Here is a 57,042-nt window from a genome sequence, read left to right on the forward strand (position 1 = left end):
CGCCGCGACCGCCGGCGAGGAGTACCTCACGGCCACCGTCGAGCTCGAGTCCGCGCAGAAGCAGGCCGACGCCGCAACAGCGCGGCTCTCGACCGCGCTCGAGCGCATGGAGGCGTCCCGCAAGATCCTCGTCGGCGTCGCGCTCGAGCAGTACCGCTCCGGCGGCGCCATCAAGAACCTCGAGGCGGTCCTCTCAGCGGACGGCATCACCGAGGTCATCGAGCGCACCAGCTCGCTCGGCGTCGTCGGCTCGGTCGCGGACACCGCGGTGCAGCAGTACCGCGCCGACTCGCTCGTCGCCAAGAACCTCCAGCAGCAGGCCGACGAGTCGCTCGCCACCGCGACGCGAGCCGCGTCGAAGGCCGACACCGCCTACCGCACGGCGCAGCAGAAGCAGGAAGAGGCCGACGCTGCGCTCGTCGAGGGAGAGTCGCGTCGCAGCGCCCTCATCGCGAGCCTCGCCGCAGCACGCAACACGACGACCACGCTCGAGAAGGAACGCCAGGACGCCCTCGACGCGGATCGCAAGCAGCGCGAGGAGGCGGCCGCCAAGCGTGAGCGCGAGCGCGAGCCCGAGCAGGCTCCGACGAAGACGCCCACGAAGACCCCGACGGCCACGCCGACGAAGGCGCCCACGTCGACCCCGACCAAGGCGCCGACGAAGAAGCCGACCAAGACCCCGACCAAGACCCCGACGCAGAGCCCGACGCAGGCACCGACGCAGGCGCCGACCCAGGCGCCCACGCAGGCACCGACCCAGGCGCCCACGCAGTCGCCCACGCCGCCCCCGGCAAGCTCTGACCTCGGCACCGGCCGGTCCGTCGGCACGGCTGCTCAGGGTGCCGCCGCCGTCAAGTGGGCGAAGAAGCGCGTGGGGCTCCCCTACGGCTGGGGCTCGACAGGTCCCGACGCGTACGACTGCTCTGGGCTGACGATGACCGCGTGGGCGAGCCAGGGCGTGGGGATCACGCGCACCTCGCGCTCGCAGTACCAGTACGTCAAGAAGATCACCTACGCCCAGATGCGTCCCGGCGACCTGATCTTCTGGGCGACCGACACGTCGAACCCCGCCACCATCCACCACGTCGCGATGTACGCGGGCGGCGGGATGATGGTCGAGGCCGCGCGCCCCGGTGTCCCGCTCCGGGTGACCCCGGTCCGCTATGCCGGAACCATGGCCTACGCCGGGCGTCCCTGAACCGCAGACCCCGGCAGGACTCGCACCCCTGAACGACAGATCGCCCGTCCGCACACCAGACGTGTGCGGACGGGCGATCTGTCGTGCGGGGCGCAGCCCGGAAGGTCAGTGCGTGTAGCCGGAGTCGATCGCTCGCTGGCGCGACCGCTCGATCTCAGCCTCGGCCTCGTCGCGACCGACCCAGTGGGCGCCCTCGACGGACTTGCCAGGCTCGAGGTCCTTGTAGACCTCGAAGAAGTGCTGGATCTCGAGACGGTGGTAGTCCGAGACGTCGTCGATGTCCTGGCGCCACGCGGCGCGCTGGTCACCCGTCGGCACGCACAGGACCTTGTCGTCGCCCCCCGCCTCGTCGCGCATGCGGAACATGCCGAGCGCGCGGCAGCGGATCAGGCAGCCGGGGAACGTGGGCTCCTCGAGGAGCACGAGCGCGTCGAGCGGGTCCCCGTCCTCGCCGAGGGTCCCCTCGATGAAGCCGTAGTCGTCCGGGTAACGGGTAGACGTGAACAGCATGCGGTCGAGGCGGATGCGGCCGGTGTGGTGGTCGACCTCGTACTTGTTGCGCTGCCCCTTGGGGATCTCGATCGTGACGTCGAACTCCACAGCTCTCCTCCAAGTGCCACGGCTGGCGTGCGTGCCAGTCCGGGCGCGTATCGACTCGTGTGCGGGGGCGGTCCGCGTCGTCGCAGATCCAGCCGCCCGCGGCTCTGCTCTAGTGTGACGCACGGACAGCGTATGTTGTGAACGATGATCGATCGAGGGAAGGCGTGACGATGGGGCTCGCGGCGCGCGTCACGGGGCTGACGGTCTCGTTCGTGCTCCTCGCGGGCGGCGGTTACGTCGTCGCCGACATCACCGACACGGTGCCCGGTTTCCTCACGAATGCGCCGGTCCCGGCCCCGGCGGCCCCCTTCCCGAGCGTCGACGCGGCGGTCGGGGCGACCGAGCTCGCGCCCGGGCTCGGACCGCTCTCCCCAGACGCCGTTGTGCCGTCCGCCACAGCGGTCGAAAATCTCGTGTCGAGCTTCGCCGAGGAGGACGACAAGGTCGGTCCCGCCGTCGGCGTCCTCGTCGCGGACGCCCTGACAGGGACGGGCATCGCGGGGACCGGAGCCACGATCGGTCGTACGCCCGCGTCGACCGCCAAGCTGTTCACCGCGGCCGCGGCACTCGGGTCGCCCGGGCCCGACCACACGCTCGACACCCGCACGGTCCTCGGCGACGGCGACCAGCTCTTCCTCGTGGGCGGCGGCGACATGATGCTCGCGGCCGGCCGGGGTGACGCGTCCGTGGTCAACGGGCGTGCCGGCCTCGCGGACCTTGCTGCGCAGACTGCGCAGGCGCTCAAGCTCGCCGGGATCGACTCCGTGAACCTGCGCTTCGACGACTCGTTCTTCTCGGGGCCGACGGTGTCACCGACGTGGGACAAGCGGAACGTCGAGGCAGGCTACGTCGCACCCGTGACCGCGCTCGCGGTCGACGTCGGCCGACGCGTCGAGGGCGAGTACGTCCCGCGCTTCGCGGACCCTTCGCTCGCGGCGGCGCAGAAGTTCGCCGCGGCGCTGACCGAGGTCGGCGTCACCGTCCACGGCTCGGTGACCCGCGCGACGGCGCCCGCCGACGGCGACGAGACGGGCCGTGTCTCGTCGGCCCCGCTCTCCGACGTCGTCGCGTACTTCCTGCAGACCTCCGACAACTCGATCACGGAGGTCGTCGGACGGGTCGTCGCTGCGGAAGCAGGTCTGCCGACGTCGTTCGACGGCGCGACCGCGGCCGTGCTCGCGGCGGTGGGAAGGCTCGGGGTGGACACCTCGACCGTCCGGCTCTCCGACTGCTCGGGTCTCGGGGACGGCTCGTCGGTCCCGCCGATCGTGCTCGTCGACCTGCTCCTGAAGATCGTCTCGCCGGACAACCCCCACCTGCGGGACGTCGCGGCGGCCCTCCCGGTCGCCGGACTGTCGGGCACGCTGCACGAGCGCTTCACGATCTCGCCGGCCCGCGGCCTCGTCCGCGCGAAGACCGGGTCCCTGCCGGGCGTCACGTCGCTCGCGGGCACGACCGTGACGGCCGACGGCAGGCTCCTCGTCTTCGTGGTCATGGCGGACAAGGTGCCCGAGGGCGGCGCGTGGAACGCGCGCGCGGCGGTCGACGCGTTCACGACGCGCCTGACGGGCTGCGGGTGCTCGTGACCGCCCCGTCGGACCCGGTGGACTGGACTGTCGCCGACGCGATCGGCAGCGGGCTCGTCCCGGCGGGGCCGACCGGTTCCCGCGACGAGCTGGCGGCGCACGTCGCCCTGCTGCGCTCCGCTGCCCAGGACGCCGTGCCGCACGTCCTGCGCGTCACGGGGATGACGCCGGCGGACGGTCGGGACACGTCCGCGCCCGGGGCTCTCTCCGAGGTCCTCGTCGTGGACCGGGCGTCGTGGGTGCGGGCTGCGGCGGGCACGGCTCGCTCCCTGCTCCCAGACCTCGCGCCGAGCGGTTCGCGGCCCGGCGCGCTCGCGCGCGCTGCGGGCGGCGCCGAGATCGGTGGCGGCCTCGCGCTCCTCTCGACCCGGATCCTGGGTCAGTTCGACCCGTTCGCGCCCGCGCCCGGCCGGCTGCTCCTCGTGGCGCCCAACATCCTCGGCGCGCAGCGTGCGCTCGGCGCGCCAGCACGCGACTTCGCGCTGTGGGTGTGCCTGCACGAGCAGACGCACGCGCTCCAGCTCGCCGCAGCGCCGTGGCTCGCCGACCACCTGCGCGCGCGCGTCGCGACGCTGTTCGACGACGTCGTGCGGACGGGCCGGGAGCACGGCGAAGGGTCGGTTCCCGCGCGTCTGCGCTCGTGGTGGCAGGCCGCGGAGCGCTTCGTCACGGCGGGGCGCGAGGCGTCGCTCACGGACCGTGTGCTGACGCCCGCGCAGCGGGAGGTCGTGGCCGAGGTGGGAGCGGTCATGGCGCTGCTCGAGGGGCATGCCGACGTGATGATGGACGCCGTCGGTCCGTCGATCGTGCCGTCCGTCGAGGAGATCCGGCGGGGCTTCGACGCTCGACGCCGCAGCGCGACGGGGCTGGCCCGTCAGGTCGGCCGTCTGCTGGGCGTCGAGGAGAAGCTCGCGCAGTACACCGACGGCGCCGCGTTCGTCCGGGCCGTGCGCCGCGCGCACGGCTGCGACGCGCTCAACGTCGTCTGGGAGGCGCCCGAGCACCTGCCCACCGCTCGGGAGATCCACGACCCGGCCGCGTGGAGCCGGCGGGTCGGGCTCGGCGGGCGCTCGCGGGCATGAGCCTGCCGCAGCCCCGTCTCGTCGCGGGCCGCAGAGCGGTCCGCAAGGTCCTGGAGGCGTTGCCGGTGGGCTCGGTCGTCGTCGTCGGCTGTTCCGGCGGGGCGGACTCGCTCGCGCTCGCGGCGTGCGTCGCTCACGAGACGGGCGGTCCGCGGGCGGGCCGACAGCTCGTGGTGCGCGCGGTCGTCGTGGACCACGGGATGCAGGCGTCGTCCGCCGAGGTGGCGCGGTACGCCGCCGCGACGTGCGAGGGGCTCGGGCTCAGCGCGCGGGTCGTGCGTGTCGACGTCGGCACCGACGGCGGCCCTGAGGCCGCGGCGCGAGCCGCGCGGTACGCGGCGCTCGAGGGTGTGCTCGACGCAGAGGTCGCGGCCGCGAGGGCGCCGGGCGGCGTCGTCCTGGTGGGGCACACGCGTGACGACCAGGCCGAGACGGTCCTCCTCGGCCTGGCGCGCGGCGCGGGCGCACGCTCCCTCGCCGGGATGCGCGCCGAGCGTGGGCGGCTCCGTCGGCCCTTCCTCGACCTGACCCGCGCGGACACGGAGGGCGTGTGCGCCGAGCTGGGCCTCGACGTCTGGCACGACCCGACGAACGTGCCGACGCCGGACGGCGGTGGGCCGCGCCGTTCGCTGGTCCGGCACCGCGTGCTTCCTGTCCTCGAGGACGTGCTCGGGCCGGGTGTGCCCGCCGCGCTCGCCCGCACGGCTGAGCAGCTGCGCGAGGACGACGACGCGCTCACCGGTCTCGCGGAGGACCTCCTCGCCCGCGCTGCGGACGGGCCGCAGGACGAGGGGTACGACGTCGCGACGCTCGCGGCGGCGCCCGCGGCGGTGCGGCGTCGGGCGCTGCGCGCTGCGGCCGTCCAGGCGGGGAGCCTCGCGGGAGCGCTCACGCGGACGCACGTCCTCGCGCTCGATGCCCTCCTCGTCGCGTGGCGCGGCCAGGGGGCGGTGCCCCTCCCGGGGCGCGTCGAGGGAACGCGATCCTGTGGCAGGCTTGTGCTGCACGCCCGCTCGGCGGGCACCCCCGCACCCTGAGGAGAACTTCGTCGTGGACCTGTCCGACATCGGGAACGACCTCGAGTCCGTCCTGCTGAGCGAGCAGCAGCTGAACGACCGCCTCGCGGAGATGGCTGCTCAGATCGACGAGGACTACAAGGGCCAGGACCTGCTGCTCGTGGGTGTGCTCAAGGGTGCCGTCATGGTCATGGCGGACCTCGCGCGTCGTCTGCACCACCCGGCCGAGATGGACTGGATGGCGGTCTCCTCGTACGGCTCCGGCACCAAGTCGTCGGGCGTCGTCCGCATCCTCAAGGACCTCGACGCTGATCTCACCGGTCGCAACGTCCTGATCGTCGAGGACATCGTCGACTCCGGCCTGACGCTGTCGTGGCTGCTCTCGAACCTGCGTTCGCGCGGCCCGAAGAGCGTCGAGATCGCTGCGATGCTGCGCAAGCCTGACGCCGTCAAGGTCGAGCTCGACGTGCGCTACGTCGGCTTCGACATCCCGAACCAGTTCGTCGTGGGCTACGGCCTCGACTATGCGGAGAAGTACCGCAACCTGCCGTTCGTGGGCACGCTCGCCCCGCACGTCTACGAGAGCTGAGGCACGCTCGTTCCGAGCCCCTCCCACCTGGGATGTGACCGGGTGCGGCGACCGTCCCACGCCCTCGGCGAACAATCAGGTCTCCTCCAGTTTCGGCGTGTAGCGTTCCTGAGAGCACCGCGAGCGGAAGGACCGGGGACGCCCCCGAGCAGATGACCATGAAGAAGATCGCCAGCGCGTCGTACCTGTGGATCGCTCTTGCCGCCCTGTTCGTCTGGGTCGGCTTCTCGCTGTTCACGGGGACGAAGGTCGAGCGCATCGACACGTCCCAGGGGCTGCAGCTCCTCAAGGGCAAGACGGTCGAGCAGGCGCTCGTCGTCGACGGCGACCAGCGGGTCCAGCTGACGCTGACCGAGCCGTTCAAGGTCGGCGACAAGGACTTCGGCAAGACGGTCGAGTTCCTCTACGTCCAGCCGCAGGGCGAGGACGTGATCGACGCGGTCGTCGCGGCCAACCCGCCCAAGGGCTACAACTCCGACATCGCGACGGTCAGCTTCTTCACGTCGATGATCTCGGTGCTCGTGCCCTTCCTGATCATCGGTGTGCTGTTCTTCTTCCTCATGTCGCGGATGCAGGGCGGTGGCTCGCGCGTCATGGGCTTCGGCAAGTCCAAGGCGAAGCTCGTCGGCAAGGAGAGCCCGCAGGTCACGTTCGCCGACGTCGCCGGTGCCGACGAGGCGGTCGAGGAGCTCCACGAGATCAAGGAGTTCCTCGCGGAGCCCGCCAAGTTCCAGGCGGTCGGCGCGAAGATCCCCAAGGGTGTCCTGCTCTACGGCCCGCCCGGGACCGGCAAGACCCTGCTCGCACGTGCCGTCGCAGGCGAGGCGGGCGTCCCGTTCTACACGATCTCCGGCTCGGACTTCGTCGAGATGTTCGTCGGTGTCGGCGCGAGCCGCGTGCGCGACCTGTTCCACCAGGCGAAGGAGAACGCCCCGGCGATCATCTTCGTCGACGAGATCGACGCCGTCGGCCGCCACCGTGGTGCGGGCATGGGCGGCGGTCACGACGAGCGCGAGCAGACGCTCAACCAGCTCCTCGTCGAGATGGACGGGTTCGACCCGAAGGCCAACGTCATCCTCATCGCGGCGACGAACCGCCCTGACATCCTCGACCCTGCGCTCCTGCGGCCTGGCCGCTTCGACCGGCAGATCGCCGTCGAGGCGCCTGACCTCAAGGGCCGCGAGGCGATCCTCGCCGTGCACGCGAAGGGCAAGCCGATCGTCGAGGACATCGACCTCGCGACCGTCGCCCGCCGCACGCCCGGCTTCACGGGTGCGGACCTCGCCAACGTCCTCAACGAGGCGGCGCTCCTCACGGCCCGCTCGGGTGCCCAGCTCATCGACGACCGCGCGCTCGACGAGGCGATCGACCGCGTCATCGCGGGACCCCAGAAGCGCACCCGCGTGATGAACGTCAAGGAGCAGAAGATCACCGCGTACCACGAGGGTGGTCACGCGCTCGTGGCGGCGGCGATGCGGTACACCGACCCGGTCACGAAGGTGACGATCCTTCCGCGCGGCCGTGCCCTCGGCTACACGATGGTCATGCCGACGCAGGACAAGTACTCGACCACCCGCAACGAGCTGCTCGACCAGATCGCGTACGCGATGGGCGGGCGCGTCGCCGAGGAACTCGTGTTCCACGACCCCACGACGGGTGCGTCCAACGACATCGAGAAGGCGACCGCGATCGCCCGCAAGATGGTCACCGAGTACGGCATGAGCGAGCGTGTGGGCGCGATCAAGCTCGGCTCCGGCTCGGGTGAGCCCTTCCTCGGTCGCGACATGGGGCACCAGCGCGACTACTCCGAGGCCGTCGCCGGCACGGTCGACCACGAGGTCCGCAAGCTCATCGAGTCGGGCCACGACGAGGCGTGGGAGGTGCTCGTCCAGTACCGCGACGTGCTCGACCACCTCGTCCTCGAGCTGCTGGAGAAGGAGACGCTCAACCAGGCGGAGCTCGCCGAGATCTTCGCCCCGGTCGAGAAGCGGCCAGCACGCGAGGTGTGGCTGTCGAGCGAGCAGCGCTCCGTCTCGGACCGCCCGCCCGTGCTCACCGCTGCGGAGCAGGAGACGCGTGGCGACGAGCCGATCGTCCCGCAGGACGAGGGCGCGGCGCGCGACGAGCACCCGGCCGACCCGCAGGGCCCCGTGCCCGACGGCGGCACCGTCCAGCCCTGAGAGAGGTCACCATGAGCGAGCACCTCACGCCTGAGGCCGGCGCTGCTGTCGCCGCCGGCCACGTCGACCTCGCGCGTGCTGAGGCAGCCGTGCGCGAGCTCCTGCTCGCCGTCGGCGAGGACCCGGACCGGGAGGGGCTCCAGGAGACCCCGGCTCGGGTCGCGCGCGCCTACGCCGAGACGTTCGCGGGCTTGTACCAGGACCCGGCCGACGTCCTGTCGACGACGTTCGACATCGGTCATGACGAGATGGTCCTCGTCAAGGACATCGAGCTGTACTCGACGTGCGAGCACCACCTCGTCCCGTTCCACGGCGTCGCGCACGTGGGCTACATCCCGAACGTGGACGGGCGCGTGACCGGCCTGAGCAAGCTCGCGCGCCTCGTCGACGTGTTCGCCCGCCGCCCGCAGGTGCAGGAGCGCCTGACGTCGCAGGTCGCGGACGCTCTCGTCCAGCACCTGCAGCCGCGCGGCGTGATCGTCGTGATCGAGTGCGAGCACCTGTGCATGTCGATGCGCGGGGCGCGCAAGCCTGGGTCGCGGACCGTGACCTCGGCCGTGCGCGGGCAGATGCGCAACGCTGCGACCCGCGCCGAGGCGATGAGCCTCATCCTCGGCCGCTGACGACCGGGCGCCGGGTCCGGCGCAGGACGCCCCGACTAGCATGGAGGGGTGCCTCCCGCTGACGTCCCGCGCCACCCGTCACCTCTCCCGGAGAGCCTGAGCACGCTCGACCGGACGCTCGTCATGGGCGTCGTCAACGTCACCCCGGACTCGTTCTCCGACGGCGGCGAGTGGTTCGAGCCGGCCGCTGCCATCGCGCACGGCGTGCTGCTCATGGCGCAGGGCGCCGACATCCTCGACGTCGGTGGCGAGTCCACCCGGCCTGGCGCGGAGCGCGTACCCGAGGACGAAGAGCTGCGGCGCGTTCTCCCGGCCGTGCGTGACCTCGTCTCGCGAGGCGCCGTCGTGTCGGTCGACACGACGCGCGCGTCCGTCGCCGAGGCGACGGTCGCGGCGGGCGCTCAGATCATCAACGACGTCTCAGGCGGCCTCGCAGACCCGGACATGTACGACGTCGTCGCGCGCACGGGCGCGGTCTACGTCGCGATGCACTGGCGGGGTCATGCCGACGTCATGGACGGGCTCGCGGAGTACGCCGACGTCGTCACCGACGTGCGGCGTGAGCTGCTCGAGCGCCTCGCGGCGCTCGAGGCTGCGGGCGTGCGGCGCGAGCAGGTGGTGCTCGACCCGGGTCTCGGCTTCGCCAAGCCGGGCGAGGCGAACTGGCCGCTGCTCGGCAGGCTCGACGAGCTTCTCGACGTCGGCCTGCCCGTCCTCGTCGGGGCGTCAAGAAAGCGATTCCTCGGTAGGCTGCTCGCTGGACCGGACGGGCAGCCGGTTCCTCCGCTCGCTCGCGACGGTGCGACCGCAGCCATCTCGGCGCTCGCGGCTGCAGCCGGAGCGTGGTGCGTGCGAGTTCATGACGTTCCTGGCACCGTCGACGCGGTACGGGTCGCCCATCGATGGGCGTCCGCACGGCGCCACGACTGACGACTCTGGAGGACCACGTGTCCCTGCCACATCCCGGCTCTGTCGCCGACCAGCACGGTCGGCCGCTCGATCAGGTGCGCCTGACGGGCATCCGAGCGAAGGGCTACCACGGTGTGCTCGACCACGAGCGCGCCGAGGGGCAGGTGTTCGTCGCGGACGTCGTCGTGCACCTCGATACCCGACGTGCAGCGGCGGGCGACGACCTGTCGCTCACGCTGAGCTACGCGACGCTCGCCGAGCAGGTCGTCGAGGTCATCGAGGGCCCGGCGGTGCAGCTCGTCGAGACGCTCGCGGAGCAGATCGCGTCGGTCGTCATGGACCACGCGATCGTCGGGGCGGTCGACGTGTTCGTGCACAAGCCGCACGCGCCCGTGCCGGTGCCGTTCGACGACGTCGTCGTCGCGGTGCACCGTGACCGGACGAAGCTGCCCGCTGCGCGGTTCGACCCGCAGGCGCTGCCTGCTGCGTCGGTCGCATCGCTGCCGTCGCTGCACGACGACCGCGAGGCCGTCGCGGAGCCCGCGTTCGAGCGCGCTCCGGCTTCGGTCGAGGCCCCTCTCGGCGCGGACGCGATGCTGTTCGCGAGCGACGACCGGGCCGACGGTACGGCCGCCGACGACGCCGCGGTCGAGATCGGGAGCGGGGACGTGCCGGTCGAGGAGCTGCCCCTCGGGGCTGCCTCTCTCGAAGTCGCCCCCCTGGAGGGCGTGCCTAGCGCCGACGGCGACGCGGCGGCGACCACCGACGCGGCCGTGCGTGAGGATGCGCTGGGAGGCGGCCTCGGTGCCCTCGGTGCTGGTGCGCTCGGTGCTGCAGCGGGCCTGGGCGGCGCCGCGCTGCCGGGCGGTGGCACGTTCGCGAGCGGCGGCGCGCGCCCGGGTACGGGCGGCGCGAGCCTGCGAGGTGGCATGACCTTCCCGCCGAGCACGGACGACCTGGGCGAGCCCGTCCTGCCGTCCGACGCCAGCCACGCGGTTGTCCCTGCGGTGGACGAGCCCGCCCCGGCGCGACGCTTCGACGTCGCTCCGCTCGACGCGACGATCGAGATGCCCGTCCCGGCGCTCGACGACGAGCCGTACGCCGTGGAGGAGCCCGCGCCCGCGGCCTCGCCCGACGAGGCGTCGTCCGACGCCGCAGGTTCGGCGGACGTCTCGGTGTTCGCTGACGAGGCGTCGTCGGGCGACGCGCCTGCGCGACCCGACGCCTTCGCGCCGGCCGAGAGCGCGGCCCCGGCCGACGCCTTCGCCCCGGTCGACGCCTTCGCTCCGATCGACAGCGAGGCCCCGATCGATAGCGAGGCCCCGATCGATAGCGCGGCGCTCGTCGACAGTGCCACACCGGTCGATGCCGTCGCTCCCGTGGAGAGCACCGCACCGGTCGAGGGTCTCGTGACCCTGGGGGACGTCCCGCGCCGCACCTCGGCGTTCGCGCCCCTGCGCGAGACTGCGGCGGCTGCCGTGGAGACCGCCCCTGCCACGGGGTCCACGCCCGCCGCCACGGAGGCCTTGCCCCTCCTCGAGGACCGTCCGTCTGCGGAGGCCGAGCCCGTCGCCGACGCGGTCGTCGACCCGCAGTCCGCTGCCGAGGAGCAGGCCGAGGCCGCGCCGGAGCCCCCAGCGGTCGAGGACGGTCCCGATCTCATCCCGTTCCCGGAGGACGAGCCGGTTGCCTTGCTCGGGGCGCTCGAGACCTGGCACGTGCCCGACGTCGAGCCGACTGCCGAGGACGCGGACAAGGCCGCGCCGGTGGCACAGGACGCCCCGGCGTCGGACGTGCTGCCGCCCGCGGAGATCCCCGGTCACCCGTTCTCACCCGTGACTGCCCCCGACGTCGAGGCCGCTCCCGTCGTCGCGCCGCCGGTCACGTCGGTCCCCGGTCACCCGTTCGCGCCGGTGAGCTCGCAGGAGGCCGAGCCGGTTCGTGAGCGGGCCGGGCTGGCGGACATCGCCGACACCCCCCACCCGTTCACCCCCGTCACCGCACCCGAGCTTGCGGGCGCCGTGACGGACGTGCCGCTCGTGGCGGAGGTCTCGGCGCACCCGTTCGCAGCCGTCACCGCTCCTGACGCGGCCGCGGTGCCCGACGTCGAGCCGGAGGTCGTGGCAGCGCCCGCCGTGGCAGCGGAGCAGCCCGAGCAGCCGCGCGAGCGCGACCGCATGGACGAGGTCCCGTCCGAGCCGGTCCGGGCGATCCTCGCGCTCGGCGCCAACCTGGGCGACCCCCGCGCGACGCTGCGTCAGGCGGTCCGTGAGCTCGAGTCGTCCGGCGTGATCGACATCGAGGCCGTCGCGCCGCTCGCACGGACGGCCGCGGTCGGCGGGCCCGAGCAGCCGGACTTCCTCAACACGGTGATCATGGTGCGCACGTTCCTGGCTCCCCGTGAGCTGCTGCACCTGTGCCAGCACATCGAGCAGGTGCACGGACGCGTGCGCACCGAGCACTGGGGCCCGCGCACCCTGGACATCGACATCATCACGTACGGCCAGGTCACGGGCGTGACCGACGATCTCGAGCTGCCGCACCCGCGGGCGCACGAGCGGGCGTTCGTCCTGCAGCCGTGGGACCAGATCGAGCCGGGCGCCGTGCTGCCCGGTCTCGGTGGCGGCCCGGTCGACGCTCTCGCCGCGACCGCCCCGGACCTGCAGGGTGTGCGTTGGCTCGCGCTCGACTGGCTCGACGAGGAGCCCGGTGAGGGCTCGGTCGAGGACGTGCCGCCGACGCGCGTGCAGCCGTCCGCCCCGACGCCGCTCGCTGAGGGGGGCCCCGGGCAGTGACTCGCGGTCTGCGCCTGCGGTGGCTCGTCGTCGTCGCGCTCGCTGTCGCGGCGATCGGCTGGGCTCTCCTGGATCAGGCGCGCGGCCGCGGGACCATGCTGGCGCCCGTCCGATGGCCGGTGCACGTCGGCCTCGTGCTGCTGTGCGTCGGGGTGGTCGTCGCGGGGCTCCAGGTGCGGTCGTACCTGCGCGGCAGGCGGCCGTCGTTCGACGGTCTTCGTGCGGCACGGACCCTCGTGCTGGCCCAGGCGGCCGCGCTCACCGGCGCGGGGCTCACGGGCTGGTACGCGGCGCAGGTGCTGCTCGTCGTCGGCGACCTCGGCTTCGAGCCGATGCGTGACCGGGCGATCGGTGCGGGCGCCGCGGCGCTCCTGTCCGTCGTGCTCACGGTCGCCGGGTGCGTCGTCGAGCGCTGGTGCCGTATCGCGTCGCCCCACGACGACGTCGACGGCCCTGGTGGCCGCGGCGCCGAGCCCGACGGTCAGCCGGCCTGAGGAGCTCGCCCGAGGAACCCGCCCGAGGATCCCGGCTATGCTCGCGCACGCGGGCAGGGGGTCCGCGGAGAGGGGGAGCGGTGCCTGCTGACGAGACCGTCCACTGGTCGGGGCCGCTGCCCCAGCAGGTCCGGGCGCGGTGCGAGACGGCGCTCTGGTGGCTCGGCCTGCCTGCCGCTCTGTGGGCGGTCGTCGCCGTCGCGTGGGCGACCTGGGCGTGGATCCCTGCCGGCGCGCTCGCCGTGTGGCTCGTCCTGATCCTCACGACTGCGCGCGCCCACGTGCGCGCGCAGCGCTGGGCCTGCACGGCGGACGCGCTCCTGGCTGAGCGCGGCGTCGTCGTGCGCTCGTCGTCCGCGCTCCCGTGGTCGCGCGTGCGCGCGGTCGAGCTGACCGAGGGGCTGGTCGACTCGCGGCTCGGGCTCGCGTCGCTCGTCGTCAAGGTGCCAGGGTTCGGCCTCCCCGTCCGCGGGCTGGCCGCCGACCAGGCGCGGACTCTCCGCGCCGAGATCCTCACGCGGGCGGGCCGACGGGTGACCGACCCGGACGCGGCGGCCAGGGCTCTGGTCGCCGAGCACCTGGCAGCCGACGCGCCCAGGGAGGACGCGCCGACAGAGGAGCGGACCCAGACCTCGACCGGCGGCGAGGCCGCCGCTGTCGCGGACGCAGGCGCGTGGTTCCGCGCGCACCCGGGCTCCGCCGCCGCGACGTGGGTGTCGACCGTGCTGTGGCTGACGGCGTTCGCGGGGTACTTCGTGCTGCGGGAGTCGGAGGACGTCGCGTCGATGGCCGGTGCGCTCGAGCGGCTCGCGTCGGCAGGGCGCGTGCAGGTCGGTGCGGGCGTCGTCGTCGGGCTCGTGCTCCTCGGGACGGTCTGGTCGGAGCTCGTCCGGCGAAGGACGGCGTGGGCGCTCGACGGTGGGCTGCTGCACGAGCGGTACACCGGACGCAGCCGCCGGCACACGACCACCCCGGTCGAGCGCATCGAGCGTGTCGACCTCACGGTCGGGCTGGGGGAGCGGGTGCTGGGCCTCGCGACGGTGAAGGTGATGACAGCCGTGGGCGACGACGCGACGACGATCGGTTCGCTGCCGCGCGACCGCGCGGAGAACTTGCGTGCCCGCTTGCTCGTCGCGGCTCGGGACGCGAGCGACGAAAAGGCGCCGGCCGCGCGGGAGCAGACGCTCGCCAGCACACCCACGCAACCCGCGCTGCTCGACGCGCACCCGCTCGCCGTGACCGACAAGGCCACGGTCGTGCGGGCGTTCGTCGTCCGCGACCCGCTGCTGCCTGCCGCGCTGGTCGGGGTCGTGGGCACGGCGGTCGCGCTCGTCAGCGGCAGCTCCGAGATGCTCTTCCCGTGCCTCGCAGCGCTCGCGTTCGCGGGCCGCAGGGCGTGGCAGTCCTTCGACTCGAGCCTGGGACGCACCGTGGCGTCGGCGCCCGAAGGTCTCGTCGTGACGTCAGGGCTCGGGACCCTGACGACTCGCACGCTGCGCCGTGGGCGGACGCACGCCGTCCGCCTCAGCAGGCGACCAGCCTGGTGGGGCGCCGACCTCTGGACCGTGACGGCCCTGGGGGGCGCCTCGGAGGCGGCGGACGAGTCGGAAGAGGACGACGACGAGATGTCCGGCGCCGTCGTAACGGCCGCGGGCGCGGAGACGGCGCTCGCGGTCGCCCAGGCAGCGCTCCCGGACCTCGCCCGTGTGGACAGGCGCTTGCTGCGGGACGTGTGGCCGGCCGCCGACCACGTCGTCGTCCCGGACCCGGAGGTCGACGGCGCCCCCGTGAGCGTGCTCCGCGTCCCCGCGCGGGCGTGGTGGCTCTACCCGTGGACGTGGCGCTGCCGTGTCGCCGCGATCGTTGCGGACGGTCTCCTCGTGCGTACCGGCCGGCTCGCACCACGGGTGACGTTCGTGCCGTTGCGCCATGTCCAGGGCGTGGCTCTCGACGAGGGGCCGTTGCTGCGGCGCGCGGGTGTCGTCGGTGTCGACGTCCACCTCGTCGAAGGTCCTGTGCGCGTCACGGCTGGGCCGTTCGAGCCCGCCGCGGCTCAGCACCTCGCCGAGGTGCTCGGGCGCGCGGCCGCGGGGGACCTGCGGCTGGACCCGAAGGTGCTCGACGGTGGGAGGATGGGCGCATGACCTCGGAGCTGACTCCCACGAGCGCGCGCGGCACGGCCGCGAGCAACCCGTTCGACCCGGAGGGCATCGCGTGGCAGCGCGTCTCCTCGCGGCTCGTCATCGCCCGGCAGATCCTCGCGGCGATCTTCCTCGGACTCCCTGCGATCGGCGCCGCCGTGGTCGCCGTGCTCGTGACGCCGTGGGTGTGGATCGGCGCTGGTGTCCTCGCCCTCGTGTGGCTGTGGGCGGCGACCGTCATCTGGCGGCAGGTGCGTGCGATCGGCTACGTCGAGCGCGAGGACGACCTGCTGCTGCGCAAGGGCGTGATGTTCCGCTCGCTCGTCGTCGTGCCGTACGGGCGCATGCAGTACGTCGACGTGACGGCGGGCCCGCTCGCGCGCGCCCTGGGGATCGCGTCCGTGCAGCTGCACACCGCGGCGCCGGGGACCGACGCGACCATCGACGGTCTGGAGCCCGCCGAGGCGGCGCGCCTGCGCGACCGGCTCGCGTCGCGCGGCGAGGCCCAGCTGGCGGGACTGTGAGCGTGGCGGGACCGGAGACGACACCCGTGACCGCCCCGCCCGAGAGCGAGGCAGGGCTGTCCTGGCGGCGCATGCACCCGGTGACGCCTGTCGTGCGCGGCTGGGCTGTGATCGTGGCGCTCCTGTTCGTCGGGCTCAACAACGTCGGCGAGGACATCGGCGAGGCCGGTGAGGCGGTCCAGGACGTCGGGCTCGGGATCGTCGCGCTCGTCCTCGCGGGTGTCCTGCTCGTGGTCTTCGCGTACTGCGCGCTCGCGTGGCGGATGATGCGCTACGCCGTCGGCCCGGACGCGGTCCACCTGCACAAGGGCATCCTCTTCCGGCAGCAGCGCCAGGCGCGGCTCGACCGGGTCCAGGCGATCGACGTCGTGCAGCCGGTCCTCGCACGGATCTTCCAGCTCGGCGAGCTGCGCATCGAGGTCGCGGGGGGTGCGGACTCGACCGTGGCGATCGGCTTCCTCAAGATCGACGAGGCGAACGCGCTGCGCGCCGAGATCTTGGCGCGCGCCGCAGGTGTGGACCTCGTCGACGGCGAGGCCGCCCCGGTCGCGCCCGAGGAGAGCGTCCTCGACGTGCCGTTCGGCACGCTCGTCGGGTCGATCGTGCGCACGTGGGCGCTCCCGGCGTTCGTGCTCGTGCTCGTGGGCCTGTCCGTCGTCGTGGTCATCAGCGGGCAGTGGGGCGTGCTGTTCTCGTTCATCCCTGCGGTGTTCGGCTTCGGCAGCTATCTCGCAGGCCGCTTCTTCGGCGAGGCCAACTTCACGGCTGCGGTGTCCCCGGACGGCATCCGGCTGCGCTCGGGGTTGCTCGAGACGCGTGCCCAGACGATCCCGCCCGGGCGCGTCCAGGCGCTGCGGCTGCGGCAGCCGCTGCTGTGGCGGCGCAAGGACTGGTGGCGCGTCGACGTGACGATCGCCGGCTACTACGGGGGTGCGGAGGCGTCCAAGACGACGTCGAACCTCCTGCTCCCGGTCGGTGACCGGCGTGCGGCGCTCGACGCGATGTGGCTCGTGCTGCCGGACCTCGGCGTCCAGGACCCGCTCGGCCTCCTCGACGAGGCGATGACCGGAACGGGTCCGAGCGAGCGATTCGTCACGAGCCCGCGGTCGGCGCGGTGGGTCGACCCGTGGAGCTGGCGGCGCAACGGCTACGCGGTCACGGGTCGCGGCCTGGTGATCCGGGAGGGGCGGTTCACGCGGTCGGTCGTGCTCGTGCCGCACGAGCGTACGCAGTCGCTCGCACTGCAGCAGGGCCCGCTGCAGCGCCGTCTCGGCCTGACGAGCTTCACGCTGCACGTGTCCGCTGGTCCCGTGACGCCTGTCGTGCCGCACCTCGCTGACGCGGAGGCGACCCGTCTGCTCCTCGAGCAGGACGAGCGGGCGCGCACCGCACGCCTGGGCGCGGGCCCTGAGCAGTGGATGCGACAGATCGCGGTGCCCGCGGTGGACGCGGCTCCGGCCGCCCCGGCCGCGCCCGCGCTCGACGCGCCCGCAGCGCCGCCGGCGCCCGGCGACCGCTCCGCGGACGGGGGAGCGCCCCAGTGACGCAGTCCCATCGGCCTGGCCGGCTCGGGGTGGGGGTCGTGGGCGCGGGCCGGGTGGGCGCCGTGCTCGGTTCCGCGCTCCGCTCCGTCGGGCACACGGTCGTCGGCGCGTCGGGTGTCTCCGAGTCCTCGCGGGACCGGATCGAGGCGCTCCTGCCGGGCGTTCCGGTGCTCGAGGTCCCTGAGGTCGTGCGGCGCAGCCAGCTCGTCCTCCTCACCGTGCCCGACGACGCGCTCGCGGACCTCCTGTCGGGGCTCGCGACGCTCGGCGCGTGGCAGGCGGGGCAGATCGTCGTGCACACGTCGGGCCGCTACGGCACCGACGTCCTCGCGCCCGCGGCGGCTGCGGGCGCGATCACGCTCGCGCTGCACCCGGCGATGGCGTTCACGGGGACGTCGCTCGACCTCGCGCGGCTCGAGGGCGCGGCGTTCGCGGTCACGTCGGCGCCGATGGTCGCGCCGATCGGGCAGGCGCTCGTCGTCGAGCTCGGCGGGGAGCCGGTCGTCCTCGACGAGAGCCGTCGCGGGCTCTACCACGCGGCTCTCGCGCACGCCTCGAACCATCTCGTCGTCCTGCTCGCGCAGGCCGCGCAGGCGCTCGGCGTCGCGGGCGTCGAGGACCCGGGCCGGATGCTCGCCCCGCTCGTGCACGCGAGCCTCGAGAGCGCCCTGCGCGCGGCCGACGTCGGCGACTCGGCGCAGGCGCCGAGCGCGGGCGACCCGGGCGCGATCGCCGCTCTCACGGGCCCCGTCTCGCGGGGCGACGTCGGAACTGTCCGCGAGCACCTCGAGGTGCTCGCCGACCTCGCAGCCGACGAGGACGCGCTCGACGTCGTCGAGAGCTACCGCGCACTGAGCCGGGCGGCGACGCAGCGCGCCCTCGGCGTCGGGCGCATCGACCCTGACCAGGCGCGCGCCCTGCTCGACACCCTGAACGACTCAGCAGCACCGGAGGACCGACCATGACCACCATCGCCCGCACGCGTGCCGAGCTCGACGAGGCGCTGTGGGCGCCCGAGGAGCTCGCCGGGCTCGACCTCGACGACGTAGGTGACGAGACCGCGCCGCGCCGCGCCGTCGTGATGACGATGGGCGCTCTGCACGACGGGCACCTGTCGCTCGTGCGTGCGGCGCGCGAGGCGGTCGGGCCGGACGGGCAGGTCGTCGTGACGGTCTTCGTCAACCCGTTGCAGTTCGGGCCGGGCGAGGACTTCGAGGCGTACCCGCGCGACCTCGACAAGGACGTGCGGACGCTCGGGGCGGCGGGCGCGAAGGGCCGCGTCGACGTGGTGTTCGCGCCGAGCGAGGACGAGATGTACCCGTCGGGTCCGATCGTCCGCGTGACCGCGGGGCCGATCGGCCAGGTGCTCGAGGGTGCGGTTCGCCCGGGGCACTTCGACGGTGTCCTGACCGTCGTCCTCAAGCTGCTCAACCTCACGGCGCCTGACGTCGCGGTGTTCGGTGAGAAGGACGCGCAGCAGCTCCTCGCGGTCCGCCGCATGGTCCTCGACCTGGACCTGCCGGTCGAGATCCTCGGGGTGCCGATCGTGCGCCAGGAGGACGGCCTCGCGCTGTCCTCGCGCAACGCCTACCTGTCCGACGACGAGCGCGCGCAGGCGCTCGCGCTGTCGGCTGCGCTGCGCGCGGGTGCGGAGGCGTCCGGCCGCGGGGCTGACGCCGTCCGTGCCGCGGCTCAGGCGGTGCTCGACGACGCCGGGATCGCAGCCGACTACCTCGCGCTCGTCGACGCGACTAACGTGGAGGAGGTGCCGTCGGACTTCTCCGGCCCGGCGCGGCTGCTCGTGGCAGCTCGCGTGGGTACCACCCGACTGATCGACAACACGGCCGTCGACCTGCGCGGGCCTGTCCAGGCCTGACCCGCCGCGTCCGTGGAAGGACACTGATGAACAGCACCCCTCCGGCCTCGTTGATGCGCCCGATGATGATCGCGAAGATCCACCGGGCGACCGTCACGCAGGCCGACCTCCACTATGTCGGCTCGATCACGGTCGACGCGGACCTCTTGCGTGCCGCCGACCTGGTCGCGGGCCAGCGCGTGGACGTCGTCGACGTGACGAACGGCTCGCGCCTGACGACGTACGTCATCCCGGGCGAGCCCGGCTCCGGTCAGATCTGCATCAACGGTGCGGCTGCGCACCTCGTGCACCCGGGCGACGTCGTCATCCTCATCGCCTACGGGATGATGAACGACGCGGATGCGCGCACCTTCATGCCGCACGTCGTGTTCGTGGATGCGGAGAACCGGATCGTCGAGGTCAACGAGGAGCCCGGGCAGGTGCCCGACGGCTATGGCCTCGAGGCGTCCGGCCTGCCGATCGCGGGCTTCCAGCACCCGGTCGGTCCGGCGGACCTCTCGTGACCGGGCCGGTGCTCGCGCGCCGGCTCGAGGCGCCCCAGCCTGGCTGGACAGCGCGCGCTGACGTGGTGGTCGTCGGATCAGGCATCGCGGGGCTGACGGCGGCGCTCGAGCTGCGTTCGCGGCTCGGCGAGTCGGGGCGCGTGCTGCTCGTGACGAAGGGGGAGCTGTCGTCGGGCTCGACGGTGTGGGCGCAGGGCGGCATCGCTGCGGCGCTCGACCCGGCGGACTCGCCTGAGGCGCACCTCGAGGACACGCTCGTCGCGGGTGTGGGCGTGTGCGACCGTGCTGCGGTCGAGGTCCTGGTGACCGAGGGACCGGACCGGGTCCGGGAGCTCGTGGGGCTCGGCGCGCGGTTCGACCGTGCCCCCGGCGGCGACATCGCGCTGACGCGCGAGGGCGGCCACCACGCGGACCGCATCGCGCACGCGGGCGGCGACGCGACGGGTGCGGAGATCTCGCGGGCGCTGCTCGCGCAGCTCGACGCGGTCGCGTCGGACCCGGGCATCGACGTGATCGAGCACGCGCTCGTCCTCGACCTCATCCAGGGTGAGCCGAGCCGCGACGCGGACGGCGGTGAGGTCCCCGGTGCTGTTGCTGGTGTGACCCTGCACGTGATCGGTGCGGGGCAGCGCGACGGCGTGGGCGCGGTCCTCGCGCCTGCGGTCGTGCTCGCGACCGGCGGGATCGGTCAGGTGTACCGGTCGTCGACGAACCCGGTCCAGGCGACGGGCGACGGTGACGCGCTCGCGCTGCGGGCGGGCGCCGTCCTGGGCGACGTGGAGTTCGTGCAGTTCCACCCGACGGTGCTGTGGCTCGGCTCGGGCATGCGCGGGCAGCTGCCGCTCATCTCGGAGGCTGTGCGTGGCGAGGGGGCGTGGCTCGTCGACATCGACGGCGTGCGCTTCATGCCGGACGTCCACCCGATGGCTGAGCTCGCGCCGCGTGACGTGGTGGCGCACGCGATCGTCGAGCGTCTCAAGGTGACCGACGCGAACCACGTGTTCCTCGACGCGCGCCACCTCGGCGCGGACTTCTTGCGCGAGCGGTTCCCGACGATCACGGACCGTCTCGCGGAGCACGGCATCGACTGGACGACGGACCTCGTGCCTGTCGCGCCGGCGCAGCACTACCACTCGGGCGGGGTCGTCACCGACCTGCACGGCCGCACGAGCGTGCCAGGGCTGTACGCGGTCGGGGAGGTCGCGTGCACGGGTGTGCACGGCGCCAACCGTCTCGCGTCGAACTCCCTGCTCGAAGGGCTCGTGTTCGCGCACCGTGCGGCGGCCGACGTCGCGGAGGGGCTGGGGTCGGGTCGTCTCGTCCCGGTCGAGCCGTCTGCGTACTCTGGCCCGGTCGCGCTCGTGCCTGCGGCGATGCGGTCGCGGATCCAGCGTGCGGCGGCGTTCGGGCCGGGTGTCGTGCGGTCTCGCGAGGGCCTCGTCGAGTCGCTCGACCGGCTTGCGTCGGTGCCGATCGACGGTGGTCCGCGTCCGGCGGGTGTGGTCGACGCGCGTCCGCAGGTCGCGGAGTGGGAGACGACGAACCTGCACCAGCTCGCGACGGTGCTCGCGGTGACGGCGCTCGAGCGGAACGAGTCGCGCGGAGGTCACTTCCGTACCGACTTCCCGGAGCAGGACGACGCGTGGCGCGTCCGCGTCGAGGTGCGTCTCGACGCAGAGGGGCGTGTCGTCGTCGCGCACCGTGACGTGGTGGGGGCTGCCGCGGTCGGCCAGGGCGGCGCCCGGGCCTGACCCGTCGCGGTCGTGCCGCATTCCGGACATACTGTTGAGATGGCACGCAGCCGGAGCGGCCCGACGCCGGTGCCCACTGCGGGTGCCAGCGGCTCGGACGCGTTGCGGCGCCCCGGAGGTCACGCCCCGCGGCGCTCTGACGCGCGCGTTCGCGCGGCGCGAGCGGCGGTCGCGGTGGCGATCGTCGCGGCGAGCGCCGCGGTGTCGTACGTCGTCGCGGAGCAGCTCGGCGTCGTCGTGACCGTCGAGCGTCGCGGCGCGTCGGTGACGCCGGTGCCTCACGGGAGCGGGAGCGTCGACGCCGCGTCGGGCGTCGTGGGCACAGGCGAGAGCGCAGGTGCAGGCGTGGAGGCGGCTCCCGGCTCGGGTGCGCTCACGGAGCTGCCCGCTCTCCCCCCGGGAACTCCCGACGGTGCGCGCGCCGGCGCGCAGACGCTCGGTATGTGGCTCGGCCTCGCTACGGCGGACCTGTCGTCCCCGGACAGCGTGACGGTCATCGTGAACAAGCAGCGGCCGCTCGACCCCGGCCATGAGCCGTCAGACCTCGTCCCGGTCGCTGGGAGCCAGGTGCGGTTGCGCGCCGAGGCGGCTGACGCTCTGAAGAGCCTGAGGGCGGCGGCCGCAGAGGCAGACGTGCCGATCGCCGTGCACAGCGCCTACCGCTCGTACGGCGAGCAGGCGCAGACGTTCGAGGGTTGGGTCGCGGCGCTCGGTGAGGAGCGTGCCGTGGCGCGCTCGGCGCGGGCCGGCCACTCGGAGCACCAGACGGGGCTTGCGGTCGACGTCGTCGCGATGACCGGGGCGTGCCGCACGATCGGGTGCTTCGGCGAGACGCCGCAGGCGGCGTGGCTCGCGGAGCACGCGCACGAGCACGGCTGGGTCGTGCGGTACCAGGAGGGTGCGGAGGCGGTCACGGGGTACGACGCCGAGCCGTGGCACCTCAGGTACGTGGGGGTCGACGTGGCGCGGGCTGCGGTCGAGGCGGGTGCGACCTCGCTCGAGGCCCTTTTCGGCCTCCCGGCCGCGCCGGGCTACTGAGCGCGGCGCGGTCCCGCACGTCTCGCGTGCCACCTCCCCGGTAGCGTGGGCTCGTGATCGACACTCCTGCCTCCCAGCCCGTCTCCGCTGCCCCGTCCACCCCGGCGGCTGTACGTGGGATCGCGCCGCTCGACCCGGCGTGGATCGCCCGGACGGTCGCGGTCGCGCTCGACGAGGACCTGGGGGCGGCGCCGGGCCGTGATGTGACGACGCAGGCGACGATCGGTCCGGACGTCGTGCGCGAGGCGCACCTCGTGGCACGCGAGGACGGCACGGTCGCGGGTCTCGCCGTCGTGCCGGAGGTCCTTGCGCAGGTGTGCGCACGGTTCGGGCTCGCGCCCGTCGAGGTGAGCCTCGACGTGCCGGACGGTACCCGGGTGCGTCGCGGCGTCGTCCTCGCGCGGCTGCGCGGGCCGGTCCAGGCGCTGCTCGTGGGGGAGCGGACGCTGCTGAACCTCGCGTCCCGCGCGTCGGGCGTCGCGACGGCGACCCGTGCGTGGTCGGACGTGCTCGACGCCGCACCGCGCGCCGACGGCACGTGCGCGACCGTGCTCGACACGCGCAAGACGACGCCGGGGCTGCGCGAGCTCGACAAGTACGCGGTGCGCTGCGGCGGCGGGACGAACAAGCGCATGGGGCTGTACGACGTCGCGATGATCAAGGACAACCACGTGGTCGCGGCGGGCTCTGTGTCGGCGGCGATCGAGCGGGTGCGTGCGACGTTCCCGGACGTGCTCGTGCAGGTCGAGGCAGACCTGCTCGAGCAGGCGGTCGAGGCCGTCGAGGCGGGCGCGGACTTCCTGCTGCTGGACAACATGCCCGACGACGTCCTCGCGGCGACCGTGCTCGCGGTGCGGGCGCTCGAGCCGACGCACGGCCGGGTCGAGCTCGAGGCGACGGGCAACCTGACGCTCGACCGCGCGGCAGCGGTCGCGGCGACGGGCGTCGACTACATGTCGGTCGGAGCGCTCACGCACTCCGCGCCGATCCTCGACCTGGCGCTCGACCTGCAGTAGGAACGCGCCGCGTCCGGACCCCCGGCGAGTCCCGCAGCCCCAACCGAGTCCCGCCCCATCCCCTCCGCGGCTGCACTTCCGCGCCCGCGAGTCCGTCGGTCCCAGCCGAGTCCGTCAGTCGCATCTGACGGACTCGTGCTGGAACCTACGGAGTCGGCGCCTGGCGGCGCGGCGCCAGGTGGCGCCGGACCGCGTCGCCCAGTCGCTCGTGCTCGGTAGGATTGGGCTCGTGACTCCCGCTGACTCCGCGCAGACTGCTGCGCCCACGCCCCAGGACCCCGCGGCCGCCCCGTCGGACGACACCCCCGAGCAGATCCGGGTCCGCAAGGAGAAGCGTGAGCGCCTCCTTGCGAGCGGCCAGGAGGCGTACCCCGTCTCGGTGCCGGTGACGCACGCGATCGCGGCGGTGCGCGAGCAGTACGGCGACCTCGAGGCGGGTGTCGAGACGCACGACGTCGTCGGCGTCGCGGGCCGCGTCGTGTTCCTGCGGAACACGGGCAAGCTCTGCTTCGTCACGCTGCAGGACGGCGCCGGCGTGCGCATCCAGGCGATGCTCTCCCTCGCGGCCGTCGGCGAGGAGCGCCTCGCGGCGTTCAAGTCCGACGTCGACCTGGGCGACCACCTGTTCGTGCACGGCCGCGTCGGGTCGTCGCGCCGTGGCGAGCTGTCCGTGTTCGCGGACTCGTGGACGATCGCCGCGAAGTCGCTGCGCCCGCTGCCGAACATGTACGAGCGCGAGGACGGCACGACCGCCGAGCTGTCGGAGGAGGCGCGTGTCCGTCAGCGCTACGTCGACCTGATCGCACGCCCGGCTGCGCGCGACACGGTGCGCCTGCGTGCTGGCGTCGTGCGCTCCCTGCGGGAGAACTTCCACCGGCGCGACTTCCTCGAGATCGAGACGCCGATGCTGCAGACGATCCACGGCGGCGCCGCGGCACGCCCGTTCTCGACGCACATGAACGCGTTCGACATCGAGCTGTTCCTGCGCATCGCCCCCGAGCTGTTCCTCAAGCGCGCGGTCGTCGGTGGGGTCGAGAAGGTCTTCGAGATCAACCGCAACTTCCGCAACGAGGGCGCGGACTCGACGCACTCTCCCGAGTTCACGATGCTCGAGGCGTATGAGGCCTACGGCGACTACGACACGATGGCGGCGCTCACGAAGAACCTCGTGCAGACGGCCGCGCAGGACGTCCTCGGCACGACCCTCGTGACGCTGCCCGGCGGCGAGGAGTACGACCTCGGCGGTGACTGGGCCGAGATCACGATGTACGACTCGCTGTCGGAGAAGCTCGGCACCGAGATCACGCACGACACCCCTGACGCGGAGCTCCTCGCGCTCGTCGAGAAGTTCGACCTGAAGATCGACCCGAAGCGGCAGAACCACGGCAAGCTCGTCGAGGAGCTGTGGGAGTTCCACGTCGGCGACCACCTGTACGCCCCGACGTTCGTCCGTGACTTCCCGGTCGAGACCAGCCCGCTCACCCGTGACCACCGGTCCAAGAAGGGCCTCGTGGAGAAGTGGGACCTGTACGTCCGCGGCTTCGAGCTCGCGACCGCGTACTCGGAGCTCGTCGACCCGGTGATCCAGCGGCAGCGCTTCGAGGCGCAGGCGCTGCTCGCGGCGGCGGGCGACGACGAGGCGATGGTCCTCGACGAGGACTTCCTCGCTGCGATGGAGTTCGCCATGCCGCCGAGCGGCGGCATGGGCATGGGCCTCGACCGCCTGCTCATGGCGCTCACGGGCCTCGGCATCCGCGAGACGATCATGTTCCCGCTCGTGAAGCCCCTCGCCTGAGCCTCGCGCCAGACCGTCCGCTGCGGCGCACCCTCGTCACGAGGGTGCGCCGCAGCCGTCTGCGCGCTGCGCCCCGCGTGTGCGGGTCTAGAGACGCTTCTCGAGCAGCACGACGTCGAGCCACTCGCCCGCGAGCGGCCCGTGCGTCATGAGGCCGAGGCGCTCGCGCGTGCCGACGACGCGGAAGCCCAGCCTCTCGTGCAGGGCGAGGCTCGCCGTGTTCTGCGGGAAGATGCCGCACTGCACGGTCCACACGCCGCCGACGCGCGCCGACTCGATCAGGCGTTCAGCGAGCGTCCGGCCGACACCGCGGCCCTGCGCCTCCGGGGCGACGTAGAGCGAGCTCTCGACGACGCCCGAGTAGACGCAGCGCCCCGAGACGGGGGAGACTGCGACCCAGCCGACGACACGGTCGCCGTCGAGAGCGACGAACCGATGGTCGGAGAGGTGGCTCGCGTCGAACTCCTCCCAGGACGGCGGCCCGGACTGGAAGGTCGCCGTCCCGGTCGCGATGCCAGCCGCGTAGATCTCGAGAACGGCGTCGGCGTGCTCGGCGCGCATCGGGGCGATCGAGAGGGCTGAGGCCTGGGGTGTGGTCATCGAGGGCTCCGTGTGCCGGTCGAGGGGAGTCGTGCAGCACCAGGGTGGCACGTCCGTCGCCCGGCCCGCCGCGTTCCCGCCCGGGATCGCCCTGGTGTCTCGCGCAACGCCGAAGGCCCCCAGCACCGTGAGGTGCCGGGGGCCTTCTCCCTGTGGAGGAGGGACGACGGTCAGTTGCCGCCCGACTTGCGCTTGTTGAGGATGTCGAAGGCGACAGCCGCGAGGAGCACGAGACCCTTGATCGACTGCTGCCAGGCAGCGTCGACGCCCATGATCGACAGGCCCATGTTGAGCACACCCATGATGAGTGCACCGATGATGGCGCCGGAGACCTTGCCGATACCGCCGGTGACGGCGGTTCCACCGATGAAGGCGGCGGCGATCGCGTCGAGCTCGAAGTTCACACCGGCCGAGGCGACGGACGCACCGGCGCGGGAGGTCGTGACGACGCCGGCGACGCCGGCGAGGAGGCCCATGTTCACGAAGATCATGAAGTTGACGCGCTTGGTGTTGACGCCCGAGAGGACGGCCGCGTGGAGGTTGCCACCGATCGCATAGATGTGACGACCGAAGACCGTCTTGTTCATGACGAACGTGTAGACGAGAACGAGGACACCGACGATCACGAGGACGATCGGCGTGCCCCCTGCCGAGTTGGCGAGGAGGTACGTGATGTACGCGATGAGTGCGGCGATCACGACGTTCTTGATCAGGAAGCCGACGAAGCTCTCGGTGGCGAGGCCCTCGCGGTGGAGCGTCGCGCGCTGGCGGACCCCGCTGACGACGAGACCGACGATGGCGAGCGCACCGATCACGACGGTGACGACGTCGAGGTTGCCCGCGAAGCCGAGGAAGTTCGGCAGAGAACCCTTCGAGATCTGGTTGAACCCGTCAGGGAAGCCCGAGATCGTGGTGCCGGCGATGACGATCGCGAGACCGCGGAAGATCAGCATGCCCGCGAGGGTCACGATGAAGGCGGGGATCCCCACGTAGGCGACCCAGAAGCCCTGCCAGCAGCCGACCAGGGCGCCGATGCCGACCGCGATGAGCACGACGAGCGGCCAGGGGAGGTCCTGCGTGATCATCAGGTAGCCGATGATGCCGCCGACGAACGCCACGACCGAACCGACCGAGAGGTCGATGTGCCCGGCCACGATGACCATGACCATGCCGATCGTCAGGATGAACACGTAGGCGTTCTGCTGGACGAGGCTCGCGATGTTGTTCGGGATCAGCATCTTGCCGTCCGTCAGCACCTGGAACACGATGACGATGATGACGAGGGCCGCCATCATCCCGTACTCGCGGAGGTTCCGGGTGAGGTTTTGCGTCAGCGCGTTCACGCGTCCGCCCCTTCCTTTTCCTTGGTCATGTAGCGCATGAGGTTTTCCTGGGTCGCTTCCTCGCGGGGCAGCTCGCCGGTGATCCGGCCCTGGCTCATCGCGTAGATGCGGTCGCAGGTTCCGAGCAGCTCGGGCAGCTCGGAGGAGATGACGATGATCGCCTTGCCCGCTTCGGCGAGGGCGTTCATGATCTGGTAGATCTCGTACTTCGCGCCGACGTCGATCCCTCGGGTCGGCTCGTCGAGGATGAGGACGTCCGGGTCGGTGAAGATCCACTTGGCCAGGACGACCTTCTGCTGGTTGCCGCCGGAGAGCTTTCCGGTCAGGGCGTCCACGCTGGGCGTCTTGATGTTGAGGTCCTTGCGGAACTGCTCCGCGTGGCGGACCTCGCCCTGACCGTCGACGACGCCGAGGCGGGAGATCTTGCCGAGCGCGGACGCGGCGATGTTCCGCTTGATGTCCTCGATGAGGTTCAGCCCGTAGCGCTTGCGGTCCTCGGTGACGTACGCGATGCCGCGATCGATCGCCTGGCGGACGGAGCGCGGGTTGATCTCCTCACCGTTCTTGTAGAGGCGCCCGGTGATGTTGCTGCCGTACGAGCGGCCGAACATGCTCATCGCGAGCTCGGTGCGCCCGGCGCCCATGAGACCGGCGATGCCGACGATCTCGCCGGCGCGGACGTTGAGGGCCGCGCTCTCGACGACGACGCGCTCGTGGACGATCGGGTGGTGGACCGTCCAGTCCTCGATGCGCAGCACCTCCGCGCCGGGGTTCGAGACGCGCTCCGGGAAGCGGTTCTCGAGGGACCGGCCGACCATCCCGCGGATGATGCGGTCCTCGGAGACGGGCTCGGCGCCGTGCATGTCGAGCGTCTCGATCGTCTGGCCGTCGCGGATGATCGTCGTGGAGTCGGCGATCGCGGCGATCTCGTTGAGCTTGTGGGAGATGATGATCGACGTGATGCCCTGGCCCTTGAGCGAGCGCATCAGGTCGAGCAGGTGAGCGCTGTCCTCGTCGTTGAGCGCCGCGGTGGGCTCGTCGAGGATGAGCAGCTTTACGCGCTTGGAGAGCGCCTTGGCGATCTCGACGAGCTGCTGCTTACCGACGCCGATGTCCTTGATCTTGGTGTCCGGGCTCTCGCTGAGCCCCACCCGGGCGAGGAGCTGAGCCGCCTCGGCGTTCGTGCGGGTCCAGTTGATGACCCCGCCGCGGGAGCGTTCGTTGCCGAGGAAGATGTTCTCGGCGATGGAGAGGTGCGGGCTGAGCGCGAGCTCCTGGTGGATGATCACGATGCCGCGCTCCTCGGAGTCGCGGATCGTGCGGAACTCGCAGGGCTCGGCCTCGAAGTAGATGTCACCCGTGTAGGAGCCGTGGGGGTAGACGCCGGAGAGCACCTTCATCAGCGTCGACTTGCCTGCGCCGTTCTCGCCGCAGATCGCGTGCACCTCCCCGCGCTTCACCGTGAGGGTGACGTCCTGGAGCGCCTTGACGCCCGGGAAGGTCTTCGTGATACCGCGCATCTCGAGAATGTTGCTGTGCGTGGACATGTCCTCGTCCTCGTGCTGGAGATTTCGGTGTGCCGGGGCGGGGCGTGCAGCCCCGCCCCGGCGGGTGGCGTCAGGTCACCCCGACGTCATGGTCCGTGGTGGACGCAGTGTGAGGTCAGAGACCGATGTCCGAGGCCTTGTAGAAGCCCGAGTCGACGAGGTCCTTCTGGACCGTGTCCTTCGTGACGACCTGCGGAGCGAGCAGGTACGACGGGACGACCTTCTTGCCGTTGTCGTACGTGTCGGTGTCGTTGACCTCGACGGTCTCGCCCTTGATGATCTGGTCGACCATCTTGGCGACCTGCGTGCCGAGCGTGCGGGTGTCCTTCCAGACCGTCATCGCCTGCTTGTCAGCGAGCATGTTGATGACGTTCGCCTTGTCGGCGTCCTGGCCCGTGATGAGCGGCCACTCGGCACCCGGCTTGTAGCCGTTCGACTCGAGCGACTGCTCGATGCCGAGGGCCAGCGAGTCGTTCGGGGACAGGACGACGTCGACCTTCTTGTCGCCGTAGAACGAGTTGATGCGGTTGTCCATCTCGGCCTGAGCCTTGGCGGACTCCCAGCCCTGGATACCGATCTTGGTCCACTCGTCGTTCGACTTCGGGTCCTTGCCGGACGGGACGACGAGCTTGCCGTCCTGCACGTAGGGGAGCAGGACGTCCCACGCGCCGGAGAAGAAGAACTTCGCGTTGTTGTCGTCGGGCGAACCGGCGAAGGGCTCGAGGTTGAACTTCTCGGTCGTCGTCGCGAGCTCGAGCTTCTCCTCGATGAACTTCCCCTGGAGCTGGCCGACCTGGTAGTTGTCGAACGTCGCGTAGTAGTCGACAGCGTCCGTGCCGTTGATGAGACGGTCGTACGCGATGACCTTGATGCCCGCCGCGGCGGCGGTCTCGAGGACGTTGCTGAGCGCGGTGCCGTCGATCGAGGCGACGACCAGGACCTTGGCGCCCTGGTTGATCATGGTCTCGAGCTGCTTGATCTGCTCCTCGACCTTGTTGTCTGCGTACTGCAGCGACACCTCGTAGCCGGCCTCCTTCAGGAGGGACTCGACGTGCGCGCCGTCGTTGTTCCAGCGCTCGAGCGAACGGGTCGGCATCGCGACACCGATGAGTGCGCCGTCGCCTGCGGGGGCGCCGGAGGTTGCGCCCGGGGCGGGCGTGGTGGCGGCGGGGGTCTCGCGCTCGGAGCTGCACGCAGCCATCCCGAGGATGAGCGACGCCGAGCCGGCGATCGCGAGCAGCTTGCGGGTGGTAGACATCGTTGGCATTTCCCTTCGTCTGATCTTGCTGTTCCGGTCGGAACGAAGAACCGGGTGCGTCCGGACCCGGCGTCGACCTCGACGCCTCGTGATCAGACCCACCATCGGGTCGGACCGGATCCGGCGGACACCATCGTGCAGCCTTCACTTCTTGAACGCAACGCTGCGTCGATTTGTTCTGCGACTGAACATATCTCAGCCGCAGCATCCTGCGGAATCCTGGGAGGTAACGATCCGCTAACGGTGGCCACCTGTCCGGATTGCCCGGTGGCAGAAGTGGACATCTCGGGCATCGCGGCGCTGGCGATGGGTTCATCTCGTGTACCGCCGCGGTGACGAAGGTCCCAGGCGAGAGGGCGGCCTCGCCGACGGGCCCGTGGGTACGCTGGGGGTGTGGACTCCTTCCTCGCGGCCCTGGGCGCACTCATCCCGTCTGTCGGGGTCTTCGCGCTGTTCTACCTGGCTATCCGCGCGATCATTCGCTCCGACCGCTCGGAACGTGACGCTCTCGCCGCATTCGAAGCAGAGGAACGCCTCAAGGAACGTGCCGCCCGTCGCGCCCAGGAATCCGGCCACGCGGACTGATCGTTCATCTCACCCCCTGGTTGTCCGGCGCGGTCGTTTTGACGCGAGAGCCGTCCACGTCAATAATCGCCTTATCGGGGGCGATCGTTCGCCTGCGGGCGTATTCTCAGATCGCCTGCAGGCTCTGAGAAGATTGGCGAGGTGAGAAACCATGGCGCAGAAGGTCCAGGTCATCCTGGTGGACGACATCGACGGTGGCGAGGCGACCGAGACCGTTTCGTTCGGTCTCGACGGTGTCACCTACGAGATCGACCTCAACGCTGACAACGCTGGCCAGCTCCGCGAGGCGCTCGCCCCGTGGATCGGGCACGGACGCAAGGTCGGCAGGTCGGCGGCCCCCCGCGCGGCACGTCGCTCCGGCTCGTCGCGCAGTTCGTCGAACGCGAACGAGATTCGCGAGTGGGCTCGCGCCAACGGCCACAAGGTCAATGACCGCGGACGTATCTCCGCGGAGATCAAGGCCGCATACGAGGCGGCCAACTGATCTGATCCGACCGCGCAGCGGTCGACCTGAGAATGGGCCCTGCCGACCTGTCGGCAAGGGCCCATTTTCACACCCGCCGGCGTGCTGAGGAGTGCGCAACAACGAGCTCCGCAGCACCCGCTGACGGGGCCTCAGCGCGACGCAGGAGAGCCCGTGCGCGATTTCTCGCGCACGGGCTCTCGCTATTGCGGACGGTCGTCAGGGGCGCTCGAGAACCAGCTCGCGCGCCGCCGCATAACGCTCCCGGACGCGGCGCGTCGCCGCGCGTCCCGCCTCTGAGGTGTCCGCAGCGACGACCACCGGCTCCTCGAGCGACGTCGACCACGACGGCGCCTCGGCAGCGCCCGAGAGCGCCCAGGCCGCCTGGCGCGAAGCGCCGTCGGCGACGTACTCACCCGGTGCAGGGACGACGACGTCGACCCCGAGCACGACGGGCGCGATCGCCCGCACTGCGGGCGACTGCGCGCCGCCACCGATCAGCTGGAGGCGCGAGACGGACGCGCCGTGCCGCTCGATCTCGTCGACGCCGTCGGCCAGCGCGCACAGCATGCCCTCGACCGCTGCACGCGCGATGTTCGCCGGCGTGCCCGTGCCGAGCTGCAGGCCGTGCAGCGACGCGGTCGCGGTCGGACGGTTCGGGGTGCGCTCACCCTCGAAGTAGGGCACGAGGACGACGCCCTCGGCGCCCGCGGGTGCCGACAGCGCGAGCTCGGCGAGACGGTCGTAGCCGACGCCGAGGAGCTGGCACGCCCAGTCGAGGACCCGGGACGCGTTGAGCGTGCACACGAGCGGCAGAAAGCGGCCCGTCGCGTCCGCGAAGCCCGCGACGAGGCCTGAGCCGTCCGCCGAGGGAGCCTCGGAGACCGCGCACACGACGCCGGACGTGCCGAGCGACATCGACACGTCGCCCGGCCGCAGGTTCAGGCCGAGCGCAGCGCCCGCGTTGTCACCCGCGCCCACGCCGACGACGGCACCGCGGGTCAGCTCGCAGTCGGTCACGCCTGCGCTCGCGCCGGGCGCGACGACGGCAGGGAGCGTGACGTCGTGGCCGAGCGCCCGCACGAGCAGGTCGCGGCGGTACTCGCCCGTCGCGGGGGACCAGTAGCCGGTGCCCGACGCGTCCGACCGGTCCGTCGTGAGCGCGTCGAGGCTCGGGGCTCCCATGAGGCGCCACGTCAGCCAGTCGTGCGGGAGCGCGACGGCGGCGACGCGCACAGCGTTCTCCGGCTCGACACGGGCGAGCCACCGGAGCTTCGTGACCGTGAGCGAGGGGACCGGCACCGAGCCGATCGCGTCCGCCCACGCCTGAGCGCCCGCCGCGACGTCGCCGTCGCCCAGCTCGGCGATCAGGTCGGCAGCGTCGGGCGCAGAGCTCGTGTCGTTCCACAGCATCGCGTCACGGATGACGTTGCCGTCGGCGTCGAGCGCGACCATGCCGTGCTGCTGGCCGCCGACGGCGATCGCGGCGACGTCGTCGAGCCCGCCTGCGTCAGCGGCCGCCTCGACGAGCGCCGCCCACCAGGCGTTCGGGTCGACGGTCGTGCCGTCGGGGTGCTTCGCGCGGCCCGAGCGGACGAGGGCGCCGGTCTCGGAGTCGCGGATGACGATCTTGCAGGACTGGGTGGAGGAGTCCACACCGGCGACGAGTGCCATCAGTGTCCTTCGGGTGTGCGGCCACGGCGTCGTGACCGAGGGTGGATGAGGGTCGAGCCGCCCGGTCGTCGCTGGAGGGGCGAGGACCGGACGGCTCGGGGTGCTGCCAGGGAGTCGGCAGCGTCACCGGCGCTTGCAGGGGTACAGCTCCGGTGAGGTGGTCCTGGCGGACCGGACGGCTCAGCGCGCGCCGATGGCGTGCTCGAGAGCGAGCTGGTTGAGGCGGACGAAGCCGAAGCCGCGCGAGGCGACCTCGTCGACGTCGAGCTCCTCGAACGCGGTCGGGTCGTTGAGCAGGTCGCTCAGCGTCTCGCCCTCGGCGAGGGTCGGCTGCGACAGCTCGTAGACACCGGCCTCCTCGAGGGCCTCCTGGACCTCGGGGTCCTCGCGGAACGCGATCGCGCGCTCCTTGAGCATGAGGTAGGTACGGATGTTGGCCTCGGCCGACTCCCACACGCCCTTGAAGCTCTCGGTGCGCGAGGGCTTGTAGTCGAAGTGACGCGGGCCGTCGTACTTCGGGCCGCCCGACGGGAAGCCGTTCTCGATCAGGTCGACGGTGGCGAACGCGGAGAACAGGTCGCCGTGACCGAACACGAGGTCCTGGTCGTACTTGATGGACCGCTGGCCGTTGAGGTCGATGTGGAAGAGCTTGTTCGCCCACAGTGCCTGGGCGAGGCCCGTCGTGTAGTTGAGGCCCGCCATCTGCTCGTGGCCCGTCTCCGGGTTCAGGCCGACGATGTCCTCGTTCTCGAGCGTCGAGATCAGCGCGAGGGCGTGGCCGATCGTCGGGAGGAGGATGTCGCCGCGGGGCTCGTTGGGCTTCGGCTCGAGCGCGATGCGGAGCTTGTAGCCCTTCTCCTTGATGTACGCGGCGACGGTGTCGAGGCCCTCGGCGTAGCGGTCGTGCGCAGCCTTGAGGTCCTTGGCCGAGTCGTACTCGGCGCCCTCGCGGCCGCCCCACATGACGAACGTGTCGGCGCCGAGCTCGGCGGCGAGGTCGACGTTGCGGATGACCTTGCGCAGGCCGTAGCGGCGCACGCGACGGTCGTTCGAGGTGAACGCGCCGTCCTTGAAGATCGGGTGGGAGAAGGTGTTGGTCGTGACCATCTCGACGGTGACACCGGTCTCCGCGAGCGCACCCTTGAAGCGCTCGAGGATCGAGTCGCGCTCAGCCGCGGAGGAGCCGAACGGGACGACGTCGTCGTCGTGGAAGGTGACGTGTGCGGCGCCGAGCTCGGCGAGCTTGTGCACGGACTCGACCGGGTCGAGCCACGGGCGCGTCGCGCTGCCGAACTGGTCCTGTGCGTTCCAGCCCACGGTCCAGAGACCGAAGGAGAACTTGTCTTCGCGGGTGGGGGTGAGCGACATGGGGAGGTCTCCTCGTCGAGATTTGTTGTGTGGCTGAACTTATCGCCAGATTCGGCTAAGGTCAACCCATGAACGCAAGGGGAACGGGTGGCAGCGACGCAGCCCGGACGAAGGCCACGTCTCGCACGCACAGCACGGGCGCAGGAGCCAGCCAGTCCGCGATGCGCGAGCACAACCTCGGGCTCGTGCTCGAGCAGATCGTCGACGCGACCGAGCCCATCTCCCGCGCCGACCTCGCCGTGGGCACCGGCCTGACCAGAGCGACCGTGTCCGCGCTCGTCGACCTCCTCGTCTCCGCGCGCATGGTCCACGAGCTCGAGCCCGTCGCGCGCCGCACCGCAGGACGCCCCGCGGTGCCCCTCGTCCCCGCACGCGGGACGATCGTCGGCATCGGGCTCGAGGCGAACGTCGACTACCTCGGGGCATGCGCGATCGACCTCGCCGGCAACGTCCTCGCCGAGGAGATCGTCGAGGACGACTTCCGCCACTCGTCGCCGCACGAGGTCCTGCCCCTGCTCGGCGGCCTCGGCAGCCGCGTCGTCGACGCCGCGACCGCGCACGGCGCGCGCGTCGCCGGGGCGTGCCTCGCCCTCCCCGGCATCGTCGACCGCGTCAACGGGCCGCTCCGCCTCGCGCCCAACCTCGGATGGGCCGACGACGACCTCAGCGCCCTGCGCACGGTCGCCCCGTTCGACACGATCGGCGTCCGCGTCGCCAACGAGGCCAACCTCGCCGCAGTCGCCGAGATCCGCGCGCTGCACGCCGCCCGCCCGAGCTTCCTCTACGTCTCGGGAGAGGTCGGCATCGGTGGCGCCCTCGTCGACGGCGGCGTCGTCTTCAAGGGCGACCACGGCTGGAGCGGCGAGCTCGGTCACGTCACCGTCGACCCGAACGGCCCCGACTGCACGTGCGGCGCCGAGGGCTGCCTCGAGACCTACGCGGGCAAGGACTCCCTCATGGCCGCGGCCGGACTCGCCCGCGACCTGCCTGTCGAGGCGCTCATCGAGGCCGCGCGCCTCGGCGACACCCGTGCGCGCGACGCGCTCGCCCGCGGCGGCCGCGCGCTCGGCATCGCGCTGTCGTCGTTCATGAACCTCACGGACATCAACGAGGTCGTGCTCGGCGGCATCTACTCGCCGCTCACCGACTGGCTCGTCGACCACGTGCACCGCGAGCTCCACAAGCGCGTGCTGACCGCGCCGTGGGTCGACATGCAGGTCAAGGCATCGGTCTCGGGAACTCGTGCCGCCATGTCGGGCGCCGCGCTCTCCGTGCTGCGGCTCGTCGTCGCGAACCCGGGGGACTGGGGAGCCCTCGAGCCAGGGGCGTGGTCCGAGCTCGACGGGATCCCCGCACCCACGGCCGCGGACCACGGCGGAGCAGGACCGCGCCCCGCGGGGCTCGGTACGTCCCGGCAGGAGGAGGACGCATGAGGCTCTGGATCGGCACCTACCCGTCGCAGGACGGCGTGGTCCCCGCAGCCGAGGGGGTGTGGCGCGTCGACCTGCTCGACGACGGCACGCTCGTCGACCGCGGCCGCGCCGCACCGCTCGCACAGGCGTCGTTCGTCGCCCTGCACCCCACCCTGCCCGTCCTGTACGCGACGCAAGAGCTCGAGACCCAGGGAGCGGTCGCGGCGTTCGCGATCGGTGACCCCGACGACACCGCGACGGCCCTGCGCCCGCTCGCGACGGCGTCGGCCGGCGGCGGCTTCCCCTGCCACCTCGAGCCTCTCGGCGCCGAGCTGCTCGTGTCCTGCTACGGCTCAGGCGCGCCCGGCTCCGCCGTCCTCGGGAGCGTCCCGCTCACGACCGACGGCACCCCCGAGGCGGCCGCGCGGGTCCACGCGCACGACGGCGCGACCGGCCCGCACGCGGACCGTCAGGACGCGTCGCACGTGCACTCCGCGACGCTCGCCCCGGACGGCGCGCACGCGTGGGCAGCAGACCTCGGCACGGACCAGCTCGTGCGCTACCGCATCACCGACGGCGGGATCGACCAGGACGGCGTGACGATGGCCATGCCTGCGGGCTCGGGCCCCCGGCACCTCGTGCTGCTGCCCGAGGGCGTCGCGATCGTCGCGTGCGAGCTCGACTCGACGGTCGCCGTCGTGCGGCTGCCCGGCGCGGGCGACGCGGGCGAGGTGCTGCAGGTGCTCCCGGCCTGCGTGACCCCCGCTGGTGACGGGCCGAGCCAGCCCGCGCACCTCACCCTCGACGGCACCGGCACGCGCCTGCACGTAGGGGTGCGGGGGCAGGACGTCCTCGCGACGTTCGCGGTCGCGCGCGGCACGGACGGCGTCACCCTCACGCACCTTGCGGACACGCCCTGCGGGCAGTGGCCGCGGCACCATGCCGTGCTCCCGGGTGGGACCGCGTCCGCCGACGTCGTCGTCGTCGCGGCGCAGGGCAGCCACGAGCTGGTCGCGATCGAGATCGGCGCAGACGGTTCAGGGCGCGAGCTCTCCCGGCTGACGCTGCCGGTGCGTCCCTCGTGCGTCGTGCCGGTCTAGCGACACCCGGGCTCGCGCTTCATCTGGGCGGAAAAGACCAGCGCCGACGCCCTGTCTCGGGGGATGACAGGGAGCCGGCGCCGGTGATCGTGGGTCGCGTCAGGCGGAGATCCCCGCGCGGCCGAGCTCGATCGTCACGACCTCCGTCAGGAGCGGAAGGCACTTGCCGCAGCTCCCGCCCGCGCGCGTGCAGCGCTGGACCTCGGTGAGGGAAGCGACGCCCGCCTCGTGGATGAGGCCGCGCAGCTCGCCGGCCGTGACGTTCGTGCAGTGACAGACGATGTGCTCGTCAGCGAGGTTCGCGGCGTCGACGACCGGGGCGTCCGGGTCGACGACGGCGGGTTCCGACTCGAGCTGTGCACGCAGCGCTGCGAGGCCGCTGAGGCCGGACGCTGGCGTGGTGGTTCCTGTCATGACTCCTACGTTCTCGCGGTTATTCACGGTCTCGCATGGGACTTCTGGCCTGGATCGGACGTATCCGGGCGGGAGAGGCGGAACCTCTCCTGCGGGTCCGGGGCCGCGTGTGACGCGTCCCGCACGTCAGGCTGGCGCTGACGGGCGGATACTTATCGCATGGATCTGTGCTGCCCCACCGGCGTCCTGCACGCCCCGAGGCTCCTCCGGTGAGCGGGCGGGGCGACGGGCTGCGCGTCGCGATGGTGAGCGTGCACACGTCGCCGCTCGCACAGCCCGGCACGGGCGACGCGGGCGGCATGAACGTCTACATCACCGGGCTCGCGGACGCGCTCGCGCGCTCGGGTGCCGACGTCGAGATCTTCACGCGGGCGACGGCGTCGTCCCAGCCCGAGGTCGTCGAGATGGCCGACGGCGTGCTCGTGCGGCACGTGACGGCGGGACCGTTCGAGGGCCTCGACAAGAACGACCTGCCAGGACAGCTGTGCGCCTTCACGGCCGGCGTGCTGCGGACGGAGGCGTCGCGGCGCGTCGGCTGGTACGACGTCGTGCACTCGCACTACTGGCTGTCCGGGCAGGCCGGCTGGCTCGCCGCGGACCGGTGGGACGTGCCCCTCGTGCACTCGATGCACACGATGGCGAAGGTCAAGAACGCGGCGCTCGCGCCCGGCGACACCCCTGAGCCCCGGGGCCGCGTGATCGGCGAGGAGCAGGTCGTCGTGGCCGCGGACGGCCTGGTCGCGTCGACGGCGCAAGAGGCGCACGAGCTCGTCGACCTGTACGACGCCGCACCCGAGCGGGTGCACGTCGTCCCGCCCGGGGTCGACCTCGACATCTTCGCGCCGTCGGCGACGCCGCGCGCAGCCGAGCGCCGCAAGCTCGGCCTGCCCGACGGCCCGGTCATCCTGTTCGCAGGGCGCGTCCAGCTCCTCAAGGGCCCGGACGTGCTCGTCGAGGCCCTCGCGATCATGCGCGGCCGCGCGCTCGAGCGCGGGACGCTCGACGCGCTGCCGACCCTCGTGATCCTCGGCGGCCCCTCGGGCCGGCCCACGGCGGTGCGCGAGCTCGAGGCGCTCGCGCACCGGCTGGGCGTGAGCGAGCACGTCCTGTTCCGGCCGCCTGCCCCCCGCGAGGAGCTCGCGCGATGGTTCCGCGCGGTCGACGTCGTCGCCGTGCCGAGCCACACGGAGTCGTTCGGCCTCGTCGCGGTCGAGGCGCAGGCGTGCGGCACCCCGGTCGTCGCGGCCGCCGTCGGCGGCCTGCGGACGGTCGTGCACGACGACGTGTCGGGCGTCCTCGTCGACGGTCACGACCCGCGCCGCTGGGCGGGAGAGCTCGAGCGGCTGCTCGCGGACCCCGCACGCCGGGCGCGCCTCGGCGAGGGGGCGCTCGCCGTCGGCCGGTCGTACGGGTGGGACGCCGCGGCGGCGGCGATGCTCGACGTCTACGACCTCGCCGCGAAGGTGCGGCGCGAGCGCGGCTGAGCGCACGCCGTCGGCGATCGCCGGCGGCGCCGGCCGGGAGGCACCGCGCCCGTCCCACGGCCGAAAGGTCCCTGCGTGCGCGGGCGCTCCGTGCGCAACAATGGGGACCATGACCTACACCCTCGTGCTGCTCCGCCACGGCGAGAGCGAATGGAACGCCAAGAACCTGTTCACCGGCTGGGTCGACGTGGCCCTCTCTGAGAAGGGCGTCGAGGAGGCGAAGCGCGGAGGCAAGCTCCTCCGCGAGGCCGGCGTCCTCCCGGACGTCGTGCACACGTCGCTCCTGCGCCGCGCGATGAACACCGCGCACCTCGCGCTCGACGCCGCGGACCGCCTCTGGATCCCGGTCAAGCGCAGCTGGCGCCTCAACGAGCGTCACTACGGTGCGCTCCAGGGCAAGGACAAGGCCCAGACCCTCGCCGAGTTCGGCGAGGAGCAGTTCATGCTGTGGCGCCGCTCCTACGACGTGCCGCCGCCCGCGATCGAGGTCGGCTCGGAGTTCTCGCAGGACGCCGACCCGCGCTACGCCGACGCTCCCCAGGTCCTCACGGAGTGCCTCAAGGACGTCCTCGAGCGTGCGCTCCCGTACTGGGACGCGGAGATCGTCCCTGACCTCAAGGCCGGCAAGACCGTCCTCGTCGCCGCGCACGGCAACTCGCTGCGCGCGATCGTGAAGTACCTCGACGGCATCTCTGACGAGGACATCGCGGGGCTCAACATCCCGACCGGCATCCCGCTCGTCTACGAGCTGGACGAGGAGACCCTCAAGCCCGTCAAGCCCGGCCAGTACCTCGACCCCGACGCCGCGGCGGAGGCCATCAAGGCCGTCGCGAACCAGGGCAAGAAGTAACAGCGATCCCCACGCACGACAGCAGGCCCGGACCGTGAGGTCCGGGCCTGCTGTCGTCCTGCGCGGTGTACCGGCGCGCACGCCGGGTCACGAGGACCGGCTCAGGGCCGCGCCTCCTCGAACGCACCCGTCACGAGGTAGAGCATGCGCCGCGCGACGGACTCGCCGTGGTCGCCGAACCGCTCGTAGTACCGGCCCAGCAGCGTCACGTCGACCGTCTCCTGCGGCGTACCCGACCACGTCGTGCCGAGCAGCGCCGCGAACGTGTCCTGGTGCAGCGTGTCGAGCAGGTCGTCGTCGCGCTCGATGTTGTGCGCGACCGTGAGGTCCCGCGTCGTGAGCAGCGTCGTCACGCGCCGCGCGACCCGCACCGCTGCGTCGTTCATCTGGGCGAACGTCGCCTCCAGGTCACCCGACACGGCGTGCCGCGGGTACCGGCCGCGCGCCACCTGGGCGATGTGCCGGGCGAGGTCGCCCATCCGCTCGAGCGACGAGCTGATCCGCAGCGCGGAGACGACGACGCGAAGGTCCGTCGCCACCGGCTGCTGCTGCGCGAGCAGCAGCACGCAGCGCTCGTCCAGGTCTCGCTCGAGCTCGTCGATCGCCTGGTCCTGCGCGACGACCTGCTGCGCGAGCTCGATGTCTGCCGTCAAGAGCGCCGTGCCTGCCTTGACGATCGCCTGCTCGACCAGCCGGCTCATCTCCGCGAGGTCGTCACCGACCTGCTTGAGCTCAGCCTCGAAGATCTGCCGCATGTCCACCTCGTCATCGTCCGAACGCCCGCACGGGCGCCTGTCCCAGCGAGCCTGCCAGGGCTGCGCGGCCCCTCGGTGAACACGAGGTCGTCCCTAGGTGAACACTTGTCGAGCGCTGCGCGACAAAGGGCTGCCACGCGGCCTGCGCCTGCGACGACGGCCTTACGCTGGGCCCGTGGACGGAATCGGGATGCTCATCGCCGGGGTGGTCGGGCTCGGCACCGGCGTGGTCGCGATGCTCGCGTTCCGGTACAGCGAGAGCAAGCAGCGGGAGTATCCCGTCGGCCCGCCAGCCGACCTCGACCAAGGTCTCGTCCGGGTGCTCGCTGTCCTGCGCTCTGCCGCGATCGTCCTCAACGAGGCCGACGAGGTTGTCCGCGCGTCGGCGCCCGCGTACGCGCTCGGGATCGTCAGGCACGACGCGATCGTGCACCGGGCGATCGACGACATGGTCGCCAAGGTGCGCGCGAGCGGCGAGATCCTCGACGAGGAGCTCGAGCTGCCGCGCGGCCCGTCGGGCCGCGGCGACGTGCTCCTCCAGGTCCGGGTCGCGCAGGTCGACAGCCGGCACGTGCTCGTGCTCGCTGAGGACCGGACCGAGGCGCGCCGCCTCGAGGCGGTGCGCCGCGACTTCGTCGTCAACATCTCCCACGAGCTCAAGACACCCGTCGGGGCACTCTCGCTCCTCGCGGAGACGGTGCAGGACGCCGCGGACGACCCGGAGGCCGTGCGCCGTTTCGCGGGGAGCATGCAGTCCGAGGCCATGCGTCTCGGCGCGCTCGTCCACGAGATCATCGAGCTCTCGCGGCTCCAGGTCGCGGGGGCGCTCGACGGGCTGCGCGCCGTGCCCGTCGAGACGATCGTCACCGAGTCGCTCGACCGTGCCCGCACGCCCGCCGAGAGCCGCAAGATCCGGCTCTCGGTCGCCGGCGACCTGACGGGCTACGTCTACGGCGACCACAACCTGCTCGTCACCGCGCTGCGCAACCTCCTCGACAATGCCGTGAGCTACTCCGCCGACGGCTCGTCCGTCTCGGTCGCGGTCAAGCGGGTCGACGACTTCGTCGAGCTGTCTGTCGTCGACCAGGGCATCGGGATATCGTCCGACCAGCAAGATCGCATCTTCGAGCGGTTCTACCGCGTCGACCCTGCGCGCTCGCGCGAGACCGGCGGGACCGGCCTCGGGCTCAGCATCGTCAAGCACGTCGTCGCCGACCACGGCGGTGAGATCTCCATCTGGTCCGAGCCGGGCCAGGGTTCCACGTTCACGATCAAGATCCCGGCCGCCCGCGCGCCCGAGGAGCTCGCCGCAGCTCCCGTCGTGCCATCGACGGGCGACCACGAGGAGGAACGCTCCGCATGACCCGCATCCTGGTCGTCGAGGACGAGAAGTCCTACGCCGAGCCGCTGACCTACCAGCTCGAGCGGGAAGGCTTCGAGGTGGTCGCCGTCGCGACCGGCCCCGACGCACTCACCGCCTTCGACGACGGCGGCGCCGACCTCGTCCTGCTCGACCTCATGCTCCCTGGCCTCTCCGGGACCGAGGTGTGCCGAGAGCTGCGCACCCGCTCCAACGTCCCGGTCATCATGCTGACGGCCAAGGACACGGAGATCGACAAGGTCGTCGGGCTCGAGATCGGAGCCGACGACTACGTCACCAAGCCGTACTCGTTCCGCGAGCTGCTGGCGCGGATGCGGGCCGTCCTGCGACGTCACGCTGAGGTTGTCGCGGCGTCCGCAGCGGCGCCTGCGGCTCCTGTCGAGACGCACGACGACGGCGTCCTCACCGTCGGCGCCGTCCGCATGGACGTCGACCGGCACACGGTGAGCGTCCACGGCGAGGCGGTCGCGTTCCCGCTCAAGGAGTTCGAGCTGCTCGAGCTGCTGATGCGCAACGCCGGGCGCGTCCTGACGCGCGGGCAGCTCATCGACCGGGTGTGGGGCTCCGACTACGTCGGGGACACCAAGACGCTCGACGTCCACGTCAAGCGCATCCGCGCGAAGATCGAGAAGGACCCGGGCAGCCCCGTGCTGCTGCTGACCGTGCGAGGCCTGGGCTACAAGCTCGCGGACGACTGAACACCAGGTGACGCGCGTTCACCTGGACGTCGCCATCCCGACATCGACGCAGGTCAGCCTGCGCGACGACGCAGAAGAGCCCCCCGGAGGCGTCCCACGACTTCGGGGGGAGTTCATCCGGGGTTCACCGAGGAACTCCGGAGGGGTCACCTTGCCTTCCTAACGTCAGTCACGGATCGAGAGCGCACCGCTCTCGTCGCGCGGCCGACGAGGCCGCGACGTGATTCGCACAGGATGGAACTCCCAGTGACTCTCAGCCGCATCACTCGTTCTGGAGCAGTCCTCGCGGTGGGCGCTCTCGCTCTCGGCCTCGCTGCTTGCGGCAGCGACTCCGCCGAGCCGAGCAAGACGGGCGGCTCCGCCAGCACCACGGCCCCGACCTCGGAGAACCTCTCCGGCATCCTCGCCGGCGCGGGCGCCTCCTCGCAGGGCAAGGCCATGGAGGGGTGGATCGCCGGCTTCGGTGACATCGCCCCTGACGTCTCCCTCAGCTACGACCCCGCCGGGTCCGGAGCGGGCCGCGAGCAGTTCCTCGCTGGCTCCGTGCAGATCGCGGGCTCCGACGCCGCGCTCAAGCCGGAGGAGCTCACCGCCGCGACCGAGCGCTGCTACGGCGGCGAGGCTCTCGAGCTGCCGCTGTACATCAGCCCGATCGCGGTCATCTACAACCTGCCGAACCTCAGCGCCGAGCACCTCCAGCTCTCCGCCGAGACCCTCGCGAAGATCTTCAACGGCGACATCAAGAAGTGGAACGACCCGGCGATCGCCGCCGAGAACGAGGGCGTCGAGCTTCCTGACCTGGCGATCACGCCCGTCAACCGGTCCGACGAGTCGGGGACGACCGAGAACTTCGTCGAGTACCTCGCCGCCGCGGGCAACGGCGCGTGGCCGCACGAGGTCTCGGGCGACTGGCCCGTCGCCGGTGGCCAGTCCGGTCAGGGCACGTCGGGCGTCGTCGACACGGTCTCCGCGGCCGAGGGCACGATCGGCTACGCCGACGCCTCGCGCGCCGGTGACCTCGGCACCGTCGCGATCAAGGTCGGCGAGGAGTACGTACCGTTCTCCGCGGAGGCCGCGGCCAAGGTCGTCGACGCGTCGCCGCGCGCCGAGGACGCGACGGACAAGCGCCTCGTCGTCGAGCTCGACCGCACGACGACGGAGGCCGGCGCCTACCCGCTCGTGCTGATGTCCTACTCGGTCGCGTGCTCGGTCTACGAGGACGCGGCGGACGTCGCCAACGTCAAGGCGTTCCTGTCCTACGTCGCCTCCGCCGAGGGCCAGGACCGCGCTGCCGACCCGAGCGTCGCGGGCTCCGCCCCCATCTCGGACGAGCTGCGCTCCGAGGTCCAGAAGGCGATCGACTCGATCGCCGTCAAGTGACGCCGAGGGCCGGCGGACGTCGTGACGACGTCCGCCGGCCCGACGCCGTACCTGCCCGCCACGCGGGCGAACATCCCCCCACCGCTGCGTCCTGACGCAGCACCAGAATTGGAGTCGACGTGGCCGTGACCAGCTCACCCACATCGTCCGAGACGTCCGCCGAGACACCAGGCGGAGAGGTCCGGACCGGCGCAGACCGCGCACCGGCAGCGCCCGACGGCGCCACCGTCGCCGCCGAGGTCTTCCTGCGCACCTCGGGAGCCCGCCGGCTCGCCGACAAGATCTTCCACGGCGTCTCGGCAGCCGCAGGCGTGACCATCCTCGTGGTGCTCGCCGCGGTGGCCGGGTTCCTCGTCCTCCGCGCCTGGCCCGCGCTGACCGCCTCGGACGACGAGCTCGCCAAGATCTCCTGGCTCAAGGGCGCCTCGATCCTCGAGTACGTCGGGCCCTTGATCTTCGGCACGCTCCTGTCGGCGTTGCTCGCCCTGCTGATCGCGGTGCCGCTCTCGGTGGGTATCGCGCTGTTCATCTCGCACTACGCGCCGCGCCGGGCGGCGCAGGCGCTCGGCTACGTCATCGACCTGCTCGCCGCGATCCCGTCGGTCGTGTACGGCCTGTGGGGCGCGCTGTGGCTGTCGGGCGTGCTCGACCCCGTCTTCCGGTGGTTCACCGACGTCCTCGGGTTCGTGCCGCTGTTCGAGGACTACACGGCCCCGGCCCGCAACGTCCTGATGGCCTCGACCGTCCTCGCCGTGATGATCCTGCCGATCATCACCGCGGTGGCTCGCGAGGTGTTCCTCCAGACGCCGGTCCTCCACGAGGAGGCGGCGCTCGCCCTGGGCGCCACCCGCTGGGAGATGGTCCGCACCGCTGTCCTGCCCTTCGGCCGGTCGGGCCTCGTGAGCGCGTCGATGCTGGGCCTGGGACGCGCGCTCGGCGAGACGATGGCCGTCCTGATGATCCTGTCGCCCGGCTACCTGTTCTCGTTCTTCCTGCTCAAGCCCGGGCAGCACCAGACGATCGCTGCGAACATCGCGGCCAAGTTCCCCGAGGCCTCGGGGCTGTCGGTGAGCGTCCTCATCGCGACCGGCCTCGCGCTGTTCGTCATCACCTTCGCGGTCAACATGGTGGCCCGCTGGATCATCTCGCGCCGCGCCGAGTTCTCGGGAGCCAACTGATGACTGCCATCGACACGAACGAGCCCACGACGGCGGCCCTGCTCAGCTCGGGCGGGTACCGCTCGCTGCCGCGCTGGGCGCCGTGGAGCGTGGCTGCCGGCTCCGTCGCGGTCGCCTTCCTGGTCCTGCTCGTGACGGGCACACCGACGATCGTCTCGGTCGTGGCGTTCGGTGCGCTCGTGCACCTGGTGGTGCTGACCGTGCTGTCGCGGACGCTCGAGGGGCCGCGCCGCTCGGCGGACAGGCTCGCGACGACGCTCGTGACGTTCGCGTTCGCCCTCGCGCTCATCCCGCTCGTCTCCCTGCTGTGGACGGTCGGCTCCCGCGGGATGGGCCTGTTGTCGGCGGAGTTCCTCACGACCGACATGGTCGGCGTGTTCGGCGACATGACCTCGGGCGGCGTGGTCCACGCGATCATCGGCACGCTCATGGTGACGCTCACCGCGACGCTGATCTCGGTGCCGATCGGGCTCCTGACGGCGATCTACCTCGTCGAGTACGGACGCGGCCCGGTCGCACGCGGGATCACGTTCCTCGTGGACGTGATGACGGGCATCCCGTCGATCGTCGCGGGCCTGTTCGCCTTCGCGCTGTTCACGCTCATCATGGGGCCGGCGTACCGGTCGGGGCTCATGGGTGCGGTCGCGCTCGCGGTCCTCATGACGCCCGTCGTCATCCGCTCGGTCGAGGAGATGCTGCGGCTCGTCCCGAACGAGCTGCGCGAGGCGTCGTACGCCCTCGGGGTGCCCAAGTGGCTCACCGTCGTCAAGGTCGTGCTGCGCACGTCGATCGCCGGCATCGTCACGGGCGTGATGCTCGCGATCGCCCGCGTGATCGGTGAGACGGCGCCCCTGCTGATCACGGTGGGCATCGTGACCCGGACCAGCTGGAACGTCACCGAGGGCCGGATGGCGACGCTGCCGGTGTTCGCCTACAACCAGTACCACCAGGGCGGTGTGGGCGTGGACCGCGCCTGGGCTGCGGCCCTGACGCTCATCCTCATCGTCATGCTCCTCAATCTCGTGGCCCGCGCGATCAGCCGCCTCTTCTCCCCGAAGACCGGCCGCTGAGCCGCTGCCCGGCCATCCCCCGAAAGGACCCTCCAGACATGTCCAAGCGCATCGACGTCTCCGACCTCAACGTCTTCTACGGCGACTTCCTGGCAGTCCAGGACGTCAACATGGTGATCGAGCCCAAGTCGGTCACCTCGCTCATCGGCCCGTCCGGCTGCGGGAAGTCCACCTTCCTGCGGACCCTGAACCGCATGCACGAGGTCATCCCGGGTGCTCGCGTCGAGGGGAAGGCCGTCATGGACGGCCAGGACCTCTACGCCCCGGACGTCGACCCGGTGCAGGTGCGGCGCCAGATCGGCATGGTGTTCCAGCGCCCGAACCCGTTCCCGACGATGTCGATCGCGGACAACGTCCTCGCGGGCGTCAAGCTCAACAACAAGCGCATCTCGAAGAGCGACGCGTCCGACCTGGTCGAGGAGTCGCTGCGCGGGGCCAACCTGTGGAACGAGGTGAAGGACCGTCTGGACCGGCCGGGCTCGTCGTTGTCCGGCGGGCAGCAGCAGCGCCTGTGCATCGCCCGGGCTATCGCGGTGAAGCCGCAGGTGCTGCTGATGGACGAGCCCTGCTCGGCGCTCGACCCGATCTCGACGCTCGCGATCGAGGACCTGATCTCGCAGCTGAAGAACGACTACACGATCGTCATCGTCACGCACAACATGCAGCAGGCGGCGCGCGTGAGCGACTCGACCGCGTTCTTCAACATCGCCGGGACGGGGCAGCCGGGCAGGCTCATCGAGATGGGCGACACCGCGACGATCTTCTCGTCGCCGACCGTGGCCGCGACCGAGGACTACATCTCGGGCCGCTTCGGGTGACCTGTGCGCCTGCCAGGCCCGTGCTCGTCCGGGTCGTGGTGCAGGCCGTCGAGACGCCGCCCGGCTCGCCCGGGCGGACGACGAAGGCTCCGCTCCCGTGGGGGGAGGCGGAGCCTTCGTGCGTTCGCGCGACGCGGCGCTGGGCGCCGGTCCGGGGTCTCAGCTCGCGGCGGGGACCAGGTCTGCGTACTCGGGCAGCGTGCCGTCGAGGACGGGCACGAAAACGGTCTCGCCCGTCGCGCCGTCGAGGCCGACGGTGAGCTGGGCGTTGGCGCCGGGTGCGGCGGTGGTCTGGTCGATCACGAGCTCGTCGCCCGTGCTGCCGCCGAGCAGGACGGTCGCGCCGGCGGGCACCTCGACGGTCACGTCACCGATCACGACGGACGCGGGCTCGGCGCCGTTGTTGACGACCCCGCCCTGCAGGGCGCCCGGGGCGCCTTCGGCGGCGGCGATGATCATGAGGTTCTGCACGCTGACGCTGTCCGAGACCGCGACGCGCACGCCGTCGGACGCGGCGTACTGGATCTTGGTGGTGATGGGGGAGCAGGCGCCGAGCCCGGCTGCGACGGCGAGGGCGATGCCGACGGCGAGGCCGCGGCGGGTCTGGTGGCGGTTCACGTGCTCTCCTGTGGTCGGTCGGGCCTGGAGGCCCTGGGGTCGTCGTGCCTCAGAACCGACGCCGCTGCGCACAGGTCCTACGTGAGGTCCTAGGTTGCGAGGTTCGCGCCGTGGTATCCGAGAGCCGAGGCCCACTCTAGTGGCTGAGGGTGCCGGAGGACGACCGTCGTTGCCGCTGTACGTCGCCGTTGCGAGGGTCGGCGGCGACCGCGCGGCACGCGTGCCAGCGCTGGTCGGGGAGGTGCGGGGGCGCAGACTACGCCTCCTTGGCCCAGATCGGCCAGATCCCTGGGAGAGTTGAGAACTTCGCATGATAAGATAAGGGTCCGCGAAAGGGGAATTTTGCCGATGACTTTCACAGTTGGGGAGACGGTCGTCTACCCGCACCACGGAGCAGCTCTGATCGAAGAGATCAAGGTCCGGACGATTCGCGGAGAGGAAAAGACCTACCTCAAGCTGAAGGTCGCCCAGGGCGATCTCACGATCGAGGTCCCGGCTGAGAACGTGGACCTCGTGGGTGTTCGCGACGTCGTCGGGCAGGAAGGCCTGGACCGCGTGTTCGAGGTCCTGCGCGCGCCGTACACCGAAGAGCCGACCAACTGGTCGCGCCGCTACAAGGCGAACCTCGAGAAGCTCGCGTCGGGCGACGTCATCAAGGTTGCCGAGGTCGTGCGCGACCTGTCGCGCCGCGACGCCGACCGAGGCCTGTCTGCAGGCGAGAAGCGCATGCTCGCCAAGGCCCGCCAGATCCTCGTCTCCGAGCTCGCGCTCGCTGAGCACACCGAGGAAGAGAAGGCCGAGGCGATCCTCGACGAGGTCCTCGCCTCCTGAGCCGCGCACGACCGTTTCGCGAGCCTCCACCCTCTGGGTGGGGGCTCGCGGCACGTCCGGGTGCCGGTCGAAGCCCGTCACCCGGCGGCGCAGGCCGGCGCGAGCGTCGCAGCCGCGCGATAGCCTTCGAGCGTGCCGCGCTGCCCCGCCGCGCGGCGACGACCAGACCGTCCGAGGAGCGCTCATGACCCTGCCCCGCACGGGGATCGGCGTGGACGTCCACGCCCTCGCCCCCCAGGACGCACCGCGCGAGCTCTGGCTCGCCGGCCTCCACTGGCCCGGTGAGCGCGGCCTCGCAGGCCACTCCGACGCCGACGTCGCCGCCCACGCCGCCGCTGACGCCCTGTTCTCCGCATCCGGTCTCGGCGACCTCGGCTCGAACTTCGGCACGGCAGCCCCCGAGTGGGCCGGAGCCGCAGGGGCGACCCTCCTCGCCGAGGCCGCTCGTCGGGTCCGCGAGGCGGGGTTCGAGATCGGCAACGTCGCCGTCCAGGTGATCGGCAACCGCCCGAAGATCGGGACGCGTCGCGCCGAGGCGCAGGACGCCCTGAGCGCCGCCGCCGGCGCACCCGTCACCGTCACCGCGACGACCACGGACGGGCTCGGGCTCACGGGCCGCGGGGAGGGCGTCGCCGCGATCGCGACCGCGCTCGTCGTGCCGAGCAGCGCGCCCGGCCGCTGACCGCCCGCCTCAGTGCGTCATCGGACGTCGTGAGCGGGGCAGCCCGCTCACGACGAGGTCGTACGCATCCTCGACGAGCTGCTCGAGCAGCCCGGGATCCAGGTCCGGGTGCAGCACGACCGACACCCAGTGCTTCTTGTTCATGTGCCAGCCCGGGAGCACGTCGTCGTGCGCGGCGACGAGGCCGGGCACGAGCTCCGGCTCCGCCTTGAGGTTCACGTGCCAGTGCTCGCCCCCGACCTTCGGGTGGCGGGTGAGCAGCGCGAAGATCTTCTGCGCGACACGGAACGTCTCCGCCCCGGGGCCGAACGGGAAGTCCGACGTCGCGTCCGGCAGGTCGAGGCACAGCAGGCGGCAGGCACGCGCCTCGGGCGACAGGTCGTCGGGCGCCGGGTCGTCGGGCACGAGGTCCCCGGGCACCGCCGCGTCGTTGGCGCTCACCGGCCGAGCACCCGCTCGAGGTACCGGTTCGTGAAGACCCCGTCCGGGTCGACCGAGTCGCGCACCGCCAGGAAGTCGTCGAACCGCGGGTAGAGCTCGCGCAGCCGCTCTGCGCCGAGCGTGTGGATCTTGCCCCAGTGCGGCCGCCCGTCGTACGCGGACGCGATCTCCTGCACCGCCGCGAAGTACCGCGACGCGTCGGACCGCCAGAACTGGTGGACCGCGACGTACGCCGTCGGGCGGCCGTACGACGTCGACAGCCACACGTCGTCCGCCCGTGCGAAACGCACCTCGACAGGGAAGGACACCCGCTCGTCCGTCCGCGCGAACCAGTCCTGGACGTCCCGCAGCACCTCCCCGACCGTGTCGAGCGGTACCGCCCACTCGGACTCGACGAACCGCACGCGGCGCCGCGACACGAACACCTCGGACGACGGCGCCGTGAAGCGTCGCGCACCGAGAGCGCGCGACGACACCCGGTTGATCGTCGGGATCGCTGCAGGCACGGCGTGCGCAAGGCGGTTCGTCAGCTCGAAGACGCCGTTCGACAGCAGCTCGTCGTCGACCCAGCCGCGCAGCGCGTCGAGCGGGGCGTCGTCGAGCGCGCGCCGGGCGTTGCGCTTCGTCAGCGCGGTGCGCGTGTGCGGGAACCAGTAGAGCTCGGCGTGGTCGCTCGCGAGGAACGAGCCGTCCGCGACCGCCTCGAGCGCGCGCTCGAGCGGCCACGGCTCCTCGCGCGCCTCGAGCACGTACGCGGGCTCGGCGCCGACCGTCACCGCGACGAGGATGCCGAGCGCGCCGAGGCCCAGGCGCGCGGCCTCGAACAGCTCGGTGTTCTCGTGGCGCGACGCACGGACGACCGAACCGTCGGCGACGACCACCTCGACCGCGCGCACCTGCGCCGCGAGGCCCGCGCCGGTCCCGGAGTCCCCGCCCGTGCCGTGCGTCCCCGTCGAGATCGCGCCCGCGACCGACTGCCGGTCGATGTCGCCGAGGTTCGACAGCGCGAGCCCGTGCGACGCGAGCGCGTCGTTGAGCGCGTGCAGCCGGATCCCTGCGCCGACCCGCACCTCGTGCGTGACACGCCCCTCGGGCGTGGGGAGCCGGACGGGCTGATCGACGTGGTCGAGGGCGTCGAGCGAGAGCATCACCGCGTCCGTCGTCGCGACCGGGGAGAAGGAGTGCCCCGCGCCGACCGCACGCACGGTCAGACCCAGCGTGCGCGCGCGCCGCACGACCGTCACGACGTCGTCGACCGACCGTGCCGCGAAACGGTGCGCAGGGCTGCAGGACGCCGAGCCGCCCCAGGTCGTCCACGGTTGCTGCGGTGGGCGGGCGACGTCGCCCACGCGGGAGGAGATGGCCACACCGCACTATCCGCGCACGTCGTCGCGTGAGTCAATGGTCCGGGAGAAGGAGGAGCCATGGGCCTGAGGGAACGTCTCGACGCGGCGACCGCACACCTCGCCGGACCGCTCGTCGTCGTCGACCTGGACGCGTTCGAGGCGAACGCCGACGACCTCGTGCTGCGCGCCGGCGGTACGCCCGTGCGGCTCGCCTCCAAGTCGGTGCGCGTGCGCGGCCTCGTCGACGCGGCGCTCGCCCGGCCGGGGTGGGCGGGCGTCATGGCCTTCTCGCTCGCTGAGGCGTGCTGGCTCGTCGAGCAGGGGCACGACGACGTCCTCGTCGGCTACCCGACGGTCGACCGCGGCGCCCTCGCCGCGCTCGCTGCCTCGCCGGCTGCCCGTCGCGCGATCACCCTCATGGTCGACGACGTCGCGCAGGTCGCGCCGGCCGCGCACGCCGTGCGGGAGCACTCGCGCCGGGGCGGCGCGGACGGTCCGCCCGTGCGGCTGTGCCTCGACGTCGACGCGTCGCTCCGGCTCGGCGTCGGGCGGTGGCGCGCCCATCTCGGGGTGCGGCGCTCTCCCGTGCACACGCCCGCCGAGGCTGCCGCGCTCGCCGCGGCCGTCGCGGCGTACGACGGGGTCGACGTCGTCGGGCTCATGTTCTACGAGGCGCAGGTCGCCGGGCTGCCCGACTCGAGCCCGGCCGTGCGGCTCGTGAAGCGCATGTCCGTCGCGGACCTCGCCGTGCGCCGCGCCCAGGTGCGTCGCGCGGTCGAGGACGCCCTCGGGCGCGCCGTCGCCCTCGTGAACTCCGGTGGGACCGGCTCGCTCGAGACGAGCGCCGCCGACCCGACCGTCACCGAGGTGACGGCCGGCTCCGGCCTTTACGTCCCCGGCCTGTTCGACGACTACCGCACGGTCGCCCGACGTCCCGCCGCGTTCGTCGGGCTCGACGTCGTGCGCCTTCCGCGCGACGGCATCGCGACCGCGTTCGGCGGTGGCTACGTCGCGTCCGGCCCCGCGAGCGAGAGCCGCCTGCCGCGGCTCGCCTTCCCCGCGGGAATGCGATACGTCAGCACGGAGGGCCCGGGCGAGGTGCAGACCCCGCTGCGGCTCCCGCGCGGCACCACGGCCCAGGTCGGGGAGCGCGTGTGGATGCGGCACGCGAAGGCCGGCGAGGTCATGGAGCGGGTGACCCACGTCCACCTCGTGCGGGGCGACCGCATCGAGCGGACCCTGCCCACCTACCGGGGAGAGGGCAGGGCGTTCGCCTGAACGCGCTGCCAGCGAGGGCAGACGCGCCGCGGACGGTAGCCTTGGAGCCGTGACCCTACGCCTGTACGACACAGCGACGCGCGAGGTGCGCGACTTCCAGCCGCGCACACCCGGCAAGGTCGGCATCTACCTCTGCGGCGCCACCGTGCAGAGCGCACCCCACATCGGGCACATGCGCTCCGCCGTCGCGTTCGACGTGCTCGTCCGTTGGCTGCGCCGCACGGGCCTCGAGGTCACGATGATCCAGAACGTCACGGACATCGACGACAAGATCATCGCGAAGGCCGCCGAGGCTGGCCGCCCCTGGTGGGCGCACGCCTACCTCAACGAGCAGGCGTTCACCGAGGCGTACGACGCCCTCGGCGTGCTGCGCCCCACGTACGCGCCGCACGCGACCGCGCACGTGAGCGACATGGTCGAGCTCATGGAGCAGCTCGTCGAGCGTGGGCACGCCTACACGACGACGCCCGGCAACGTGTTCTTCGACGTGCAGTCCTGGGCCGAGTACGGCTCGCTCACGAACCAGCGCCCCGAGGACCTCACGGTCGCCGCCGACTCCGACGGTGACGAGCTCGGCAAGCGCAACCCGCACGACTTCGCGCTGTGGAAGGCGAGCCGTCCCGGCGAGCCCGAGACGGCGTCGTGGCCGACCCCGTTCGGCCGTGGCCGCCCCGGCTGGCACCTCGAGTGCTCTGCCATGGCACGCCGCTACCTCGGCTCCGCCTTCGACATCCACGGTGGCGGCCTCGACCTGCGGTTCCCGCACCACGAGAACGAGCAGGCGCAGTCGCGCGCTGCGGGTGACGAGTTCGCCGGGCTGTGGATGCACTCCGCGTGGGTCACCCAGGGCGGCACGAAGATGAGCAAGTCGCTCGGCAACGGGCTGCTCGTCACGGAGCTGCTGGGCCGCGCCCGCGCCGTCGTCGTCCGCTACGCGCTCACAGCCGTCCAGTACCGCTCGATGATCGAGTGGAGCGAGGACACGCTCGCGGACGCGGAGGCGACCTGGGCGCGCCTCGAGGGCTTCGTCGAGCGGGCCTCCGAGCATGTCAGCACGGTGACCGACGACGAGGTGCGCACGGCCGGGCTGCCCGCAGCGTTCGTCGACGCGATGAACGACGACCTCAACGTGTCCGTCGCGCTCGCGGCCGTCCACGAGGCCGTGCGCGCCGGCAACTCGGCCCTCGCCGCCGGGCAGGTCGCGCAGGTGCGCGAGGCGGTCGTGCAGGTCCGGGCGATGCTCGACGTCCTCGGCCTCGACCCCGCGTCGGGCACCTGGGCGAGCAGCACGACCGACGACCGCGGAGCGCGCGCGCTCGACGCGCTCGTCACCGCCGAGCTCGAGCGGCGGGCCGCCGCACGCGCCGAGCGCGACTTCGCGACCGCGGACGCCGTCCGCGACCGCCTCACCGCCGCCGGGATCGTGGTGGAGGACTCCCCGAACGGAGCCCGCTGGTCCCTGGCCACCGACACCCCGAAGGACGAGAACTGATGGCAGGCAACTCCCAGCGCCGAGGCGCGACCCGCAAGCCCGGATCCAAGAAGGGCGCCCGCGTCGGCACCGGCGGCCACAGCCGTAAGGCTCTCGAGGGCAAGGGACCCACGCCCAAGGCCGAGGAGCGCCCGTACCACCCCGCCTACAAGGCGAAAGAGGCCGCGGAGCGCCGCGGCGCGGCGCAGCGTCGCGGCAGCCAGGCGGGACGTCGCACCGGCGGCGGGCGGTCCTCGACCCACGAGATGGTCGCCGGTCGCAACTCGGTCCTCGAGGCGCTGCGCGCTGACATCCCCGTGACGACCGTGTACATCGCGGCCCGCCTCGAGGCGGACGACCGCACCAAGGAGATCCTGCTGATCGCCTCGGAGCGGCGCATGAACCTCCTCGAGGTGACCAAGCCCGAGCTCGACCGCCTGACCGACGGCGCCGTGCACCAGGGTGTCGCGCTCCAGGTCCCGCCGTACGAGTACGCGGACGTCGACGACCTGCTCGACGCCGCAGCCGCGTCGGGTCGGGCCCCGCTCGTCGTCGCGCTCGACTCGATCACCGACCCGCGCAACCTCGGCGCTGTCCTGCGCTCCGCGGGTGCGTTCGGCGCGCACGGCGTGCTCGTGCCCGAGCGGCGCGCCGCGTCCATGACGGCGTCCGCATGGAAGGTGTCCGCCGGTGCGGCGGCGCGCGTGCCGGTCGCCCGGGTCACCAACCTCGTGCGCGCCCTCGAGACGCTCCGTGAGGCCGGCTGCTTCGTCGTCGGGCTCGACGCCGGCGGCGACGTCTCCGTGCGCGACCTCCCCTATGCGGCGGACCCGCTCGTGCTCGTCGTCGGGTCTGAGGGCAAGGGCCTCTCGCGGCTCGTCCGCGAGACGTGCGACGCGATCGCGTCGATCCCGATCGCGTCCGAGACCGAGTCGCTCAACGCTGGCGTCGCGGCGGGCATCGCCCTCTACGAGGTCGCAGGCCAGCGCGCCTGAGAGACGGCACAGAGCACGAAGGGCGGGCGCTGAGCGCCCGCCCTTCGTGCGTCTAGCCCGTGTGCACGTTGCGGTGCGGTCCAGGCCTCTGCGGGCCGGGCACGGGTGACTAGCCTCCGAGCAGCGCCGCCTCGTCGCGACGGTGTCGCAGGACGTTCATGACATAGCTCGCGGTCGCTTCGCTCATCGGGACGTCACGACGCTGCTGCTGCGAGATGTACCAGCGGTGGTCGAGAATCTCGTGGAACATCTGCGCCGCCTCGAGCTTGCCGCGCATCTCGCGCGGCACCGCGCGCACGGCAGGCTCGAAGACGCTGGTCACCCAGTCGTGCGCGACGAACTCCTCGTCCTCGTCCTGGCGCCCGCCCGACGCGCGGTACTCGTCGAGGTCGTTGAGCAGTCGCCGCGCCTGGTTCTCCTGGACGTCGAGCCCGGTCAGGTGCAGCAGCCGGCGCGAGTGGTGACCGGCGTCGACCACCTTGGGCTGGATGCGGACCGTCGTGCCGTCGTCGTGCGTCGTGATGCTCAGCTCGCCCACGTCGAAGCCGAGCGCGTTGAGCCGCTCGATGCGCGCCGAGACGCGCCAGCGCTCGTTCGAGCCGAACGACTCCTCGTCCGTCAGTGCCGCCCACAGCTCGTTGTACCGGGCGACGAGCGCGTCACCGATCGCGACCGTGTCGACGGAGTCCTCGAGCAGCTCGCCGGCGGCGAGGTCCATGAGCTCGCCGATGATGTTCGTCCGTGCGAGGTCCACGTCGTAGTTGCGCTGGCCGTCGGTCAGCTTCTCGTGCATGTCGCCCGTCTCGGCGTCGACGAGGTAGGCCGCGAAACGGTCCGCGTCGCGACGGAACAACGTGTTCGAGAGCGACACGTCGCCCCAGTAGAAGCCCACGAGGTGCAGCCGGACCAGCAGCACGGCGAGCGCGTCGATCAGGCGGGTGGCCGTCTCGGGGCGCAGCTCCTGGCTGAAGAGCGCGCGGTACGGGAGCGAGAACTGCAGGTGCTTCGTGAGGAGAACCGCCTCGAGCGGCTCACCCTCGGGCGACCGCCGCCCCGTGATGACCCCGACCGGCTCGACGCAGGGCACGCCGCCGATGCGGTTGAGCTGACGCAGCAGCTCGTACTCGCGGTAGGCGACGGACTCGCCGATCTCCTTGATCGCGATGACGCCGGAGTCGACACGGACGAACCGCACGATGTGCCGGGAGAGGCCGCGGGGGAGCGCGGCGATGATCTCCTCCGGCCACGACTCCAGCGGGATGTGCCACGGCAGGTCGAGGAGCGCGGGGTCCGGGGAGACGGCGGAGATGGTGAGCTGCTGCTGCACGGTGGCCTCGAGACGAGAGGAGGGGCGAGAAGAGATGGCTGTCACCAGCATAGGAGGGTGCTGGTACGCCCGAGGGGGCGGACCCGGACGAGCCGGACCGCCCCCTCGGGGTGCAGCGGGAACCGATCAGGTGATCAGTTCGGGAGGCGCAGGCCGGAACCGGCGGCGAACAGGTGCTCCTCGCCGGGACGGATCGCGACGTAGATGCGCTCGCCCTTGGCGGGCACGTTGCGCGGGTCGATACGGATGATGATCTGGTTGTCGCCAGCACCCGAGTGGAGGTCCGCGTCAGCGAGCGAGCCGCGGAGCGTGCCGTAGACGAACGCGTCGGAGCCGAGCTCCTCGACGATGTTGACCTCGACCGGGAACGCGGACGCCTCGGCCTGCGACACGACGTCGAGCGCCTCGGGGCGGAAGCCCAGGGTGATCTTGTTGTCGTCCTCGGGCTTGAGCGCAGCCACGGCAGCACGCGACACGGGGATCCGCGCCGGGCCGACCTCGGCGATGCCGCCGTTGACACGGAACGTCCCGAGGTTCATCGCGGGCGAGCCGATGAAGCCGGCGACGAACACGTTGGCGGGCGTGTCGTACATGTCGCGCGGGGTGCCGACCTGCTGGAGCAGACCGTCCTTGAGGACCGCGATGCGGTCACCCATCGTGAGCGCCTCGGTCTGGTCGTGGGTGACGTAGACCGTGGTGACGCCGAGGCGACGCTGCAGCGACGCGATCTGCGTACGGGTCTGGACGCGGAGCTTGGCGTCGAGGTTCGACAGCGGCTCGTCCATGAGGAACACCTGCGGCTGGCGGACGATCGCGCGGCCCATGGCGACACGCTGACGCTGACCACCGGAGAGCGCCTTCGGCTTGCGGTCGAGGTACTCGGTGAGGTCGAGGATCTTGGCAGCCTCCTCGACGCGCTGGCGGATCTCCGCCTTCGGCGTGCCGGCGATCTTGAGCGCGAAGCCCATGTTGTCGGCGACCGTCATGTGCGGGTACAGCGCGTAGTTCTGGAAGACCATCGCGATGTCGCGGTCCTTCGGCTGGACGTCGGTCACGTCGCGGTCGCCGATGAGGATGCGGCCGGAGTTGACGTCCTCGAGGCCCGCGAGCATGCGGAGCGAGGTGGACTTACCACAGCCCGAGGGGCCGACGAGGACGAGGAACTCGCCGTCCTCGATGTGGAGGTCGAGCTGGTCCACCGCGGGACGCTCGGTCCCCGGGTAGACGCGAGAAGCCTTGTCGTAAGTGACGGTAGCCATAGCTGTCGCCAATCCCTTCACCGGCAGGTACGTGCCGGACGATCCGAGTGAAGAGTGTCATGGAGCTGCGGGTCCAGTTGATGTCCTCGCTGACACGACGTCTGCCGACGGTGGCAGGCGCTACGGGTCATCCTGCCACATCAGACGGGCGCCTCG

At 72.0% G+C, this 57,042-nt stretch carries 51 protein-coding genes (1 of these 51 cut by a window edge); 37 read left to right on the top strand and 14 right to left on the bottom strand.

The features are described from left to right. Positions 1–1,198, top strand: the 3' portion of a protein-coding gene (locus AC4F3Q_RS09180; RefSeq protein WP_491039700.1) for a C40 family peptidase. The gene continues 236 nt to the left of window position 1, outside the view; 1,198 of the gene's 1,434 nt are visible here — the last part of the coding sequence; its start codon lies beyond the left edge, outside the window; it ends in the stop codon at positions 1,196–1,198. 105 nt (positions 1,199–1,303) lie between these two features. Here the strand turns inward: AC4F3Q_RS09180 and AC4F3Q_RS09185 are convergent, their stop codons facing one another. Next, on the bottom strand, positions 1,304–1,798 hold the full coding sequence (locus AC4F3Q_RS09185; RefSeq protein WP_168448124.1) for an inorganic diphosphatase: 495 nt from the start codon (positions 1,796–1,798) through the stop codon (positions 1,304–1,306). 170 nt (positions 1,799–1,968) lie between these two features. Here AC4F3Q_RS09185 and dacB point away from each other — a divergent pair, with 170 nt between their 5' ends. The 19 genes from dacB (at position 1,969) to lysS (ending at position 25,260) form a co-directional block, all read left to right on the top strand. Continuing rightward, the gene (gene dacB / locus AC4F3Q_RS09190; RefSeq protein ID WP_491039701.1) at positions 1,969–3,384 is read left to right on the top strand and encodes a D-alanyl-D-alanine carboxypeptidase/D-alanyl-D-alanine endopeptidase; all 1,416 of its coding nucleotides are present in this window, start codon (positions 1,969–1,971) and stop codon (positions 3,382–3,384) included. After that, positions 3,381–4,466, top strand: coding sequence for a zinc-dependent metalloprotease (locus AC4F3Q_RS09195; protein WP_491039702.1), 1,086 nt, complete (start codon positions 3,381–3,383; stop codon positions 4,464–4,466). Before dacB ends, AC4F3Q_RS09195 begins: the two co-directional genes overlap by 4 nt. After that, positions 4,463–5,503, top strand: coding sequence for a tRNA lysidine(34) synthetase TilS (tilS, locus tag AC4F3Q_RS09200; RefSeq protein ID WP_491039703.1), 1,041 nt, complete (start codon positions 4,463–4,465; stop codon positions 5,501–5,503). The genes AC4F3Q_RS09195 and tilS overlap by 4 nt, the downstream gene beginning before the upstream one ends. Positions 5,504–5,516: 13 nt before the next feature. Continuing rightward, complete coding sequence (gene hpt, locus AC4F3Q_RS09205; RefSeq protein ID WP_168448128.1) at positions 5,517–6,071, top strand: hypoxanthine phosphoribosyltransferase; 555 nt, start codon at positions 5,517–5,519, stop codon at positions 6,069–6,071. 152 nt (positions 6,072–6,223) lie between these two features. Continuing rightward, positions 6,224–8,251 (top strand): ATP-dependent zinc metalloprotease FtsH, encoded by a 2,028-nt coding sequence (ftsH, locus tag AC4F3Q_RS09210; RefSeq protein ID WP_491039704.1) that lies wholly within the window; start codon positions 6,224–6,226, stop codon positions 8,249–8,251. An 11-nt stretch (positions 8,252–8,262) separates the two neighbouring features. Next, on the top strand, positions 8,263–8,874 hold the full coding sequence (folE, locus tag AC4F3Q_RS09215; RefSeq protein WP_491039705.1) for a GTP cyclohydrolase I FolE: 612 nt from the start codon (positions 8,263–8,265) through the stop codon (positions 8,872–8,874). A gap of 48 nt (positions 8,875–8,922) precedes the next feature. After that, positions 8,923–9,804 carry a dihydropteroate synthase gene (gene folP / locus AC4F3Q_RS09220; protein WP_491039706.1) on the top strand — a complete coding sequence of 294 codons (882 nt, stop codon included), beginning with the start codon at positions 8,923–8,925 and terminating at the stop codon, positions 9,802–9,804. Positions 9,805–9,821: 17 nt separating this feature from the next. Then, the gene (folK, locus tag AC4F3Q_RS09225; protein ID WP_491039707.1) at positions 9,822–12,578 is read left to right on the top strand and encodes a 2-amino-4-hydroxy-6-hydroxymethyldihydropteridine diphosphokinase; all 2,757 of its coding nucleotides are present in this window, start codon (positions 9,822–9,824) and stop codon (positions 12,576–12,578) included. Beyond that, positions 12,575–13,072, top strand: coding sequence for a DUF3180 domain-containing protein (locus AC4F3Q_RS09230; RefSeq protein WP_491039708.1), 498 nt, complete (start codon positions 12,575–12,577; stop codon positions 13,070–13,072). The genes folK and AC4F3Q_RS09230 overlap by 4 nt, the downstream gene beginning before the upstream one ends. 80 nt (positions 13,073–13,152) lie before the next feature. Then, a complete protein-coding gene (locus tag AC4F3Q_RS09235) occupies positions 13,153–15,216 on the top strand; it encodes a PH domain-containing protein (RefSeq protein WP_491039709.1) in 2,064 nt (687 codons plus the stop codon). After that, positions 15,213–15,737, top strand: coding sequence for a PH domain-containing protein (locus tag AC4F3Q_RS09240; RefSeq protein WP_491039710.1), 525 nt, complete (start codon positions 15,213–15,215; stop codon positions 15,735–15,737). The genes AC4F3Q_RS09235 and AC4F3Q_RS09240 overlap by 4 nt, the downstream gene beginning before the upstream one ends. A gap of 26 nt (positions 15,738–15,763) precedes the next feature. Then, entirely contained in the window at positions 15,764–17,281 is a 1,518-nt protein-coding gene (locus AC4F3Q_RS09245; protein ID WP_491039711.1) for a PH domain-containing protein, read from the top strand. Then, a complete protein-coding gene (locus AC4F3Q_RS09250) occupies positions 17,278–18,246 on the top strand; it encodes a Rossmann-like and DUF2520 domain-containing protein (protein ID WP_491039712.1) in 969 nt (322 codons plus the stop codon). Before AC4F3Q_RS09245 ends, AC4F3Q_RS09250 begins: the two co-directional genes overlap by 4 nt. After that, positions 18,243–19,157 (top strand): pantoate--beta-alanine ligase, encoded by a 915-nt coding sequence (gene panC / locus AC4F3Q_RS09255; RefSeq protein ID WP_168448134.1) that lies wholly within the window; start codon positions 18,243–18,245, stop codon positions 19,155–19,157. The genes AC4F3Q_RS09250 and panC overlap by 4 nt, the downstream gene beginning before the upstream one ends. Positions 19,158–19,183: 26 nt before the next feature. Continuing rightward, positions 19,184–19,660, top strand: coding sequence for an aspartate 1-decarboxylase (panD, locus tag AC4F3Q_RS09260; protein WP_491039713.1), 477 nt, complete (start codon positions 19,184–19,186; stop codon positions 19,658–19,660). After that, positions 19,657–21,411 carry an L-aspartate oxidase gene (locus AC4F3Q_RS09265; RefSeq protein ID WP_491039714.1) on the top strand — a complete coding sequence of 585 codons (1,755 nt, stop codon included), beginning with the start codon at positions 19,657–19,659 and terminating at the stop codon, positions 21,409–21,411. Before panD ends, AC4F3Q_RS09265 begins: the two co-directional genes overlap by 4 nt. A 39-nt stretch (positions 21,412–21,450) precedes the next feature. Next, positions 21,451–22,449, top strand: coding sequence for a M15 family metallopeptidase (locus tag AC4F3Q_RS09270; protein ID WP_491039715.1), 999 nt, complete (start codon positions 21,451–21,453; stop codon positions 22,447–22,449). A gap of 119 nt (positions 22,450–22,568) precedes the next feature. Continuing rightward, positions 22,569–23,465, top strand: coding sequence for a carboxylating nicotinate-nucleotide diphosphorylase (gene nadC, locus AC4F3Q_RS09275; RefSeq protein WP_491039781.1), 897 nt, complete (start codon positions 22,569–22,571; stop codon positions 23,463–23,465). A 229-nt stretch (positions 23,466–23,694) separates the two neighbouring features. Beyond that, the gene (gene lysS / locus AC4F3Q_RS09280) at positions 23,695–25,260 is read left to right on the top strand and encodes a lysine--tRNA ligase (protein WP_491039716.1); all 1,566 of its coding nucleotides are present in this window, start codon (positions 23,695–23,697) and stop codon (positions 25,258–25,260) included. An 87-nt stretch (positions 25,261–25,347) separates the two neighbouring features. On the opposite strand, the gene AC4F3Q_RS09285 is transcribed toward lysS, so the two are convergent. The 4 genes from AC4F3Q_RS09285 to chvE all read right to left on the bottom strand — a co-directional run bounded on the left by AC4F3Q_RS09285 (position 25,348) and on the right by chvE (position 30,017). Beyond that, positions 25,348–25,860 carry a GNAT family N-acetyltransferase gene (locus tag AC4F3Q_RS09285; protein ID WP_491039717.1) on the bottom strand — a complete coding sequence of 171 codons (513 nt, stop codon included), beginning with the start codon at positions 25,858–25,860 and terminating at the stop codon, positions 25,348–25,350. A 170-nt stretch (positions 25,861–26,030) separates the two neighbouring features. After that, the gene (gene mmsB, locus AC4F3Q_RS09290; protein WP_491039718.1) at positions 26,031–27,203 is read right to left on the bottom strand and encodes a multiple monosaccharide ABC transporter permease; all 1,173 of its coding nucleotides are present in this window, start codon (positions 27,201–27,203) and stop codon (positions 26,031–26,033) included. Then, positions 27,200–28,750: a multiple monosaccharide ABC transporter ATP-binding protein gene (gene mmsA, locus AC4F3Q_RS09295; protein WP_168448140.1), complete on the bottom strand. Its 1,551-nt coding sequence runs from the start codon at positions 28,748–28,750 to the stop codon at positions 27,200–27,202. Before mmsA ends, mmsB begins: the two co-directional genes overlap by 4 nt. 115 nt (positions 28,751–28,865) lie before the next feature. Beyond that, positions 28,866–30,017 (bottom strand): multiple monosaccharide ABC transporter substrate-binding protein, encoded by a 1,152-nt coding sequence (gene chvE / locus AC4F3Q_RS09300; RefSeq protein ID WP_491039719.1) that lies wholly within the window; start codon positions 30,015–30,017, stop codon positions 28,866–28,868. Between the two features lie 384 nt (positions 30,018–30,401). On the opposite strand from chvE, the gene AC4F3Q_RS09305 reads away from it, so the two are divergent. Together AC4F3Q_RS09305 and AC4F3Q_RS09310 are read left to right on the top strand one after the other, a co-directional pair. After that, positions 30,402–30,593: a hypothetical protein gene (locus tag AC4F3Q_RS09305; protein ID WP_491039720.1), complete on the top strand. Its 192-nt coding sequence runs from the start codon at positions 30,402–30,404 to the stop codon at positions 30,591–30,593. A gap of 151 nt (positions 30,594–30,744) precedes the next feature. After that, complete coding sequence (locus tag AC4F3Q_RS09310) at positions 30,745–31,077, top strand: histone-like nucleoid-structuring protein Lsr2 (RefSeq protein ID WP_491039721.1); 333 nt, start codon at positions 30,745–30,747, stop codon at positions 31,075–31,077. A 198-nt stretch (positions 31,078–31,275) separates the two neighbouring features. On the opposite strand, the gene xylB is transcribed toward AC4F3Q_RS09310, so the two are convergent. Together xylB and xylA are read right to left on the bottom strand one after the other, a co-directional pair. Beyond that, positions 31,276–32,730, bottom strand: a complete 1,455-nt coding sequence (gene xylB, locus AC4F3Q_RS09315; protein WP_491039722.1) for a xylulokinase — start codon at positions 32,728–32,730, stop codon at positions 31,276–31,278. Positions 32,731–32,910: 180 nt separating this feature from the next. Then, positions 32,911–34,098 carry a xylose isomerase gene (gene xylA / locus AC4F3Q_RS09320; RefSeq protein WP_168448145.1) on the bottom strand — a complete coding sequence of 396 codons (1,188 nt, stop codon included), beginning with the start codon at positions 34,096–34,098 and terminating at the stop codon, positions 32,911–32,913. 68 nt (positions 34,099–34,166) lie between these two features. On the opposite strand from xylA, the gene AC4F3Q_RS09325 reads away from it, so the two are divergent. Then, entirely contained in the window at positions 34,167–35,531 is a 1,365-nt protein-coding gene (locus tag AC4F3Q_RS09325) for an ROK family protein (protein WP_491039723.1), read from the top strand. Beyond that, positions 35,528–36,610 (top strand): lactonase family protein, encoded by a 1,083-nt coding sequence (locus AC4F3Q_RS09330; RefSeq protein WP_491039724.1) that lies wholly within the window; start codon positions 35,528–35,530, stop codon positions 36,608–36,610. The genes AC4F3Q_RS09325 and AC4F3Q_RS09330 overlap by 4 nt, the downstream gene beginning before the upstream one ends. A gap of 99 nt (positions 36,611–36,709) precedes the next feature. Here the strand turns inward: AC4F3Q_RS09330 and AC4F3Q_RS09335 are convergent, their stop codons facing one another. Continuing rightward, positions 36,710–37,024, bottom strand: coding sequence for a (2Fe-2S)-binding protein (locus tag AC4F3Q_RS09335; RefSeq protein ID WP_168448148.1), 315 nt, complete (start codon positions 37,022–37,024; stop codon positions 36,710–36,712). 242 nt (positions 37,025–37,266) lie between these two features. Here AC4F3Q_RS09335 and mshA point away from each other — a divergent pair, with 242 nt between their 5' ends. Together mshA and AC4F3Q_RS09345 are read left to right on the top strand one after the other, a co-directional pair. After that, on the top strand, positions 37,267–38,508 hold the full coding sequence (gene mshA / locus AC4F3Q_RS09340) for a D-inositol-3-phosphate glycosyltransferase (RefSeq protein WP_491039782.1): 1,242 nt from the start codon (positions 37,267–37,269) through the stop codon (positions 38,506–38,508). A gap of 109 nt (positions 38,509–38,617) precedes the next feature. Continuing rightward, positions 38,618–39,358: a phosphoglyceromutase gene (locus AC4F3Q_RS09345; RefSeq protein WP_491039725.1), complete on the top strand. Its 741-nt coding sequence runs from the start codon at positions 38,618–38,620 to the stop codon at positions 39,356–39,358. Between the two features lie 101 nt (positions 39,359–39,459). Here the strand turns inward: AC4F3Q_RS09345 and phoU are convergent, their stop codons facing one another. Continuing rightward, on the bottom strand, positions 39,460–40,113 hold the full coding sequence (gene phoU, locus AC4F3Q_RS09350; RefSeq protein ID WP_168448150.1) for a phosphate signaling complex protein PhoU: 654 nt from the start codon (positions 40,111–40,113) through the stop codon (positions 39,460–39,462). Positions 40,114–40,288: 175 nt separating this feature from the next. On the opposite strand from phoU, the gene AC4F3Q_RS09355 reads away from it, so the two are divergent. The 6 genes from AC4F3Q_RS09355 (at position 40,289) to pstB (ending at position 46,638) form a co-directional block, all read left to right on the top strand. Then, complete coding sequence (locus tag AC4F3Q_RS09355; RefSeq protein ID WP_350308893.1) at positions 40,289–41,476, top strand: sensor histidine kinase; 1,188 nt, start codon at positions 40,289–40,291, stop codon at positions 41,474–41,476. After that, positions 41,473–42,192 (top strand): response regulator transcription factor, encoded by a 720-nt coding sequence (locus AC4F3Q_RS09360; protein ID WP_168448151.1) that lies wholly within the window; start codon positions 41,473–41,475, stop codon positions 42,190–42,192. Before AC4F3Q_RS09355 ends, AC4F3Q_RS09360 begins: the two co-directional genes overlap by 4 nt. Positions 42,193–42,426: 234 nt before the next feature. Continuing rightward, complete coding sequence (pstS, locus tag AC4F3Q_RS09365) at positions 42,427–43,572, top strand: phosphate ABC transporter substrate-binding protein PstS (RefSeq protein ID WP_491039726.1); 1,146 nt, start codon at positions 42,427–42,429, stop codon at positions 43,570–43,572. A 125-nt stretch (positions 43,573–43,697) separates the two neighbouring features. Beyond that, positions 43,698–44,750: a phosphate ABC transporter permease subunit PstC gene (gene pstC, locus AC4F3Q_RS09370; protein WP_434060867.1), complete on the top strand. Its 1,053-nt coding sequence runs from the start codon at positions 43,698–43,700 to the stop codon at positions 44,748–44,750. Next, entirely contained in the window at positions 44,750–45,820 is a 1,071-nt protein-coding gene (gene pstA, locus AC4F3Q_RS09375; protein ID WP_168448254.1) for a phosphate ABC transporter permease PstA, read from the top strand. Before pstC ends, pstA begins: the two co-directional genes overlap by 1 nt. Before the next feature lie 38 nt (positions 45,821–45,858). Further along, positions 45,859–46,638, top strand: a complete 780-nt coding sequence (gene pstB, locus AC4F3Q_RS09380; RefSeq protein ID WP_168448255.1) for a phosphate ABC transporter ATP-binding protein PstB — start codon at positions 45,859–45,861, stop codon at positions 46,636–46,638. Between the two features lie 159 nt (positions 46,639–46,797). Here pstB and AC4F3Q_RS09385 read toward each other — a convergent pair whose 3' ends face one another. Then, on the bottom strand, positions 46,798–47,256 hold the full coding sequence (locus AC4F3Q_RS09385) for a hypothetical protein (RefSeq protein WP_491039727.1): 459 nt from the start codon (positions 47,254–47,256) through the stop codon (positions 46,798–46,800). Positions 47,257–47,604: 348 nt separating this feature from the next. On the opposite strand from AC4F3Q_RS09385, the gene AC4F3Q_RS09390 reads away from it, so the two are divergent. Then, positions 47,605–48,087: a CarD family transcriptional regulator gene (locus AC4F3Q_RS09390; RefSeq protein WP_098458403.1), complete on the top strand. Its 483-nt coding sequence runs from the start codon at positions 47,605–47,607 to the stop codon at positions 48,085–48,087. A gap of 184 nt (positions 48,088–48,271) precedes the next feature. Next, the gene (gene ispF, locus AC4F3Q_RS09395) at positions 48,272–48,769 is read left to right on the top strand and encodes a 2-C-methyl-D-erythritol 2,4-cyclodiphosphate synthase (RefSeq protein WP_491039728.1); all 498 of its coding nucleotides are present in this window, start codon (positions 48,272–48,274) and stop codon (positions 48,767–48,769) included. A gap of 9 nt (positions 48,770–48,778) precedes the next feature. On the opposite strand, the gene AC4F3Q_RS09400 is transcribed toward ispF, so the two are convergent. Further along, positions 48,779–49,210, bottom strand: a complete 432-nt coding sequence (locus AC4F3Q_RS09400) for an MmcQ/YjbR family DNA-binding protein (RefSeq protein ID WP_491039729.1) — start codon at positions 49,208–49,210, stop codon at positions 48,779–48,781. After that, a complete protein-coding gene (locus AC4F3Q_RS09405) occupies positions 49,207–50,577 on the bottom strand; it encodes a D-arabinono-1,4-lactone oxidase (RefSeq protein ID WP_491039730.1) in 1,371 nt (456 codons plus the stop codon). Before AC4F3Q_RS09405 ends, AC4F3Q_RS09400 begins: the two co-directional genes overlap by 4 nt. A gap of 57 nt (positions 50,578–50,634) precedes the next feature. On the opposite strand from AC4F3Q_RS09405, the gene AC4F3Q_RS09410 reads away from it, so the two are divergent. From AC4F3Q_RS09410 to rlmB, 3 genes are read left to right on the top strand one after another with little or no spacing between them, the layout of a single operon-like run. Then, positions 50,635–51,834, top strand: a complete 1,200-nt coding sequence (locus AC4F3Q_RS09410; RefSeq protein ID WP_491039731.1) for an alanine racemase — start codon at positions 50,635–50,637, stop codon at positions 51,832–51,834. 49 nt (positions 51,835–51,883) lie between these two features. Further along, positions 51,884–53,326: a cysteine--tRNA ligase gene (cysS, locus tag AC4F3Q_RS09415; RefSeq protein ID WP_491039732.1), complete on the top strand. Its 1,443-nt coding sequence runs from the start codon at positions 51,884–51,886 to the stop codon at positions 53,324–53,326. After that, a complete protein-coding gene (gene rlmB / locus AC4F3Q_RS09420) occupies positions 53,326–54,300 on the top strand; it encodes a 23S rRNA (guanosine(2251)-2'-O)-methyltransferase RlmB (protein ID WP_491039733.1) in 975 nt (324 codons plus the stop codon). Before cysS ends, rlmB begins: the two co-directional genes overlap by 1 nt. A 109-nt stretch (positions 54,301–54,409) precedes the next feature. Here rlmB and AC4F3Q_RS09425 read toward each other — a convergent pair whose 3' ends face one another. Both AC4F3Q_RS09425 and AC4F3Q_RS09430 read right to left on the bottom strand, forming a co-directional pair. Next, positions 54,410–55,678, bottom strand: a complete 1,269-nt coding sequence (locus tag AC4F3Q_RS09425) for a DUF4032 domain-containing protein (RefSeq protein WP_491039734.1) — start codon at positions 55,676–55,678, stop codon at positions 54,410–54,412. Positions 55,679–55,761: 83 nt separating this feature from the next. Next, a complete protein-coding gene (locus AC4F3Q_RS09430) occupies positions 55,762–56,886 on the bottom strand; it encodes an ABC transporter ATP-binding protein (protein ID WP_168448262.1) in 1,125 nt (374 codons plus the stop codon). Positions 56,887–57,042 lie beyond the last annotated feature (156 nt).

The organism is Flavimobilis sp. BM9, from assembly GCF_058313055.1.

What these genes read in the sequence shown, in the direction of transcription:
- phoU (WP_168448150.1), bottom strand. Translation starts at nt 40,113, where the DNA reads ATGCGGCAGATCTTCGAGGCTGAGCTCAAGCAGGTCGGTGACGACCTC.
- ftsH (WP_491039704.1), top strand. Translation starts at nt 6,224, where the DNA reads ATGACCATGAAGAAGATCGCCAGCGCGTCGTACCTGTGGATCGCTCTT.
- xylA (WP_168448145.1), bottom strand. Translation starts at nt 34,098, where the DNA reads ATGTCGCTCACCCCCACCCGCGAAGACAAGTTCTCCTTCGGTCTCTGG.
- AC4F3Q_RS09425 (WP_491039734.1), bottom strand. Translation starts at nt 55,678, where the DNA reads ATGCTGGTGACAGCCATCTCTTCTCGCCCCTCCTCTCGTCTCGAGGCC.
- AC4F3Q_RS09360 (WP_168448151.1), top strand. Translation starts at nt 41,473, where the DNA reads ATGACCCGCATCCTGGTCGTCGAGGACGAGAAGTCCTACGCCGAGCCG.
- mshA (WP_491039782.1), top strand. Translation starts at nt 37,267, where the DNA reads ATGGTGAGCGTGCACACGTCGCCGCTCGCACAGCCCGGCACGGGCGAC.
- folE (WP_491039705.1), top strand. Translation starts at nt 8,263, where the DNA reads ATGAGCGAGCACCTCACGCCTGAGGCCGGCGCTGCTGTCGCCGCCGGC.
- AC4F3Q_RS09430 (WP_168448262.1), bottom strand. Translation starts at nt 56,886, where the DNA reads ATGGCTACCGTCACTTACGACAAGGCTTCTCGCGTCTACCCGGGGACC.
- dacB (WP_491039701.1), top strand. Translation starts at nt 1,969, where the DNA reads ATGGGGCTCGCGGCGCGCGTCACGGGGCTGACGGTCTCGTTCGTGCTC.
- pstS (WP_491039726.1), top strand. Translation starts at nt 42,427, where the DNA reads ATGGAACTCCCAGTGACTCTCAGCCGCATCACTCGTTCTGGAGCAGTC.
- mmsA (WP_168448140.1), bottom strand. Translation starts at nt 28,750, where the DNA reads ATGTCCACGCACAGCAACATTCTCGAGATGCGCGGTATCACGAAGACC.
- pstB (WP_168448255.1), top strand. Translation starts at nt 45,859, where the DNA reads ATGTCCAAGCGCATCGACGTCTCCGACCTCAACGTCTTCTACGGCGAC.
- AC4F3Q_RS09345 (WP_491039725.1), top strand. Translation starts at nt 38,618, where the DNA reads ATGACCTACACCCTCGTGCTGCTCCGCCACGGCGAGAGCGAATGGAAC.
- AC4F3Q_RS09270 (WP_491039715.1), top strand. Translation starts at nt 21,451, where the DNA reads ATGGCACGCAGCCGGAGCGGCCCGACGCCGGTGCCCACTGCGGGTGCC.
- tilS (WP_491039703.1), top strand. Translation starts at nt 4,463, where the DNA reads ATGAGCCTGCCGCAGCCCCGTCTCGTCGCGGGCCGCAGAGCGGTCCGC.
- xylB (WP_491039722.1), bottom strand. Translation starts at nt 32,730, where the DNA reads ATGGCACTCGTCGCCGGTGTGGACTCCTCCACCCAGTCCTGCAAGATC.
- AC4F3Q_RS09325 (WP_491039723.1), top strand. Translation starts at nt 34,167, where the DNA reads ATGAACGCAAGGGGAACGGGTGGCAGCGACGCAGCCCGGACGAAGGCC.
- AC4F3Q_RS09335 (WP_168448148.1), bottom strand. Translation starts at nt 37,024, where the DNA reads ATGACAGGAACCACCACGCCAGCGTCCGGCCTCAGCGGCCTCGCAGCG.
- chvE (WP_491039719.1), bottom strand. Translation starts at nt 30,017, where the DNA reads ATGCCAACGATGTCTACCACCCGCAAGCTGCTCGCGATCGCCGGCTCG.
- AC4F3Q_RS09310 (WP_491039721.1), top strand. Translation starts at nt 30,745, where the DNA reads ATGGCGCAGAAGGTCCAGGTCATCCTGGTGGACGACATCGACGGTGGC.
- pstA (WP_168448254.1), top strand. Translation starts at nt 44,750, where the DNA reads ATGACTGCCATCGACACGAACGAGCCCACGACGGCGGCCCTGCTCAGC.
- ispF (WP_491039728.1), top strand. Translation starts at nt 48,272, where the DNA reads ATGACCCTGCCCCGCACGGGGATCGGCGTGGACGTCCACGCCCTCGCC.
- AC4F3Q_RS09330 (WP_491039724.1), top strand. Translation starts at nt 35,528, where the DNA reads ATGAGGCTCTGGATCGGCACCTACCCGTCGCAGGACGGCGTGGTCCCC.
- AC4F3Q_RS09240 (WP_491039710.1), top strand. Translation starts at nt 15,213, where the DNA reads ATGACCTCGGAGCTGACTCCCACGAGCGCGCGCGGCACGGCCGCGAGC.
- AC4F3Q_RS09410 (WP_491039731.1), top strand. Translation starts at nt 50,635, where the DNA reads ATGGGCCTGAGGGAACGTCTCGACGCGGCGACCGCACACCTCGCCGGA.
- rlmB (WP_491039733.1), top strand. Translation starts at nt 53,326, where the DNA reads ATGGCAGGCAACTCCCAGCGCCGAGGCGCGACCCGCAAGCCCGGATCC.
- panC (WP_168448134.1), top strand. Translation starts at nt 18,243, where the DNA reads ATGACCACCATCGCCCGCACGCGTGCCGAGCTCGACGAGGCGCTGTGG.
- AC4F3Q_RS09285 (WP_491039717.1), bottom strand. Translation starts at nt 25,860, where the DNA reads ATGACCACACCCCAGGCCTCAGCCCTCTCGATCGCCCCGATGCGCGCC.
- AC4F3Q_RS09390 (WP_098458403.1), top strand. Translation starts at nt 47,605, where the DNA reads ATGACTTTCACAGTTGGGGAGACGGTCGTCTACCCGCACCACGGAGCA.
- panD (WP_491039713.1), top strand. Translation starts at nt 19,184, where the DNA reads ATGAACAGCACCCCTCCGGCCTCGTTGATGCGCCCGATGATGATCGCG.